The following is a 55,956-nucleotide window of genomic DNA, read 5'->3' as shown; positions in this document are numbered from 1 at the left end:
CCGCGCGGGAGCCGTCGTTCGTGCGCAGGGTCCAGCCGTCCGGCGCCGCGTGGTAGTCGTCGCTGCCGCCGGCGACGAGCATCGGCTCGATGGCGAGGACCAGGCCGTGCCGCAGCGGCATGCCCCGGCCCGGGCGCCCCTCGTTCGGCACCGACGGATCCTCGTGCATCTTGCGGCCGATACCGTGCCCGCCGAACCCGTCCGGGACGCCGTACCCGGCCGCCCGGCACACCGAGCCGATCGCATGGGCGATGTCGCCGAGGCGGTTGCCGACCACGGCCGCCTCGATCCCCGCCGCCAGCGCGCGCTCCGCCGTCGCGATGAGGCGTACGTCGGCCGGGCGCGGCGTGCCGACCGTGAAGCTGATCGCCGAGTCGCCGGCCCAGCCGCCCAGTTCGGCGCCGCAGTCGACGGAGACCAGGTCGCCGTCGCGCAGGCGGTACCCGGTCGGGATGCCGTGCACGATCGCGTCGTTCACCGAGGTGCAGATGACGGCAGGGAAGGGGACGGGGGCGAAGGAGGGGCGGTAGCCGAGGAACGGGGAGGTCGCCCCCGCCGCGCGCAGCACCTCGCGCGCCACCTCGTCCAGCTCCAGCAGGGAGACCCCCACGTCGGCGGCCTCGCGCACGGCCGTGAGGGCCTGCCCGACGACCTGCCCCGCCTTGTACATCGCTTCGATCGACGTGTCCGTCTTCAGTTCCACCACGCCAATTACTATACCGGTATTTGAATAGGGTCGAGTGGGCGGGTGCGGTATTAGAATGGGCGTCATGGTGCGCACCCCTCTCACCCCCGAAGAGCGTGAACGCGGCGAGCGGCTCGGCCGTCTCCTCCGTGAGGCCCGCGGCGGCCGCAGCATGACGGAGGTCGCGGCGAGCGCCGGTATCTCCGCCGAGACGCTGCGCAAGATCGAGACCGGCCGGGCGCCGACGCCGGCCTTCTTCACGGTGTCCGCGCTCGCGCAGGCCCTCGGTCTCTCGATGGACGAACTGGCCGGGCGCTGCGCGCCGGTCACCGAGGCCGCCGCCTGAGCGGCCCGGGGTCGCGGCCGGACCGCCGAGCACGTCACGTTCCGGCAGGTGCGGAGCACTCTGCGTCCATACGGAAAACTCCCCGTAGCGTGTTCGTAACATGGCTGGTGTTGCCTAACGGACCGGAGTGCTCCGGTCTGGCGGGAGTTGGGCGATGTCAGTGGATCAACTCCCGGCACAGGTGCGGGAGTTCGTGAACTACCTGGACGGACTGCTGGCGCGCCTGGATCAGGGCGGCGGCTGGTGCGGGGTGTTCTGGCAGCGCGACCCGGAGGGTATGCGGGCCTGCCTGGACGGACGTGAGGTACCACCCTGGGACGTGGTGGAGGCGCTCCTGCACGACCTCGCCGGCCAGTACGGCCCCGGCGGCGCACTCCCCGAGACGGAACGCGCCCGCGCCCTGCACGCCGCGGCCCTCGCCGCGTACGACGCCCGGCCCGGCAGCCGTGAGGCTCTCGGTGACCGCCTCGACGTCATGCTCCGCGAACAGCGCTACGCCGCCGAACGCCAGGCGGAACTGGGCCGCTCCCTCGCCTCCGCCGGCAGCCAGGAGCAGGCCGACGCCATCCGCCTCGACCTCGCCTGGGCCCGCGACGACCACGAACGCGCGAGCGCCCGCTGCGCCGAACTCCGGACCCGGATGACCGACCTGGACCGCAGGACGACGAGCGCTCAGGGACAGGCGATACCCCGGGAGCGGATGAGGGAGGGGCCCGTCTTCCGCATCGAGGATCGGTTCGGAGGCGACGGATTCGGAGGCGACGGACCGGGGGACGTCGGGGCCGGGGTGGACGGCGCGGACAGTGCAGAGCCCGCCGGGGCCGGTTCCCTCGGCGGTGGAACCCGCACCATGCCAGGGCATCGTGACGCGCGGCCGGCCGCCGCGGCGACCTCCTGGGCGGCCGAGAAGCAGGGGGACGCCGTCGCCACGGAGACGGGCCGGACCGACGGGCGGGGGACGCAGCGCAAACGCCGCCGAGGCAGTGCCCGCTTCGCCGGGATGGCGGAGGAGGAGGCCGCCCCCGTCGTCGTACCGCCCGCCGCCGCACCCGTCCTTCCCACCCTCCCGGCCCAGCCCGTCACCAGCCGTCGCACTCCGCGGGGCGCCCGGTTCGCCGGGGCCGAGGCCGAGACGCCCGCGATGCCGGCCGAGCGGCAGGCGGTGCCGCAGACCGAGCCGATGGAGACGGCGGACCGGCGCGAGGTCGTCGGCACCGTGCAGACGCTGGTGCGGCTGCGCGGCGAGGGGCGCAGCGGCGAGGCGCACGCGCTGCTCGTCGAGACCGCCTACTGGCCCGCCGTACGCCTTCCGCTGCTCGCCGCGGAGATGCAGCGCGCCGGACTCGGCGCCGACTGGGCGACCCTGCTGTGGGAGACCGCCTCGCTGCCCGCCGAGCGGCTCGTCGCCGCCGCCGACGCGCTGACCGCGGCGGGGCGCGCCGAGGACGGGGAGCAGATCCTGCGGCAGGGCGTGGGGCGGCCCGCGCACGAGATCGGGCAGGCCGTCGTGGCGCTGGCCGGAGCGGGGCGGCACCGCGAGGTCCGCGCCCTGCTCGACGCGTATGTCCGCGTCCGCACCCCGGAGGAGGCCGCCCGCAGCGCCGCGCCGGACCCGAGGACACTCGTACCGCTGCTGCTGGCGGCTGCCCAGGGGGTCTCCGACGAGTGCCGGTGGGATCTCGTGCATGCCCTGCGGGTGGCGGGCCACACGACCTGAGGGGCCGGCAGCGCGGGGCGTCACACCCCCTCCCACCGGCCCCATCCCTCACCCACCGGAGTGTGAAACGTGATCGACTCCGCGGGTTAACGACGATGGTCTTGGCAAGGCTCTTCCAGGGGCTTACTTTCGAGCCTCTACGGCCCCCTCTACGGGCGTAGAGGCTCTGACGTCCCGTCGAAGGAGCAGCTCATGGCCAACGTCGTTCGTGCCGCTCTGGTCCAGGCCACCTGGACCGGCGACACCGAGTCCATGGTGGCGAAGCACGAGGAGCACGCCCGCGAGGCGGCCCGCCAGGGTGCCGGGATCATCGGGTTCCAGGAAGTCTTCAACGCGCCCTACTTCTGCCAGGTCCAGGAACCCGAGCACTACAGCTGGGCCGAGCCGGTCCCCGACGGGCCGACCGTGCGGCGGATGCGGGAGCTGGCCCGCGAGACGGGCATGGTGGTCGTCGTCCCGGTCTTCGAGGTCGAGCAGTCCGGCTTCTACTACAACACCGCCGCCGTGATCGACGCCGACGGCACCTTCCTCGGCAAGTACCGCAAGCACCACATCCCGCAGGTCAAGGGCTTCTGGGAGAAGTACTACTTCAAGCCGGGCAACATCGGCTGGCCCGTCTTCGACACCGCGGTGGGCAAGGTGGGCGTCTACATCTGCTACGACCGTCACTTCCCGGAGGGCTGGCGCCAACTCGGGCTCAACGGGGCCCAGTTGGTCTACAACCCGTCGGCCACCTCGCGCGGTCTGTCCTCCTACCTCTGGCAGCTGGAGCAGCCCGCGGCGGCCGTCGCCAACGAGTACTTCGTGGCCGCGATCAACCGGGTCGGGCAGGAGCAGTACGGCGACAACGACTTCTACGGGACAAGCTATTTCGTCGACCCGCGTGGGCAGGTTGTCGGGGAGGTCGCCAGCGACAAGAGCGAGGAACTCGTCGTCCGCGACCTCGACTTCGACGTGATCGAAGAAGTGCGGCAGCAGTGGGCCTTCTACCGCGACCGCCGCCCCGACGCCTACGAAGGACTGGTGCAACCGTGACCAAGGACCTGCTGGGACGCCACCGCGCCGTCATGCCGGACTGGCTCGCCCTCTACTACGAGGAGCCGCTGGAGATCACCCACGGCGAGGGCCGCCATGTGTGGGACGCCGCCGGCAACCGGTACCTCGACTTCTTCGGCGGCATCCTGACGACGATGACCGCGCACGCGCTGCCCGAGGTGACGAAGGCGGTGAGCGAACAGGCCGGGCGGATCATCCACTCCTCGACCCTGTACCTCAACCGGCCGATGGTCGAACTCGCCGAGCGCATCGCCCAGTTGAGCGGCATCCCGGACGCCCGCGTCTTCTTCACCACCTCCGGCACCGAGGCCAACGACACCGCGCTGCTGCTCGCGACGGCCTACCGGCAGAGCAACACGATCCTCGCGATGCGCAACAGCTATCACGGCCGGTCCTTCAGCGCGGTCGGCATCACCGGCAACCGCGGCTGGTCCCCGACCTCGCTGTCGCCGCTGCAGACGTTGTACGTCCATGGCGGGGTCCGGACGCGTGGGCCGTACGCCTCACTCAGCGACGACGACTTCATCGCGGCCTGCGTCGACGACCTCAAGGACATCCTCGGCCACACCCGTCCGCCGGCCGCGCTGATCGCCGAGCCCATCCAGGGCGTCGGTGGCTTCACCTCCGGGCCGGACGGTCTGTACGCCGCCTTCCGGGAGGTCCTCGCCGAGCACGGCATCCTGTGGATCGCCGACGAGGTACAGACCGGCTGGGGCCGCACCGGCGACCACTTCTGGGGCTGGCAGGCACACGGGCAGAACGGTCCGCCGGACATCCTGACCTTCGCCAAGGGCATCGGCAACGGCAGCTCCATCGGCGGTGTCGTCGCCCGCGCGGACATCATGAACTGCCTGGACTCCAACAGCATCTCGACCTTCGGCGGCACCCAGATCACCATGGCGGCCGGCCTCGCCAACCTGTCGTACCTGCTGGAACACGACCTCCAGGGCAACGCCCGGCGCGTCGGCGGGCTGCTCGTCGAACGGCTGCGGGCCGTCGCGACGCACGTGCCGCACGTGCGGGAGGTGCGCGGCCGGGGCCTGATGCTGGGCATCGAGATCACCCGGCCCGGCACGGACGAGGCCGACCCGGCCGCCGCGTCGGCCGTGCTGGAAGCGGCCCGCGAGGGCGGTCTCCTCATCGGCAAGGGCGGCGGTCACAACACCACCTCCCTGCGCGTCGCCCCGCCCCTGTCCCTCACCGTCGCGGAGGCCGAAGAGGGCGCCGCGATCCTCGAGAACGCTCTGAGGAGCATCTAGCAGGACCCATCCGAGTACCCGAGTGAGGGAACGTCGCCATGGCCACCACCTCCGACCCCGTGGAGCCTTCGCAGCTCTCGGAACCCGCTCTGTCGGTCCGGCAGGTCCTCACCCTGGAGCGGGTGCTCGCCGGTGAGCCCGAGGTGGTGGCCGGCGCCGGGCAGCTCGACCGGCCGGTGCGCTGGGTGCATGTCGCCGAGGCGCCGGACGTCGGGGTGATGCTCAGCGGCGGTGAGATGGTGCTGACCACCGGGGTGCTGCTCGCCGGGGACGAGGACAAGCAGGCCGAGTACATCCGGTCGCTGCACCGGGCGGAGGCCGCGGCCGTCGTCCTGGGCCTCGGCCGGGCGTTTCCCGCGCCGCCGGACGTGATGCGCCGGGCGGCCGAGCGGTGCGGGCTGCCCATGGTCGTCCTGCACCGGCCCTTCCCCTTCGCCGAGCTGACCGAAGAGGTGCAGTGCCGGCTCGTGCGGAGGAAGTTCGCCGCCGTCAGCCTCTCGGAGGCCGTACGGACCGCCCTCACCGGACTCATCACCGCGGGCGCCCCGCTCCAGCGGCTCCTCGACGAGGTCGCCTCGCACAGCGCCTGCCCCGTCGTGGTCACCAACCTCGCCCACCGCGTCCTCGCCACGGCGGGGGAGCGCTCGGCCGTGGACGACGTGCTGCGCGACTGGGAGCGCATCGCCCGCCAGGCCGGCGGCAGCGAGGGCGACGGCTGGATCCGCGCCGAACTCGGCGGACGCGGGGAGCGGTGGGGCCAGATCATGCTGTGCGGACACCGGGGCGACACCGCCACCGGGCGGCTGCTCGCCGACCGCGCCGCCGAGGCGCTCGTGCTGCACCGCATGCTCGGCGGCACCTCCGCGCACACCTGGGAGGAGCAGTCCGCGCAGAGCCTGCTGACCGACCTCGTCAGCGGGGTCGTACCCGCGAGGCAACTGCTGCCACGCGCGCGTGCCGCCGGGCTGCCGGTCAACCGGCGCGCCTTCGTGCCGCTCGTCGTGCGGGACACGGAGACGGCCCGACTGGAGCGAGTACTGCGACTGCTGGGGCTGTCCGGGATCGTCGCCGAGCTCGCCGACGGAGCCACCGCCGTGCTGCTCAGCCTCGCCCGGGACCAGGACGCCGCCGTGCTCACCGCCAACCTCGCCGCCCGGGTGCGCTCGGAGTCGGGCGCCCCGCGGACCGTCGTGGCCGCCGCCGACGCGCGTACCGCCTGGGACGACGTCCCCGCCGGACTGCGCGAGGCCCAGCATGTCGCCGATGCCGTCGCCGACTCCTCGGCCGCCCTCGACCTCCCGGCCGTCGTCCGCCTCAGGGACGTCCATCTGCGCGGTCTGATCCGGCTGTTGCGGGACGACCCGCAGGTGCAGTCGTTCGCGGAGCGCGAGCTGGACGGGCTGCTCTCCGGGGCGGACGAGGACCTGCTCGCCGTGCTGCGGACCTATCTCGCCTCCGGCCGCAACAAGTCCCGCACCGCCCAGCTCCACCACGTCTCCCGGCCCGCGCTCTACCGCCGCCTGGAGGCGATACAGGGGCGGCTCGGCGTCGACCTCGACGACTTCGAGCAGGCCGCATCGGTGCACATCGCCCTCCTCGCGCACGACGCGCAACAGAGCTGAAACCTGCCACGACCTGGGAAAACGGCGGTGAAACATGGGATCACGACAGGGTGACACCGTGGCACGCCGCATGCCCGCAGACGTGACACCGTGCAACTCAAACCGATCGCCCGGACTTCCTAGCCTTCTCGCACACCGAGCGACCGGAGGTCCCGATGAGCCGAGTGATTCGTGCCGCCCTCTTCCAGACCGCCTGGACCGGCGACAAGGAATCGATGATCCAGGTACACGAGCAGGCGGCCCGCGACGCGGCCGCGCAGGGCGCTCAAGTGCTGTGCTTCCAGGAGCTGTTCTACGGGCCGTACTTCTGCCAGGTCCAGGACAAGGCGTTCTACGAGTACGCCGAGCAGATCCCCGAAGGCCCGACCGTCCGCCGCTTCCAGGCGCTGGCGAAAGAGCTCGGCATCGTCCTCGTACTGCCGATGTACGAGGAGGAGCAGCCGGGTGTCCTGTACAACACCGCCGCCGTGATCGACGCGGACGGCTCCTACCTCGGCAAGTACCGCAAGACCCACATTCCCCAGGTCCAGGGATTCTGGGAGAAGTTCTACTTCCGCCCGGGGAACAGCGGCTGGCCCGTCTTCGAGACGGCCGTCGGGAAGGTCGGCGTGTACATCTGCTACGACCGCCACTTCCCGGAGGGCTGGCGCGCCCTGGGCCTCGCCGGTGCCGAGATCGTGTTCAACCCCTCGGCCACCTCCCGTGGACTCTCCCGCTACCTGTGGCAGCTGGAGCAGCCGGCCGCGGCCGTCGCCAACGAGTACTTCGTGGGCGCGATCAACCGGGTCGGCGTGGAGGACCTCGGCGACAACGACTTCTACGGCACCACCTACTTCGTGGACCCGGAGGCCCAGTTCGTCGGGGAGGTGGCGAGCGACAAGGAGACCGAACTCGTCGTCCGCGACCTGGACCTGGCCAAACTCCGCGAGGTCCGCGACCGCTGGCAGTTCTACCGAGACCGGGCGCCGGGGGCGTACGGCCCGCTGACAGCACCCTGAGAACGCCGGTAGCGGCGACGCCGCCAAGGGGCGCGGGGCTGCATCGATATGCGGCTCCGCCGCGTGGGCGCGACCAGCCACACACAACCGCCACTTCGACACCGCGAGGAGCGACCACGACATGACCGGCCGAACAGTAATCCGCGGCGGCCTCGTCATCACCGCGTCCGACGAGATGCACGCCGACGTCCTGATCGAGGACGGCCGTATCGCCGCCCTCGCCGCGAGCGGAACCCCGGTCGCCGAGGCATGGACGGCCGAGCGGACCATCGACGCCACCGGGAAGTACGTCATCCCGGGCGGCGTCGACGCCCACACCCATATGGAGCTGCCGTTCGGCGGCACCTTCGCCTCCGACACCTTCGAGACCGGCACCCGGGCGGCCGCCTGGGGCGGTACGACCACGATCATCGATTTCGCGGTGCAGAGCGTGGGCCACTCGCTGCGCGAGGGCCTGGACGCCTGGCACGCCAAGGCCGAGGGCAACTGCGCGATCGACTACGGCTTCCACATGATCGTCTCCGATGTGAACCAGGAGACGCTCAAGGAGATGGACCTGCTCGTGGAGGAAGGGGTGACCTCCTTCAAGCAGTTCATGGCCTATCCGGGGGTCTTCTACTCCGACGACGGCCAGATCCTGCGCGCCATGCAGCGCTCCGCCGAGAACGGCGGTCTGATCATGATGCACGCCGAGAACGGCATCGCGATCGACGTGCTGGTGGAGCAGGCTCTGGCGAGGGGCGAGAGCGATCCGCGCTTCCACGGGGAGGTGCGCAAGGCGCTGCTGGAGGCGGAGGCCACCCATCGGGCCATCCGGCTCGCCCAGGTCGCGGGCGCCCCCCTCTACGTCGTGCACGTCTCGGCGGCGGAGGCGGTCGCCGAGCTGGCACGCGCGCGTGACGAGGGGCTGAACGTCTTCGGCGAGACCTGCCCGCAGTACCTGTTCCTGTCCACCGACAACCTCGCCGAGCCGGACTTCGAGGGCGCGAAGTACGTGTGCTCGACGCCCCTGCGGCCCAGGGAGCACCAGGCCCGGCTGTGGAAGGGACTGCGGACGAACGATCTCCAGGTCGTCTCCACCGACCACTGCCCCTTCTGCTTCGTGGGCCAGAAGGAGCTGGGGCGAGGGGACTTCTCGAAGATCCCCAACGGGCTTCCCGGCGTCGAGAACCGTATGGACCTGCTGCACCAGGCCGTCGTCGACGGCCGTATCTCGCGCCGCCGCTGGATCGAGATCGCCTGTGCGACCCCGGCCCGGATGTTCGGCGTCTACCCGAAGAAGGGCACCATCGCGCCGGGCGCGGACGCCGACGTCGTGATCTACGACCCGCAGGCCGAGCAGGTCATGTCCGCCGTGACGCACCACATGAACGTCGACTACTCGGCGTACGAGGGCAAGCAGACCACCGGCCGGGTCGAGACGGTCCTCTCGCGCGGCGAGCCCGTCATCACCGAGCGGGAGTACACCGGCCGCGCCGGGCACGGCGTCTACACCCCCCGCTCCACCTGTCAGTACCTCAACTAGGAGCGGAGCACATGGACTTCGGACTCGTCCTGCAGACCGACCCGCCTGCCTCACGGGTCGTCAGCCTGATGAAACGTGCCGAGCGGAGCGGGTTCGGCTACGGCTGGACCTTCGACTCGGCCGTGCTGTGGCAGGAGCCGTTCGTCATCTACAGCCAGATCCTCGCCAACACGCAGCAGCTGAAGGTCGGCCCGATGGTGACCAATCCGGGCACCCGCACCTGGGAGGTCACCGCCTCCACCTTCGCCACCCTCAACGACATGTTCGGCAACCGCACGGTCTGCGGTATCGGCCGCGGCGACTCGGCCATGCGCGTCGCCGGCCGCAAGCCCAACACCCTGGCCCGGATCAGCGAGGCCATGAAGGTCATCCGGGCCCTCGCCAGCGGCCGGGAGGCCGACCTCGGCGGCGGTACGGTCGTCAGATTCCCGTGGATCAAGCCCGGTGCCGAACTCCCCGTGTGGATGGCGGCGTACGGCCCGAAGGCCCTGAAGATGACCGGCGAGGAGGCCGACGGGTTCATCCTCCAGCTCGCCGACCTCTATCTCACCGAGTACATGGTCAAGGCAGTGAAGGACGCGGCCGTCGCCGCGGGACGCGACCCGGCGGACGTGAGGATCTGCGTCGCCGCTCCCGCGTACGTCACCGCGGACGACTCGCCCGAGGCCCTGGCGCACGCCCGGGAGCAGTGCCGCTGGTTCGGCGGGATGGTCGGCAACCATGTGGCCGACCTGGTGTCCAAGTACGGCGAGCACTCCGCCGCCGTACCGGACGAACTCACCGAGTACATCAAGGCGCGTGAGGGATACGACTACTCCCACCACGGACGCGCCGACAACCCGGACACCCAGTTCGTGCCCGACGAGATCGTCGATCGCTTCTGCGTCATCGGACCGGTCGAGAAGCACATCGAGAAGCTGAAGGCGCTGCGTGAGCTCGGCGTCGACCAGTTCGCCGTCTACGACATGCACGACGCGCAGGAAGCCGTGATCGACGCGTACGGCTCGTCGGTCATCCCCGCACTCAGCAACTCCTAGTCCCCGTCCGCGAGTTCAGGCACCGCGACACCGCGGCGCCGTTCCACCCGACCCCCCACACCTTGTCTCCCTCCCCGCGGCTCCCGGCCTCCCCGCCACCGCCCCGGGGAGGGAGGCGGGTCCGGGAACGCACCCGCCCTCCCCGGACCCGCCCAAGGCCCCCGCACGGCCTTTCCCTCCGTCCCGCACGTCGATTGGCCTGCTCATGACCGACACAGTCCCCACGGGGTCACCGATATCCCAGTCCGCCGACACCGGCGGACGCGTCGAACTCGCCCCCGGGGAATTCCCCGCCGACAGTCCCTTCGCCAACGAGGACCTGCGCCCCGTCCCGGTCGCCGAGCGCAAGTGGACGACGTACAACTTCGCGGCCCTGTGGATCTCCATGGCCCACTGCATCCCCAGCTGGACCCTGGCCTCCGGCCTGGTCGCGCTCGGCATGGACTGGAAGCAGGCCGTCTTCACCATCGCTCTGGCCAACGTCATCGTGCTGCTGCCGATGCTGGCCACCGGGCACGCCGGTCCCAAGTACGGCATCCCGTTCCCGGTGCTGGCCCGGGCCTCCTTCGGCCTGCGGGGCGCCAACATCCCGGCGCTGATCCGGGCGGCCGTGGCATGCGGCTGGTTCGGCATCCAGACCTGGATCGGCGGCAGCGGCATCTTCGCGCTGGGCTCCAAGCTCACCGGCGGCGGCTGGGAGAACGCCGGGAAGATCGCGGGCAACCCGTGGCCGCTGTGGCTGTGCTTCCTCCTCTTCTGGGCGCTGCAGATCGCGATCATCTACCGGGGCATGGATTTCCTGCGGCACTTCGAGAACTGGGCCGCGCCCTTCGTGATCGTCGGCGCGCTCGTGCTGCTGATCTGGATCGCGGTCGAGGCGGACGGCTTCGGCGCGCTGCTCGACCAGCCGTCGAAGCTCGGCTGGGGCGCTGACTTCTGGCCGGTCTTCTTCCCGTCCTTGATGGGAATGATCGGCTTTTGGGCCACTTTGTCGCTCAATATTCCAGACTTCACCCGCTTCGGCGCCAGCCAGAAGGCGCAGACCTGGGGACAGGCCCTCGGCCTGCCCACGACGATGACCCTCTTCGCGATCCTCGCCGTGCTGGTCACCTCCGGCTCCGAGGTCGTCTACGGCGAGGCGATCTGGGACCCGGTCGCCCTCGCCGCAAAGGCCGACAACGCCTTCGGTCTGCTGTTCGCGCTGATCATCGTGCTCGTCGCGACCATCTCCGTGAACATCGCGGCGAACGTGGTCTCCCCGGCCTACGACCTGGCGAACCTGGCGCCGAAGCTCATCAACTTCCGCACGGGCGCGCTGATCACCGGGGTCGTCGGCATCCTGATCTTCCCGTGGAAGCTGATCTCCACCCCGGAGTTCTACATCTTCACCTGGCTCGGCGTGGTCGGCGGTCTGCTCGGCACGGTCGCCGGCATTCTGATCGCCGACTACTGGATCGTCCGCCGTACGATCCTGCACCTCGCCGACCTGTACACGCCCGGCGGGCGCTACTGGTACTCGTCCGGCTGGAACTGGCGCGCGATCGTCGCCTTCCTCGTCGGCGGCGTCCTCGCGGTCGGCGGTTCGTACTCGGGCGTCGGCGCCGACGGGGCGAAGACCGGGCCGTTCCCGACGGACGGACTGATCCCGTTCCTCAAGCCCCTCGCCGACTACGGCTGGGCCGTGGGTCTGGGCACCTCGCTGGTGCTCTACGCGGTGCTGATGGCCGGCCACCGGGAACGCGTCGAGACCTGAACCGGAGCGACCGGCCGCGGGAGGACGGTCAGCCCTTCTGACCGTCCTCCAGGGCGGCCACGGCCTCCCTGGCCGCCTTGATCGCGCCCTTGTTGATCTCGTCGGTGCCGGGCGCCTTCTTCGACTCGAAGTCGCTGCCGCTGTACGTGATGGAGACCAGCGCGTTGGACGCGCGGACCAGCACCACGCCCTCGCGGGTCTGCTGCTTGTCCTCGGTGGTGAGGTTCACGACCGAGTACCCCGAGTCACCGATGCCCGGGACGTCACCGCCGCCGCTCCGGTCCGCGACGCGGTCCTTGAACGACTTCTGGGCCGCCTCGTCCGACTCGGTGATCTCGAAGGAGACGTCCAGCCACCGGTACTCGAACCCCTTGAGCGCGTTCCACGAGCAGGTGCGGCGCAGCTTCGAGTCGGTCGACGGGATCTCCTTGCCGGCCGTCTTGGCCTCCGGGACGAGCGCCTTTATCGACTTCGAGCCCAGGCTGTCGCACGGCGAGGGAGCGGCGGCGTACGTCTTCGACACGGCCGCCGTCGCGGGGGCCGAGGGTGACTCCTCCCCGCTGTTCTGGGTCGCCTGGTCTTGGGCCGCCGGTGTCGCGGCGAACGGTCCGGACGACATCGCCCAGCCCGCCGCGGCGAGTACGACGACGGGCGACAGACGCGCGGTGAGGGCGAGCGGCAAGGGCAGAGAACGCACGGCGCACTTCTCGTGGGGGACGGTGCGGAAGGAGTCCGCACTGCGGACGGGACGCCAGTGTCACATGACTCCCTGTGGGGCGGAAGTGCCAACTCGCTCCGTGCCGACGCCACTACGGAAAGGCCGCAGCAAGGCCGCAATTACGGGGTGCCCTGGGCGAGTTACAGCGCCTCCTGGATGATTTGGGCGCAGATAGCGCTTTCAATGCGGTCCACCGCCAGGAAGGCCCCGTATGCCACCAGGTGCACCAGACAGTGGTCGGTGTGCTCCGGCCGGCGCCATGCCGTCACGTCCTCGTCGGTGATGCGGTACGGCGCGAGGGCGGCCAGCAGGGCCAGCCGGGCGGCCGAGCGCTCCCGGCGGTCCGGGAACCCGTCCCAGGCGAGCGGCGGATGCGTTCCGTCCCAATCCTGAAGGGTCTGCGCGAAGAGGTGGTGGTCGTCGGCGTCCAGCAGGCCCGCGCCGCTCATGGCCGCCCTGAGCAGCGCCGCGTACGCGATACCGACGGGCGTGCCCTCGGCCCATGCGGGGGCTTCACCGCGCTCTTGCCAGGATGCCCCGGCGTTCACGCCGGGGAGGAATGGCATCCCGGTGTTGCGGCGCGGAGCGCCGTCGTCTCCGGGGCGTGGGCGGCTCCGCCCGCAGGGCTGCCGGCGGAGCCGGGGGATGCGAACGCTTGTACTTGCGATCGCTGATCGGAGTGGTGATCGGGTGATCTGGGTACAGGCGTGCGGCTGTCGCACGTATGGTCCCGTCACGAGGCGTCGGCAGGCTGCGGATGGTCGGTTCCGGGAGCGTTGTGGGGGGTGGGGGCATGGCGGAAGTGGGGGCGGTGACGGAGGAGGTTGGGCATGCCCGGTGGACGTTCCGGCTGCGGGTGTCGTCCACCGCGCTGGCCGCGCTCATGGACGAGTGGGGCCGCTGCCGGTGGGTGTGGAACGAGTGCGCGGCCAAGTCCCGGCAGGTCCACGCCCGCAACCGGTCCTGGCCCGACGGCGCCGACCGGCAGACGTGCGGTCCGGCGCAGCTGGACCGGATGCTGACCGGGGCCCGCGCCCGCACACCGTGGCTGCGGGCGGGCAGTTCGGTGCCGCAGCAGCAGATCATCCGCGACTTCGGCAAGTCGAGGGCGAAGGCGCTCAAAGACATCCGCGCGTGTCTGCCGCAGGGGCAGCGGGCCGGGATGCCGACCTGGAAGACCAAGCGCGAAGCCCTGCCGAGCCTGAACTACACCCGGCGCGGATTCCGCCTGAAGGACGGCCGCCTGCTCCTGGCCGGGGGCATCGTCCTGGCCGTGGTGTGGTCCCGCCAGCTGCCCGCCGAGCCCTCCAGCGTGCGCGTCTACCAGGACAGTCTGGGGCACTGGTACTGCTCGTTCGTGGTCCCCGCCGAGGTTCAGCCGCTGCCGGAGACCGGGCGGGTGCTCGGCGTCGACTGGGGCGTGCGCGAGATCGCGACCACCACCTCCGACGCCCACGACCTTCCCCACCCGCAGCACGGGAAGCAGGCCCGGGCCAAGCTGGGCCGGTATGACCGGATGACGGCCCGCCGCAAGCCGAAGAAGGGGCAGGCCGCTTCCCAGGGCTACCGGGAGGCGAAGAAGGGGCGGGCGAAGACCTACGCCAAGATCGCCCGGCAGCGCCAGGACACCGCCCGCAAATGGGCCAAGAAGGTCGTGACCGACCACGACGCGCTCGCGGTGGAGGACTTCAGCCCGAAGTTCCTCGCGAAGTCGACGATGGCCCGCAAGGCCGCCGACGCGGCGATCGGCGCCACCAAGCAGGCCCTGCTGGAGATGGCCCGCAAACACGGCCGGATCGTGCACCTGGTCCACCCGGCCCACACCACCATGGACTGCGCCAACTGCGGAGCGAGAACCAAGCACGCCCTGCCGCTGTCCGAACGCACCTACACCTGCACCGCCTGCGGGTTCGTGTCCCCCCGGGACAAGAACTCCGCCCGCGTGATGCTCCTCCGGGCTGGTCTCACCCCGGCTGGTGTCGAGGGCATAAGACCTCCGGGAGCGCCGCTCCCGGAGGCAGCCTGAGCCAGGAATCCCCCTCACTTATGAGGGGGAGGATTCAAGGCGAAGACCCACATCAGCCGGGCGATGACGAAGCTGGGGGCGCGGGACCGGGCCCAACTCGTCGTGTTCGCCTATGAGTCGGGGCTGGTGGCGCCGCGCAGTCCCGACGCGTCGGCGTGCTGACCCTGGGTGCCCTGCCCGTCGCCGAACGCCGCGAGAATCCGCTCGGCGGCGAGCGTCGCGGTCAGCTCCCCGTCCCTGACGAGCTGTTCCAGGGCCGGGGCGAGGGACCGTACCGCAGGGTCGGCGTGCAGACGGCCGAGGAGCTCGTCACGGACCATGGTCCACGTCCAGTCGACCTGCTGGTCGCGGCGCTTGGCGGCGAGGCGGCCGGTGGAGTCCAGTAGCGTCCGGTGCTGTTCGAGGCGGTCCCAGACGGTGTCCAGGCCGATCGACTCGCGCCCGCTGCAATGCAGGACGGGCGGGGTCCAGGCGGCGTCCTTGCCGTGCATCAGCCGCAGCGCGCCCGACAGTTCACGGGCGGCGGCCTGCGCGTCCCGCTCGTGCGGACCGTCCGCCTTGTTGACGGCGAGCACGTCGGCCAGTTCGAGGACGCCCTTCTTGATGCCCTGGAGCTGGTCGCCCGTGCGGGCGAGGGTGAGCAGCAGGAAGGAGTCGACCATGTTCGCGACGGCGGTCTCCGACTGGCCGACCCCGACGGTCTCCACCAGCACCACGTCGTAGCCCGCGGCCTCCATCACCACGATCGACTCACGGGTGGCCTTCGCGACGCCGCCCAGCGTGCCCGCCGTGGGGGAGGGGCGGATGAAGGCCGCCGGGTCGACGGCCAGGCGCTCCATCCGCGTCTTGTCGCCCAGGATCGACCCGCCCGTACGGCTGGACGAGGGGTCGACGGCCAGGACCGCGACCCGGTGACCGAGGCCGGTGAGCATCGTGCCGAACGCGTCGATGAACGTCGACTTGCCGACCCCCGGCACCCCGCTGACGCCGATCCTGCGCGCCTTGCCGCTGTACGGCAGCAACTCGGTCAGCAACCGCTGGGCCAGTACCCGGTGCCCGGGCCGGGTGGACTCGACGAGGGTGATGGCGCGGGCGACGATCGCCCGCTTCCCGTCGAGCACACCCTTCACATACGCATCGAGTTCGATCGCCATGGATTCAGTCGCCGTGCCCGAGGTCGGCCGCCAGCCGCTCCACCAGGTCGTAGGCCGCGTCCGGGATCACCGTCCCCGGCGGGAAGACGGCCGCCGCGCCCATCTCCAGCAGCGTCGCGACGTCCTGCGGCGGGATCACACCACCGACCACGATCATGATGTCCTCGCGGCCCTCCTCGGCCAGCGCCTCCTTCAGCGCCGGGACGAGGGTGAGGTGCCCGGCGGCCAGCGACGACACCCCGACGATGTGCACGTCCGCCTCGACGGCCTGGCGCGCCACCTCGGCCGGGGTCTGGAAGAGCGGGCCGACGTCGACGTCGAAGCCGAGGTCGGCGAAGGCGGTGGCGATCACCTTCTGGCCGCGGTCGTGGCCGTCCTGGCCCATCTTGGCGACCAGGATGCGCGGGCGGCGGCCCTCGTTCTCCTCGAAGGCGTCCACGAGGGCGCGGGTGCGGTCCACGGACGGGGACTGGCCGGCTTCGTTGCGGTACACGCCGGAGATCGTACGGATCTGGCTCGCGTGCCTGCCGTACACCTTCTCCAGGGCGTCGGAGATCTCCCCGACGGTGGCCTTCGCACGGGCCGCGTTCACCGCCAGCTCCAGCAGGTTGCCCTCGGCGCCGGCCGCCCGGGTCAGGGCGTCCAGCGCGTCCTGGCAGACCCGCTCGTCGCGCTCCTCACGCAACCGCCGCAGCTTGGCGATCTGCTGGGCGCGCACGGAGGAGTTGTCGACCTTGAGGACGTCGATCTGCTCGTCGCTGTCCACGCGGTACTTGTTGACGCCGATGACCGGCTGGCGGCCGGAGTCGATCCGGGCCTGGGTGCGGGCCGCGGCCTCCTCGATGCGCAGCTTGGGGATGCCGGCGTCGATCGCCTTGGCCATGCCGCCCGCCGCCTCCACCTCCTGGATGTGCTGCCAGGCGCGGCGGGCGAGGTCGTAGGTCAGCTTCTCGACGTAGGCGCTGCCGCCCCACGGGTCGATGACCCGGGTGGTGCCGGACTCCTGCTGGAGCAGCAGCTGGGTGTTGCGGGCGATGCGGGCGGAGAAGTCGGTGGGCAGCGCCAGCGCCTCGTCGAGGGCGTTGGTGTGCAGCGACTGGGTGTGGCCCTGGGTGGCCGCCATCGCCTCGACACACGTACGCGTGACGTTGTTGAACACGTCCTGCGCGGTCAGCGACCAGCCCGAGGTCTGCGAATGGGTGCGCAGGGACAGCGACTTGGAGTTCTGCGGGTCGAACTGCTTCACCAGCTTCGCCCACAGCAGGCGCGCCGCGCGCAGCTTGGCGACCTCCATGAAGAAGTTCATGCCGATCGCCCAGAAGAACGACAGCCGGGGCGCGAACGCGTCCACGTCCAGGCCGGCCTCACGGCCCGCGCGGATGTACTCCACACCGTCCGCGAGGGTGTACGCCAGCTCCAGGTCGGCCGTCGCGCCCGCCTCCTGGATGTGGTAGCCGGAGATGGAGATGGAGTTGTAGCGCGGCATCCGCTGCGAGGTGAAGGCGAAGATGTCGGAGATGATCCGCATCGACGGCTTCGGCGGGTAGATGTAGGTGTTGCGGACCATGAACTCCTTGAGGATGTCGTTCTGAATGGTCCCGGCCAGCTTCTCCGCCGGCACGCCCTGCTCCTCCGCCGCCACGATGTACAGCGCCAGCACCGGCAGCACGGCGCCGTTCATCGTCATCGAGACGGTCATCCTGTCCAGCGGGATGCCGTCGAAGAGCTGGCGCATGTCGTAGATCGAGTCGATCGCCACGCCCGCCATGCCGACGTCACCCGTCACGCGCGGGTGGTCGCTGTCGTAGCCGCGGTGGGTGGGCAGGTCGAAGGCGACCGACAGGCCCTTCTGGCCGGCCGCCAGGTTGCGCCGGTAGAAGGCGTTGGACTCCTCGGCGGTCGAGAAGCCCGCGTACTGGCGGATCGTCCAGGGCTGGTTGACGTACATCGTCGGGTACGGGCCGCGCAGATACGGCGCCATGCCCGGGTGCGTCGACAGGAAGTCCAGGCCCTCCAGGTCACGGCCCGTGTACAGCGGCTTGACCGCGATGCCCTCCGGGGTCTCCCACAGCGGCTCGTCGCCGCCCGTGGCCTGCTTGACCGCCGTACGCCACTCGTCGGCGCCGCCGGCGGCGGCCGGGGTCCCCAGCTCGATCCCGGAGAAGTCGGGGATTCCCATCAGGACACTCCCATGCGGTCGAGGGTGGCGGACAGCACGGCGACGGCGTCACAGCCCGCGAAGACATACGAGTCGACCTCGGTGTACTGCCCGGGCCGGCCCGCGAGGAACACCTGCGTGGCGCCCGCCGACCTGAACCCGGCGGCCACGGTCTCGGCCTGCTCCTCGTAGAGGGCGTCACTGGAGCACAGGCACACCTCGGTGGCGCCGCTCTCCTCGAAGCCGCCCTCGGTGACGGGCTCGATGCCGCCTGCCTGGAAGAGGTTCGAGGCGAAGGTGAGGCGCGCGGTGTGCGCGGCGGCGGGGCCGAGCGCGGCCAGGAAGACACGGGGCCGGGAGCCGGTGGCGGCCAGGTGGGCGTCGGAGCGGGCGCGCAGCGCCTCGTACGCCTCGTCGCGGCGGACCCGGGGGAGGCCGCCGGACCGGGGTTCGGGGGCGGGCTCGCGCTGCACGGGCGGCTCGGACAGGTACGGGAACTCGCTGACGCCGGTGACGGGTTCGCGGCGCTTGGCGAGCTTGCCGGCCCGCGCCTCCCAGGTGGCGGCGAGGTCCTGGCCCAGCTGCCCGGAGCGCAGGGCGGCCGCCTGGCCTCCCGCGCCTTCGATCTTGCGGAAGAACTCCCAGCCCGCGTGGGCGAGTTCGTCCGTGAGTCGCTCCACGTACCAGGAGCCGCCCGCCGGGTCGATCACCCGGGCGAGGTGCGACTCCTCCAGGAGGATGGTCGAGGTGTTGCGGGCGATGCGCCGCGCGAACGCGTCCGGCAGGCCCAGCGCGTGGTCGAAGGGCAGCACGGTCACCGAGTCGGCGCCGCCGACCCCGGCGGCCAGCGTGGCCACCGTCGTGCGCAGCATGTTCACCCACGGGTCGCGGCGCGTCATCATCACCGGCGAGGTCACGACGTGCTGCACCTGCGCGCTCGGCGCCGCGCACACCTCGCTCACCCGCGCCCACAGCCGGCGCGCGGCCCGCAGCTTGGCGATGGTCAGGAACTGGTCGGCGGTGGCCGCGTAGCGGAACTCCAGCTGCGCACACACCTGTTCGACCGTCAGGCCCGCCTCGGTGAGCTCCCGCAGATACGCGACGCCGGTCGCGAGCGAGCAGCCCAGCTCCTGGGCGGCCGAGCCGCCGGCCTCGTGGTACGGCAACGCGTCCACGGTCAGCGCCCGCAGCCCCGGGTACTCCTCGGCACACCGCCGGGCCAGCGAGGCGACCGGCGCGAACGCCGAGGACTCTCCGGTACGTGCCTCGTGGCCGAGCGGGTCCCCGCCGAGGTTGCCGCGCGCCGCCTCCTTGGCGACGCCCCGCTCCTCGTACAGCCGCAGCAGCTCGCGCGCGGCGGGTTCCACGTCGGCTCCCGCGTCGAGGGCGACGGGGGCCAGGTCGAGATAGACACCGTCCAGGACCCGGCCGAGCGACGACACCGGGATGCCGCCCTCGCCGAGGACCAGCCAGAGCGAGGTGACGCCGTTCTCCAGGTCCGCGAGCGCCACACCGTCCGCGACCGCGGTGTGCCGCTGGCGCAGGTCCCAGCCGCCGACCGTGTTGCCCTCGGCGCGACCGCCGCGGACGAACGGGGCGAACCCGGGCAGACCGGGGTCGGGTGCGGCGTCGCGCGCGGTGTACAGGGGACGGGTGCGCAGCCCGTCCTCCAGAGCAGTGGACAGGGCATCTACCGCTGCCGGACCCGAGACGTCCTTGCCCGACTTGCGCAGCACACCTTCCACCAGGTGTTGCCACTGCTCATGGGTTGCGTCAGGGAACTCGGCGGCCAGCGAGAGCCCGTCGTCAGGCAGGACCGTCATGCTCGGATGCTAGGTCAGATCGACAAAGGAGCAGCAGAGGGCACGGCTGTGACCTTTCCCTCTCGCAGGTTGTGACCTGGGTCTCCGCACTCTCCCGGGCCCCCGCGGTGACCGTTCTGCCGGCCTGGCGGCGAGGCGGGCTTGATAGCCTCTGCGGGCCAGTCGAGCCACATCCGAGGCCAGGGAATCCGGTGCGAATCCGGAGCTGACGCGCAGCGGTGAGGGGGACCGGCGGGGCACACCATGCCACTGGGAGGGGAACGGGCCGGCCGAAGGGCGGGCACGGGAACCGTACCGGGAAGGCGCCCCGGCGGGACGAACCCGAGTCCGAAGACCTGCTGGCACCTTCGCGCCCCGCGCGAAGGACGTCCGTAGGCCAGGCTCCGCGCACGAGCCCCGACAACCGAGGCACGCCTGTGTTCCGTTCCGCGTTCCGTCCCGCCGCCCTGCTGCTCGCACCCGCCCTTCTGCTCACCGCCTGCGGTGGCCCTGGAGACGGCGGCACCGAGGACAGCGGCAAGCCCGCCACCGCGGGCCATCCCCTCACCCTCGACAACTGCGGCCACGAGGTCACCCTCAAGTCCGCCCCGCAGCACGCCGTCTCCCTCAACCAGGGCACCACCGAGATCCTGCTCTCCCTCGGCCTCGCCGACCGCATCGCCGGTACGGCGACCTGGACCGACCCGGTGATGAAGGGGCTGGAGAAGGCAAACGCCTCCGTACCCCGCCTCGCGGACAACGCGCCCTCCTTCGAGAAGGTCCTGGACGCCGAACCCGACTTCGTCACCGCCTCCTTCGAATCCACCCTCGGCAAGGGCGGCGTCGCCACCCGCGAGCAGTTCGAGAAGCTGGGCGTGCCCACGTACGTCTCGCCCTCCGACTGCGCCGCGGGCAAGGACAACGACAGCGGCGGCGACGGCTCCCGCTCCACCCCGCTCACCCTCGATGCCGTGTACGGCGAGATCCGCGACCTGGCCCGCGCGTTCGGCGTCGAGGAGCGCGGCGAGAAGCTCGTCGCCGCGCTGAAGGAGCGGGTGCGCGAGGCCACCGCCGGACTGGACGCCTCCGACGTGTCCCTCATGTACTGGTTCGCCAACTCCCAGTCGCCCTACCTCGCCGGTTGCTGCGGTGCGCCGGGCGCCATCACCCGTGCCGTCGGCGCGCGGAACGCGTTCGCCGACACCCACGACGAGTGGCCCCAGATCAACTGGGAGACGGTCGCCGACCGCGACCCCGACGTGATCGTGATCGGCGACCTGACCCGCGAGCAGCAGACCGCGGAGACCGCCGCGGCCAAGATCAGCTTCCTGGAGACCAACCCCGCCACCCGCAACCTGACCGCGGTGAAGAAGAAGCGGTACGTCCTGCTCAGCGGGCAGGCGATGAACCCGTCCATCCGCACGGTCGAAGGCATCGAGAAGGTCGCCGCCGGGCTGCGCGACTTCGGGCTCGCCGGACGCACCAGGTGAGCCCGCGCATGCCGCTGCTGGCCCTCGGCGGGCCGGCCGCGCTGCTCGCGTCGGTCGCCGTCGCGGTGACGATCGGGCCGGCCGACATCTCCACCGCCGATGTCTGGGCGTCCGTCGCCGCTCATCTCGGCCTCGGCGACAGCACGTTGGCGCCCCTGCGGGACGGCATCGTGTGGAACCTGCGGATGCCGCGCACGCTGCTCGCCGCGGTGTGCGGGGCCGGGCTCGCCGTCTGCGGGGCCGTCATGCAGTCGCTGCTGCGCAATCCGCTCGCCGATCCGTTCGTCCTCGGGGTGTCCTCCGGGGCGTCGACCGGAGCGGTCGCCGTGGTGGTGCTGGGTGTGGGCGGCGGCGTCGTGTCCCTCTCGGCCGGCGCCTTCCTCGGCTCGTTGCTCTCCTTCGCCATGGTGCTGCTGCTCAGTCACGTCCTCGGCGGCAGCATGGACCGGGTCGTGCTGTCCGGGGTGGCGGCCATGCAGCTCTTCTCCGCGCTGACCTCGTTCGTCATCCTGACCTCCGCCGACGCCGAGACCACCCGGGGCGTGCTGTTCTGGCTGCTGGGCTCGCTCTCCGGCGCCGACTGGGGACAGGTTCTGCTCTGCGCCGTCGTCCTCGCCGCGGTCCTCGCCCTCAGCCTCGGATACGCCCGCACCCTGGACGCCTTCGCCTTCGGGGACGACGCCGCCGCCGGACTCGGCGTCCGGGTCGCCCGTACCCGGCTGGTCCTGCTCTGCGCCACCGCACTGCTCACCGCCGCCCTGGTCAGCTGCGCCGGCGCCATCGGCTTCGTCGGCCTGGTCCTCCCGCACGCCACCCGCGCGCTCACCGGCCCCGGGCACGCCCGCCTCCTGCCGGTCACGGCGCTGACCGGAGCCGTCTTCCTGGTGTGGGTCGACACCGTCGCCCGCACCGTCCTCGACCCCCAGGAGGTCCCGGTGGGCGTGGTGACGTCCCTCATCGGCGTCCCGGCGTTCGTGGCCGTGCTCTACCGCGGACGGAGCAAGGCATGACCGGCCCGCACACCAGCCTGCACGCGGACCGTGTCGTACGGCGCGTCGCCGACAAGGTCATCGTCGACGGCATCACCCTCACCCTGCGCCCGGGGGAGACCGTCGGACTGCTCGGCCCCAACGGCTCCGGCAAGTCGACGCTGTTGAGGCTCCTCGCCGGAGTCCTCGCACCCAGCGCCGGGCTCGTCACCCTGGACGGGCGCCCGCTGTCCGAGGTCGGCCGCCGGGCCACCGCCCGGCGTGTCGCCACCGTCGAACAGCACGCCCACACCCAGACCGAGCTGACCGTCCGCGACGTCGTGGCGCTGGGCCGCGTCCCGCACCGCCGCGCCTGGACGCCCCCCGCGGCCGCCGACGCCGAGGCCGTCACCGCGGCCCTCGCCCGCACCGGGCTGACCGACCGGGCCGGCCAGTCCTGGCACACCCTCTCCGGTGGCGAACGCCAGCGCACCCAGATCGCCCGCGCCCTCGCCCAGGAACCCCGCGAGCTCCTCCTCGACGAACCCACCAACCACCTGGACATCCAGCACCAACTCGACCTGCTGGACCTCGTCGCCGACCTCCCGGTCACCACCGTGATCGCCCTGCACGACCTCAACCTCGCCGCGATGTACTGCGACCGCCTGGTCGTCCTGCGCGCGGGCCGGGCCGTGGCGGAGGGGACTCCGGCCGAGGTTCTGACCCCGGCCCTCATCGAACAGGTCTACGGCGTCCGAGCCGAGGTCACCACCGACACCGGCCACCCGGTGGTCCGCTTCCTGCGCCGCGGGGCCGCACCGTCGGTCCGGCCCGCCTGACCTGGACGAGCCCCGCCGGGCGACGGCCGCGACGCCTGCCGGAACATCCCACGCCCCGCACCGAGGGCATCCCGGTGCGGGGCGTGGGACCGACGACGCGGCGTGACCGTCAGAGACTCATGGCCCCGTCGAAAGCAGGCCCGCTCTGTCCGAAGCCGGAGGCGTCCTGACCGAAGTCGGACGCACCCTGGTCGAAGCCGGACGCGCCCTGTCCGTCATCCGACGAACCCTGGCCGAAGTCGGAATCGGACGGAGCGCTGGTCCCGAGTTCGAATCCGGTGTTGCTCCCGTTGTCGTTCTCGTCGGCGAGGGCCTGGCCCGCCCCTCCGAGCAGAACACTCCCGGCGAGAGCGATGGCGGCCAGCACGGCAGGTGCACGCATGAATGTCTCCTTCGATCGGTGTGTGCTCGCCAGAGGTATGCCGCCGGCCCCCATGCGAGAAGCGTCCATTTCACACAAGCACCCGAATAGGCGGTGCACATGGCGCTATCCGCGCCGGGCCCCCGATGCCGACCCGCCTTGACTCCGGGGCCGGCTCCCGGTTCAACTCCCGGCTGGAAGCCAGGACTTCCTGCACGTGCCGACCGCCACCCCCGACCACCATGCCCACTTCAGGTCGGAGGCGGGGGAGGAGGGACCGGGGGCGATCGATAGCCTGCCGGAGGAGCGGCAGGAGGAGGTTCCGGAAGCACACCCGCCGGATTCTCCCCAGGGCCGCTCCTGACTGCCCGTCAGTCTGCCAATGCGCGCAACCAGCGAGGTGAGAGCCCACATGTTCACAACCCGCCCCACCCTCCAGGGCACCTTCGGCATGGTGTCCTCCACCCACTGGCTGGCCTCGCAGTCCGCGATGGCCGTGCTGGAGGGCGGGGGCAACGCGTATGACGCAGCCGTGGCGGGCGCGTTCGTGCTGCATGTGGTCGAGCCGCACCTCAACGGGCCGGCCGGCGAGGTGCCGATCCTGCTGGCCCCGGCGGGCGGAGAGGTGCGGGTGCTGTGCGGGCAGGGCACGGCACCGGCCGGGGCGACCGTCGCGCACTACCGGGGCCTCGGGCTGGAACTCGTGCCCGGGACGGGACCGCTCGCCGCCGCAGTGCCCGGCGCGTTCGACGCCTGGATGCTTCTGCTGCGCGACCACGGCACCAAGTCGCTCGGCGAGGTGCTCCGGTACGCCATCGGCTACGCCGAAGACGGGCACGCGCCCGTGGAGCGGGTCGGGGAGACCGTCGAGACCGTGCGGGAGCTGTTCGAGACGGAGTGGACGTCGTCGGCCGAGGTGTATCTGCCGGGCGGGAAGGCTCCCCGGCCCGGGGAGCTGCTGCGCAATCCCGCCCTCGCCGCCACCTGGAAGCGGCTGCTCGGCGAGGTCGCCGGTGCCGGGGACCGGGTCGCGCAGATCGAGGCCGCGCGGGAGGTGTGGCGGACCGGCTTCATCGCCGAGGCCCTCGTACGGCAGGCCCGGCGGCCCACCATGGACACCAGCGGCGAACGTCACTCCGGCACGCTCACGGCCGCCGACCTCGCCGGCTGGTCCGCCACCTACGAAGCACCGGCGACGTACGACTGGAACGGCTGGACCCTGTGCAAGGCCGGCCCCTGGAGTCAGGGCCCGGTCCTCCTCCAGCAGCTCGCGCTGCTCCCGCCCGAGCTGCCCCGGTACGGGTCCGCCGAGTACGTCCACCTGCTGATCGAGGGCTGCAAGCTGGCCATGGCCGACCGGGAGGCCTGGTACGGCGACGCGGCCGAGGTACCCCTCGACGAGCTGCTGTCCAACCGGTACAACGCGGCCCGGCGGGAGCTGGTCGGCCACAAGGCATCCCACGAGCTGCGGCCCGGCAGCCCGGGCGGACGCGCCCCGCGCCTGTGCGCCCACGCGCGCGTGGCGGCCGCCGACGGGCCCGGCTTCGACGCGCTGGGGGTCGGTGAACCGACGGTCGCCAAGAGCCCGACGTCTCCGGTACCGGGTGAGCCCGACGTCCGCGCCGACGGCGGCACCCGTGGCGACACCTGCCACCTGGACATCGTCGACCGCTGGGGCAACATGGTCGCGGCCACCCCCAGCGGCGGCTGGCTCCAGTCCAACCCCGTCGTGCCCGAACTGGGCTTCCCGCTCGGCACCCGGCTCCAGATGACCTGGCTGGAGGAGGGCCTGCCGAACTCGCTGACGCCGGGCCGGCGGCCCCGTACGACACTCACGCCCTCGATCGCCCTGCGCGACGGCGTGCCCGTCATGGCCTTCGGTACGCCCGGCGGGGACCAGCAGGACCAGTGGCAGCTGCACTTCTTCCTCGCGGTCGCCCTGCGCGGCCAGGTCCGCGGCGGCCTCGACCTCCAGGGCGCGATCGACGCCCCGAACTGGCACAACGACAGCTTCCCCGGCTCCTTCTACCCGCGCGGGATGCGACCGGGAAGCGTCACGGTGGAGTCCCGCACGGCCCCCGAGGTGGTGGAGGAGCTACGGCGGCGGGGCCACGCCGTGACCGTCGGTGACGCCTGGTCGGAGGGCCGGCTGTGCGCGGTCGCGAGGGACCCGGAGACCGGGGTCCTGTCGGCGGCGGCGAATCCGCGGGGGATGCAGGGCTACGCGGTCGGCCGTTGAGGGCAGCCGCCGGGCGTCATCGGCAGGCCCCTGACCTGCCGATACGCGCACCCCATGTTCATGCCGACGCCATCCGGCGTCCATCGGACGGGCGGGGATTGTCAGTGGGGCGTGCTCTCATGGAGGGGTGATCGGATACAACGAAACCATCGACGAGTTTCTCGCACAGCACGAGACGGACGTGGAAGAAGCGGTCCGCAAGGCGGCCGAGGGCGAGATCATGCCCCGCTTCCGGCAGCTCGCCGCCCATGAGATCGACCAGAAAGCCGGACCGCACGACCTGGTGACCGACGCCGACCGGCTCGCCGAGCAGTACCTCACCGGGGTGCTCGGCGCCCTGCTGCCCGGCTCGGTCGTGGTCGGCGAGGAGGCGGTGCACGCCAACCCGGCGTCGTACGAGGCGCTCCAGGGCGACGCCCCGGTCTGGATCGTCGACCCCGTCGACGGCACCCGCCAGTTCGTGCGCGGAGAAACCGGCTTCTGCACGCTGGTCGCGCTCGCTCAGCACGGCGTCCTGCTCGCCTCCTGGACCTACGCCCCCGCCCGCGACCAACTGGCCACGGCGATACGGGGCAAGGGCGCCCACCTCGACGGCGAGCGGCTGCACTCCGGCGCGCCGGAGCCCGGCCGGGACCTGGACATCGCCACGTCCCACCCCGACTACACGACCGACGAACAAAAGCGCGCGCTGCTGGGCCTGTGGACCGACGGGGTCAGGCCGCGCGCCTGCGGCTCGGCGGGGCTGGAGTATCTCGCCATCGCCCGGGGCGAGTTGGACGCCATCGCGTTCAGCTGGGAGGCCGCCTGGGATCACGCCGCGGGCATTCTCCTGGTCGAGGAGGCGGGCGGCGCCCACCTGACCCACGCGGGCGAACCGTTCCGGATCACGGGCGGCAACGCCCTGCCGTTCACGACGGCCCGGGACGCGGCCACGGCTCGCCGGGTCGCGGGACTGCTGTCGGCAGGAAACTGATCGTCCAAGAGAGCTCGGTCCAGCCGCAGATCGATACGGCCCCACGGCTCTGGCCGGGGCACCGCGCCCCCGGCTGGGGCACCGCGCCCCCGGTCTGTCAGTGCCCCGGCATATCCTGAACCTTCAATGGCCATCGGCTGACGAAGGAGTCCGAAGGTGCCGTCGATGCTCGATGCGGTCGTGGTGGGTGCGGGGCCGAACGGACTGACCGCTGCCGTGGAGCTGGCCCGCCGCGGCTTCTCCGTGGCCGTGTTCGAGGCGCGTGACACCGTCGGCGGAGGAGCCCGCACCGAGGAGCTGACCCTCCCCGGCTTCCGGCACGACCCGTGCTCCGCCGCGCACCCGCTCGGTATCAACTCGCCGGTGTTCCGGACCATGCCGCTCGACCGTTACGGCCTCGAGTGGCTGCACGCCGAGCTGCCCATGGCGCATCCCTTCACCGACGGCAGCGCCGCCGTGCTGTCCCGGTCCGTCGCCGAGACCGCGGCCTCGTTCGGCCCGCGCGACGCGGGCACGTACCGCAGGCTGGTCGAACCGTTCCTGGCCAAGTGGGACACGCTGGCCCTCGACTTCATGTCCCTGCCCCTCACCGCGCTGCCCAGGGACCCGGTCACCCTCGCCCGGTTCGGCCTGGTCGGACTGCCCCCGTCGACCTGGCTGACGCGGCGCTTTCGCGACGAGCGGGCCAGGACGCTGTTCGCCGGTCTCGTGGCGCACGTCATCGCCCCGCTGGGCGGCTTCGCCACCGGCGCCGTCGGACTGGTCTTCGCCCTCGCCGCCCACGCCCGCGGGTGGCCTGTGGCCCGCGGTGGCTCCCAGTCCATCTCCGACGCCCTCACCGCCTATCTGAAGGACCTCGGCGGCACCGTCCACACCGACTACGAGGTCAAGCGGCTGGACGACCTGCCGCCCGCGCGCGCGTACATCTTCGACACCTCACCCACCGCGCTGGCCCGCATCGCCGGCTTCGGCCGCTACTACGAGGGCTATCGCTACGGCGCCGCCGCGTTCAAGATCGACTACGCGCTGGACGGCCCGGTGCCGTGGACCTCGCCGGAGGCGCGGCGGGCCGGCACCGTGCAGGTCGGCGGGGACAGCGCGGAGATCGGCGCCGCCCTGCGCGCCGCGTCCAGGGAGGGCCGGGCGCCCGACAAGCCGTTCATGATCACGGTGCAGCCCAGTGTCGTCGACCCCACCCGGGCCCCCGAGGGCAAGCACACCTTCTGGGCGTACGGCCATGTGCCGAACGGCTGGACCGGAGACCTCACGGACGCCCTCGAACGTCAACTGGAGCGCTTCGCACCGGGGTTCCGCGACCGTGTCCTCGCCCGCGCGACGGCCGGCCCGGCCGAACTCGCCGCCCGCAACGCCAACTACGTCGGCGGCGACATCGCCTCCGGAGCGGCCTCCGGGCTCCAACTCCTGCTCCGGCCCAAGCTGTCGCTCTACCCCTACCGCACCCCGCACCCGGCTGTCTTCATCTGCTCGTCGGCGACCCCGCCCGGACCGGGCGTGCACGGGATGTCGGGGCACAACGCGGCCAAGGCGGTGTGGCGGCGGCTGCGGCAGGAGCCGTGAGACCTGAGAAGGCCTCAAACGGCCCACGTTTACCGGTAGTTCGGGTTCCAAGGTAAGAAAATTCTCTGTCTACTTTGTCACTCCGCTTACCGGGGGGTAGGTACCTGAATGGTTAATAGCCGCGAGTAGGGTGCGGCGCATGAAAGATCGGAAAGCGGTTGCCCGCTTCGGATCCCGGTCTGCCGTGCGCCTCACCGACCTCGCCCTGCTCGTCAGAGCGCCGGCCGCGCTGAGTGTCCCCGGTGACGTGATCGCGGGAGCGGCCGCTGCCGGCCGCCCGCTGGGCGCCCGTACCTTCGGAGTGATCGGTTCCTCCGTCTGCCTCTACTGGGCCGGCATGGCCCTCAACGACTACGCCGACGCCACGGTCGACTCCGTCGAGAGGCCGGACCGACCTGTGCCCTCGGGGCGTGTTCCGCGCCGCACCGCGCTCGCCGTGGCCGGCACGCTGACGGCGGTGGGCCTCGGTCTCGCCGCCGCGGCGGGGGGCCGGCGCAGTGTGGGTGCGGCACTGCCCTTGGCCGGGCTGGTCTGGGCGTATGACCTGAAGCTCAAGTCCACCCCGGCGGGCGGCTTCGCCATGGCGGGGGCCCGGGTTCTGGACGTGCTGGCCGGAGCGGTCGTGCCCGGGGCCGGTGCCGAGCCGGTCGGCACCGCCCTGCGTCGTGCCGCCGTGCCCGCCGGGCTGGTCGGGGTGCATACCGGTACGTTGATGGCGCTCAGCCGGCATGAGATCGGTGGGGCGCCGGTGCGGGTGCCGCTGGCGACGCTCGTGGTGTCCGCGGCCACGGCGGTTGCGACGGCCGTTCCTGTCGCCCGAGCCGCCGTGAGCAGTGCCTCGAAAGGCGCTTCGGCGTGTGCTGCGCCGTCGCGGCTGGTCGCGCCCCGCGGCGGAGCCGCGATTCGGCACAGCCCCGCGCCCCTCAAGGGCGTTGCTGTGGCCGCCCGCTCCCACAGGGTCCGCGCCGCCCTCACCGCTGCCGGTGCACTCGCCTACCTCGGCACCTACGGCGTCGCCCAGGTCCGCGCCGTACGCAAACCGTCGGGGGAGAACGTACGCGGGGCCGTGGGGGCCGGGATCCTCGGGCTGATGCCCTTGCAGGCCGCGCTCACCGCGCGCGGTGGGGCACCGGGTGTCGCCGCGGCGCTGGGCGTCGTCCATCCCCTCGCGCGACGGCTCGCCCGGCGCATATCCCCCACCTGAGACCCACCGCACCTCCGTGTGAGGAACCCGCACCATGAGACCTCCCCCCACTTCTCCCCCCGCCCCTCTCAAGTTCGGCTACGGCACCAACGGCTTCACGCACCACCGGCTGAGCGATGTCCTCGTCGTCCTCGCCGACCTCGGCTACGACGGCGTCGCCCTCACCCTCGACCACGGCCACCTCGACCCGTACGCCGACGACCTGCCCCGGCGCGTCGCCGCCCTCGCGCGGCAACTCGCGCGGCAGGGACTGGACGTGACGGTGGAGACCGGCGCGCCGTTCTTCCTCCACCCCTGGGGCAAGCACCTGCCCACGCTGATGTCGGACGGCTCCGAGCCCAGGATCGACCTGCTGCGGCGCGCCGTACGCATCGCGGCGGACCTCGGCTCGCCCACCGTCCACCTGTGCAGCGGCCCGGCGCCGGACGGACTGCCGGAGCAGGACGCGTGGAAGCGGCTCGCGGCCGGTGTGGAGACCGTGCTGGAGACGGCGGAGAAGCACGGCGTGGCGCTGGCCTTCGAGCCGGAGCCGTACATGTTCGTCGACAGCGTGGAGCGCTGCCTGCACCTCGCCCGACTGGTCGACGGACACGAGCTGTTCGGGATCACCCTGGACATCGGCCACGCGCACTGCGTGGAGAACCGTTCCGTGCTCGACTGCGTGCGCGACGCGGCGCCGCTGCTGCGCAACGTGCAGATCGAGGACATGCGGCGGGGCGTCCACCAGCACCTCGAATTCGGCGCCGGCGAGATCGACTTCCCGCCGGTGCTGGACGCCCTGCGCGACCTGGACCACCGCGGCCTGATCTCCGTGGAGATCCAGGGCGGCTCGCTCGACGCGCCCGACGTCGCCCGCCGCTCGATCGAGTTCCTGCGCGCGGTCGCCTAGCCACCGCCCCGCCCACCCTCCTTCTGGCCCCACCCCCTCCCACCTCGCAGAAGGCAGTTCCTCCATGGCTGTCACGACCGCCTCCCCCGCGGCCCCGCCGGACCCCCGCCCCGCCCTGTTCGCCGTACTGGACCCCACGGCCCGCGCCTGGCTGGACGAGAGCGTTGACGGCATCGCCGCCGAACCCGCCATCGTGCGGCGCCTGTTCCCCGCCGCCCGAAGGCGCTGCGGACACAGCCGTATCGACCACTACTGGACCGTCGACGAGGCCACCCGCGCCGTTCTGCTCACCGCACTGCCTCTGCGCGGCCAGGCCCTCGCCGAGGAGGTGACCCGCCTCCACCGGCACGGCGACCCGGCCGAACAGCGCGCCGTCCTGCGCACCCTGCCCCTGCTCGACCTGGGCGACCTCGCCCTGCCGCTGGTGCGGGAAGCACTGCGCGGCAACGACACCACCCTGATCGAGGCCGCCCTCGGGCCGTACGCCGCGACGCACCTCCCGGACGCCGAGTTCCGCCAGGCCGTACTGAAGTGCGTCTTCTGCGAGATCCCGCTGGACCGCGTCACCGGCCTGGACACCCGCGCCGACCGCGAACTGGCCCGGATGCTCGCCGACTTCGCCCATGAGCGGATCGTCGCGGGACGGGACGTACCCCAGGACATCCGGCCCGTCGTCCGTGCCTTCCCGGACGTCGTCGGCCCGGAACTCGATCACGCGCTCCAGCACGCACCCACGGATCCACTCACGGACGTACTCAAGGAAGAGGGCTGACCGTGCGCATCTTCGACCCCCATATCCACATGACCTCCCGCACGACCGACGACTACGAGGCGATGTACGCCGCCGGGGTGCGCGCCGTCGTCGAGCCCGCCTTCTGGCTCGGTCAGCCCCGCACCTCGCCGGAGAGCTTCTACGACTACTTCGACGGGCTGGTGGGCTGGGAGCCGCACCGTGCCGCCCAGTTCGGCATCCAGCACTTCTGCACGATCGCGCTCAACCCGAAGGAGGCCAACGACCCCCGCTGCCTTCCGGTCCTCGACGAACTCGACCGCTATCTCGCCAAGGACCGGGTCGTCGCCGTCGGTGAGATCGGCTACGACTCGATGACTCCGCAGGAGGACGAGGCACTCGCCCGGCAGCTCCAGCTCGCCATCGAGCACGAACTGCCCGCCCTCGTGCACACCCCGCACCGCGACAAGGCGGCCGGCACCCGGCGCACCCTGGACGTCGTACGGGAGTCGGGCATCGCCCCCGAACTCGTCGTCCTCGACCACCTCAACGAGCTCACCGTCGGCATGGTCCTCGACAGCGGCTGCTGGGCCGGGTTCTCGATCTACCCGAAGACCAAGATGAGCGAGGACCGGATGGTGGAGATCCTCAAGGAGCACGGAACGCAGCGGATGCTCGTCAACTCCGCCGCCGACTGGGGGCGTTCGGACCCGCTGAAGACCCGCAGGACCGCCGACGCCATGCTCGCCGCCGGGTTCGAGGGCGACGCCGTGGACGAGGTGCTGTGGCGCAACCCCGTCGCCTTCTACGGCCAGAGCGGACGGCTGGAGCTGAACGAGCCCAAGCCGGACGACACGGCCACCTTCCAGGGGAACTCCATACGTCGCGGGGGAGCGTGAGCGGCCCATGCGCTTTCAGCATCCGGACGGTACGACCGTCCACCTCGGCTACTGCAGCAACGTCCACCAGGCGGAGGACCTGGAGGGCGTCATCGCCCAGCTCGCCGACCACGCCGAGCCCGTGCGGGAACGCCTCGGCACCGACCGGCTCGGCATCGGGCTGTGGCTGGCCAGGGGCGTGGTCACCGAACTCGCCGACGACGAGGGTGCGTTGGCGCGCCTGAAGCGCGAGCTGCGGGCGCGCGGGCTGGAGACCGTCACCCTCAACGCCTTCCCCTACGCCGGGTTCCACCGCGAGGTCGTCAAGAAGGACGTGTACCTGCCCGACTGGGCCGACGAGGCCCGGCTGAAGTACACCCTGGACTGCGCCCGCGTCCTCGCCGCCCTCCTCCCGGACGACGTCGACCACGGCAGCGTCTCCACCCTGCCGCTCGCGTGGCGCACCCCGTGGACGCCCGTCTGCGCCGAGGAGGCCCGGCACGCCCTGGACCGGCTGGCCACGGGGCTCGCGGCGCTTCAGGCGTGGACGGGCCGCCGTATCCGGGTGGGCTTCGAACCGGAACCCGGGTGCGTCGTCGAGACCACCACGCAGGCGGTACGGGAACTGGGCGGACTGGATCCCGACCGGCTCGGCATCTGCCTCGACGCCTGCCATCTCGCCGTGCAGTTCGAGCAGCCCGCCGAGGCCCTGCGCCGGCTGGCGGAGGCCGGGATGCCCGTCGTCAAACTCCAGGCGTCCTGCGCCGTGGAGGCCACGGACCCGGCCGACCCCGCCGCCCGCGCGGCCCTGCACCGGCTCGCCGAACCCCGGTTCCTGCACCAGACCCGGACCACGAGCGACGGTGACGTGCTCGGCGTGGACGACCTCCCGGACGCCCTCGGCGGCGACCTCCCCGCGGACGCCGGCCCCTGGCGCGTCCACTTCCACGCCCCGCTGCACACCGAACCCGAACCCCCGCTGCGTAGCACGGCCGACCAGCTCGACCAGGTCCTGGCCGGGCTGCTGGGCGGGGCCTCGGCCCACTGCGACCACATCGAGGTCGAGACCTACACCTGGTCCGTCCTCCCCGAACCGCCCGCCGACCTGCCCGGCGGCATCGCCGCCGAACTCGCCTGGGCCCGCGACCGGTTGACCGGCCTCGGCCTCAAGGAGGACCCGTCATGACGACCGACCCAGTGACCGACCCGGTGACCGACCCGGTGACCGGCCCCGTGAACCGAGTTGTCGTCCTCGACATCGTCGGCCTCACCCCGAACCTCCTCCAGCACATGCCGTCCGTCGCCGCCCTCGGCGACCGCGGCTTCCGAGCCCGCCTCGACACCGTGCTGCCCGCTGTGACCTGCACGGTCCAGTCCACCCTCCTCACCGGCGAACCCCCGTCCACGCACGGCGCGGTCGCGAACGGCTGGTACTTCCGCGACCTCGGCGAAGTCATGCTGTGGCGCCAGCACAACGCCCTCGTCGGCGGCGAGAAGATCTGGCAGACGGCCCGGCGGACCCACCCCGACTACAAGGTCGCCAACATCTGCTGGTGGTACGCGATGGGCGCCGACGTCGACTGGACGGTCACCCCGCGCCCCATCTACTACTCGGACGGCGCCAAGGAACCCGACTGCTACACCCGGCCGCCGTCCCTGCACGACGAACTCGTCGACCGGCTCGGCCCGTTCCCCCTCTTCACCTACTGGGGCCCGAACGCGGGCATGCCCTCCACCCAGTGGATCCTGGCCGCCGCGCGCCAGGTCTTCGACGAGAAGCGCCCCGACCTCACCCTCGTCTACATCCCGCAGATGGACTACGAGCCCCAGCGCTCCGGCCCCGACTCACCGGCCACCATCCAGGCCGCCCGCCAACTCGACGCCGCCCTGAGCCCGTTGATCGACCACTTCCTCGGCGAGGGCGCCACCGTCGTGGCGCTCAGCGAGTACGGCATCACGCCCGTCTCCCGCCCGGTCGACATCAACCGCGCCCTGCGCCGGGCGGGCCTGCTGGAGGTGTACACGCAGGACGGCATGGAGTACCTGGACCCGTGGACCTCGCGCGCCTTCGCGGTCGCCGACCACCAGGTCGCCCATGTGTACGTCCGCGATCCGGCCGACACCGAGGCGGTCGCGAAGCTCGTCACCGAACTCGACGGCGTGGAAAAGGTGTTGGACGCCGAGGGCAAGGCGGCCCACGGCCTGGACCACGAGCGCTCCGGCGAACTCGTCGCACTCGCCGACCCCGACGCCTGGTTCACGTACTACTACTGGCTGGACGACGACCGCGCCCCCGACTTCGCCCGCCAGGTCGAGATCCACCGCAAACCCGGCTACGACCCCGCCGAGCTCCTCTACGACGAGACGGTCCCCGCGGTGAAACTGCGTGCCGTCGGCCAGGTGGCCCGCAAGAAGCTCGGCTTCCGCTACCGCCTCAAGACCGTCCCCCTGGACCCGTCCGGCGTCCGCGGCAGCCACGGCCGCCTGCCCACCGACCCCGGCCACGGCCCCGTACTGCTGTGCTCGGGACCGCAGCCGGACACCGAGCGGGCGAAGGACGTCTACGCGGCCACGGAGGTCAAGTCCCTGCTGCTGGGCCTGGCGGGCCTCCCCGGGACGGCCGACGCGGAACGAGACGCACGACGAAACGCACAACGAGACACACAGCAGGGCACAGAACAAGGAACGCAGAAATGACAACGCACCCGCCCCTCCCCACCGACCGCCCCCTGCTCGACCCGGCCCCCGAGTACGCCAAGTGGCAGTCCGACGAGCCGGTCCTCAGGGTGACGATCTGGGGCGACAACAGCCCCTGGCTGGTCACCGGCCACGAGGACGCCCGCACGGTCCTCGCCGACCCGCGCTTCAGCGCCGACGCCAACCACCCAGACTTCCCCCACACCCGCCCCGGTGCCCCGCCGCAGGCCCCCGGCCTCTTCCACCAGATGGACCCGCCGGACCACACCCGGCTGCGCCGCATGCTGATCCCCGACTTCACCTTCCGGCGCATCGAGCAGATGGAGGGCGCCGTCCAGCGGATCTGCGACGACCTGCTGGACGCCATGACGGACGGCGACGCGACGGAGGCGGACCTGGTCGCGTCGTACGCGCTGCCGCTGCCCACCCTCGCCATCTGCGAACTGCTCGGCGTCCCCTACGAGGACCACGGCTTCTTCCGCGCGAAGTCCAACGCCCTCACCAGCGTCGCCGGCGACCCGGCCGAGGCGATGGCCGCCCGCATGGCGCTCTACGGCTATCTGCGCGCCCTCATCGAGCGACGCACGCACGACCCCGCCGACGACCTGATCTCCCGCCTGGCCACCGAGCGCGTGGCGACCGGCGAGGCCACCCTCGACGAGGCCACCGGCATGGTCTCCCTCCTCCTCCTGGCCGGCCACGAGACGACGGCGAACATGTTCCCGCTGGCCGTCATCGCCCTGCTGCGGCACCCCGCCCAACTCGACGCACTGCGCGCCGACGACTCCCTGTGGCCGGGGGCGGTGGAGGAGCTCCTGCGCCATCTGACCGTCATCCACTCCGGGATACGGCGGGTCGCCACACAGGACGTCGACCTGTCCGGCGTCCGCATCCGGGCGGGCGAGGGCGTGGTCGTGGCGTTGCAGGCGGCCAACCGCGACCCGTCCGTGTACGCCGACCCCGACGCCCTCGACGTCCGCCGTGACGCGAGCGGCCACCTCGCCTTCGGTCACGGACTGCACCAGTGCCTCGGCCAGTCACTCGCCCGCACCGAACTCCGCCTGGGCCTGTCCACCCTGTTCCGCAGGTTCCCGTCCCTGCGCATGACGGCCCCGCCCGAGTCGCTCGCCCTCTCGACGAGCACGGTCCACGGGGTGCGCACGCTGCCGGTCGCCTGGCGCTGAACCCTCGGTGGCCGACGGCGCTGGTCCGGTCGCCGCGGCCGACCGGCTGGTATAGAGGCGGGCATGACCACCATCAGGCTCGTTCAGGGCGACATCACGCGCGAGACCGTGGACGCGATCGTCAACGCCGCGAACTCCTCCCTCCTCGGCGGGGGAGGAGTCGACGGCGCGATCCACCGCCGCGGCGGCCCCGCCATCCTCGACGACTGCCGCAAGCTGCGCGCCTCCCGGTACGGCAAGGGCCTGCCCACGGGCCAGGCGGTCGCCACGACGGCGGGGGAGCTGGACGCGCGGTGGGTGATCCACACGGTGGGCCCGGTCTTCCTCCCCGGCGAGGACCGCTCGGATCTCCTCGCCTCCTGCTTCCGCGAGTCCCTGCGGGTCGCCGACGAGCTCGGCGCCCGCACCGTCGCCTTCCCGGCGATCTCCACGGGTGTCTACCGCTATCCGCTGGAGGACGCGGCACGCATCGCGGTGGACACGGTGCGCGAGGCGGAGACCGACGTCGAGGAGGTCCGCTTCGTCCTCTTCGACGAGCGGGCGTACGAGGCGTTCGCCACGCGGGTCGGCTGACCGAGCGCACCGCACGCCGAGGGCGCGTCGGACCTGGCTACGGTGGACGCATGACGGCATCGCTGGATGTGCTGGTGGTGGGCGCGGGGCCGACCGGGCTCGCGCTCGCCGCGCAACTGTGCGACTACGGCACCGGATTCCGTATCGTCGACCGTTCCCTGGACCGGGTGCGCGAGTCCCGGGCACTCGGCATCCAGCCCCGCACGCTGGAGGCGCTGGCGGGGTTCGGTGTGTCCGAGCGGCTGGTGGACCGGGGCAATCCCGCGATGCGGCTGCGGCTGCACCTGACCCGGCGCACGGTGTCGGTACGGCTCTTCGACATCGGGGCGAGAGACACCCCGTACCCCTTCCTGCTGTTCCTCTCGCAGGCCGAGACGGAGCACGTCCTCGGCGAGCACCTGGCCGGGCGCGACGTGACCGTCGAGCGCGGCACCGAACTGATCGGCCTGGAGCGGCGCGGCCCGCACGTCGCGTGTCGGCTGCGCGGTCGCGACGGCACGGAGGAGACCGTGACGGCGCGCTACGTCGTCGGCTGCGACGGCGCCCACAGCACCGTGCGCGCGCGGGCGGGCATCGGCTTCGAGGGCTACGCGTACCCGCGGACCTACCTGCTCGCCGACCTGGAGGTGGACGGGCTGGAGCCCGGGGCCGTGCACTCGTACCTGACCGGGGGCGGAATGCTGTTCTTCTTCCCGCTCGGCTCGCCGGCCTCCTGGCGGATGCTGGCCATGCGGCCGTCCGACGTCCCGGGCGGTGAGGTGACGGTGCCGCTCCTGCAAGGGATCGCCGACCGGTACGGCGCGCAGGGGCTTCTCCTGCGGGATCCCGTGTGGATGACCGAGTTCCGGCTGCACAACCGCGGCGCCGCCCGCTATCGTTCCGGGCCCTTCTTCCTGGCGGGCGACGCGGCCCACATCCACAGTCCGGCCGGCGCCCAGGGCATGAACACCGGCATTCAGGACGCCCTCAACCTGGGCTGGAAGATCGCCCTCGTGTGCCGGGGCGCCGCGCCGGAGGAACTGCTGGAGACGTACGGGACCGAACGCGTCCCGGTCGGCCACGACGTACGCCGCTTCACCGACCGCGCGTTCGTCATCGGCACCAGCTCCCACCCCGTCCTGCGGTTCGCCCGCGAACGACTCCTCCCGTGGCTCGCCCCGTTGGCGCTGCGCCCGACGGCACCCCGCCGACGGATCTTCCGTACCGTCTCCGAACTCGGCATCCACTACCGCCGCAGCCCCGCCTCGACGAAGGGCACCCGACCGCCCCGCCACGGCCCACGCGCCGGGGACCGCCTGCCCGACCTGCCGCGCGGGCTCCAGGCGCGGCTCGCCGCCCCGGGCTGGCATCTGACGCTGACCGGACCGCCGCACCTCTGGCCGGACCGGCGGATCGCCCCGCTGCTGGAAGGCCGGACCGAACTGATCACCGTGCACCGCCTGGGCGACCTGAGTCCCTGGCCGGACGTCGCCCAGGGTCTGGTGCGCCCCGACGGCCACCTCGGATACGTCGCACGCGGTGCCGAGCTGGCGGGGCTACGGGCCTACCTCGCGCGCTGGCTGCCGACCGGAACGACCTGACCGGTGAGGTGAACGGCTCCGGGCGCTGATCCGTACCACCTCTCGTGCAGTCACCGTCACACCGAGGAAGCTTCGTGCAGCCACAGCGAGGACGCGCAGGGCGCGGCGGCCGCGTCGCGTCGGCGACCGGAGGTCTGGTACTTCTGCTCCTGGCCACCGCGTGCGGCGGGGGTGAGGACAAGGGCACCGCCGCCGAGAGCGGCCCGACGAACGTCTCCGCCACCGTGGCAGGCGTCGTCGCCCCCGCCAAGGTCGAGGTGATCGCCGACCTGACGGGCTGCGAGGTCAGGATCCGGACCGAGGCGGACGAACTGCGCGAGGGGGTCTGCCGGACCGAGCGGGGCGACTACCTCATCACGACGTTCCCACAGGAGAAGCTCAAGCTCACCTGGCTGGACGCGGCCTCCGTCTACGGCGGCAAGTACCTCGTCGGCACCCGCTGGGTGGTCAGCGCGAAACCGGAGCTGCTGGAGCGGCTGCGACCCCGACTCGGCGGGAAGATCCAGCAGTTGCGGGGCGTGGGCCCGACTCCGGGCCCGACGGCGCGGTGACGACCGGGCTCACTCGGCCGCGTCGCTGATGCCCAGTCGCAGATGCTCCACGTGGTACACGGCCTGGTCGAGCAGCTCGGCGACATGGTGGTCGTGCAGCGCGTACACGACCGAACGGCCCTGCCGCTCACCCACGACCAGACCCAGGTTGCGCAGCAGTCGCAGCTGGTGCGAGCAGGCGGACTGTTCCATCCCCACCTCGGCCGCCAACTCCGTGGCCGGCAGCGGCCCCTCGCGCAGCCGCGCCAGGATCAGCAGGCGGGAGGGGGTGGACAGGGCCTGGAGCGTGGTGGCGACCTTGGCCACGTTGGCCGCGTCCAGACGTACGCGCTCCGAAGCGTCCTGCGCGGTGGTGACGGCTCCATGACCCATGTGGGTATCTTACTCATCGTACGCGAACATATGAATGATTGTTCATGCGGGGTCCGCAAGGTCCCGAGAGGCGATCCGGCAGCTACCAGGACAGACGAGGTCGATGTCGGATTCTCGCCAGCCCTCGCCGCCCCATGTGGCCGATGCTGGATGCATGCAGAAGGGGATGCACACCGACACCGAGCGCTGCGTGCGCGCCGTCCGGTCCAAGGACGCCCGCTTCGACGGCTGGTTCTACACGGCGGTCGTGACCACCGGGATCTACTGCCGGCCCAGCTGCCCGGTGGTCCCGCCCAAGCCCGAGAACATGCGGTTCCATCCGAGCGCCGCCGCCTGCCAGCAGGCGGGGTTCCGGGCGTGCAAGCGCTGCCGCCCGGACACCAGCCCCGGTTCCCCGCAATGGAACCAGCGCGCCGACCTGGTGGCCCGCGCGATGCGGCTGATCGCCGACGGCGTCGTGGACCGCGAGGGCGTGCCCGGCCTCGCCGCCCGGCTCGGCTACAGCACCCGGCAGATCGAACGCCAGCTCCTCGCCGAACTGGGTGCCGGCCCGCTCGCCCTGGCCCGCGCCCAGCGCGCCCAGGCGGCCCGACTCCTCATCGAGACGACGCCCCTGCCCATGGCGGACATCGCCTTCGCGGCGGGCTTCGCCTCCATCCGCACCTTCAACGACACCGTGCGCGAGGTCTTCGCCCTCGCCCCCAGCGACCTGCGCGCCCGCGCACCCCGCGGCACCCCGGGGACCACGGCGAACACCGCAGGCGTCCTGACCCTGCGCCTGCCGTTCCGCCTCCCGCTCAACCCCGACAACCTCTTCGGCCACCTCGCGGCGACCGCCGTCCCCGGGGTCGAGGAGTGGCGGGACGGCGCCTACCGGCGCACCCTCAGACTGCCGTACGGCCACGGCATCGTGTCCCTGTCACCCCAGCCGGACCACATCGCCTGCCGCCTCACCCTCGGTGACCTGCGCGATCTGACCGTGGCGATCAGCCGGTGCCGGCGGATGCTCGACCTGGACGCGGATCCGGTCGCGATCGACGACCAGTTGCGCACGGACCCCCTGCTCGCACCCCTGGTCGACAAGGCGCCCGGACGCCGGGTCCCGCGCACGGTCGACGAGGCGGAGTTCGCCGTACGGGCCGTGCTCGGCCAGCAGGTCTCCACGGCAGCCGCCCGCACCCACGCGGCCCGCCTGGTCACCGCCCACGGCGAGCGCGTCGACGATCCGGAGGGCGGCCTCACCCACCTCTTCCCGTCCCCGCAGGCGCTGGCCGGCGTGGACCCGGAGTCACTGGCGATGCCCCGCACGCGCCGAGCGACCTTCACCACGCTGGTCCGTCAACTCGCCGACGAAGAGGTCCACTTGGGGCCCGACAGCGACTGGCCGGAGACCCGGGCCCGCCTCCTGTCCCTGCCCGGCTTCGGCCCCTGGACGGTCGACGTCATCGCGATGCGCGCCCTCGGCGACCCCGACGCCTTCCTCCCCACCGACCTCGGCATCCGCCGCGCCGCACAGGAGCTGGGCCTCCCGTCGACACCCGCTGCCCTCACGGCCCGGGCGGCCGCGTGGCGCCCCTGGCGGGCGTACGCCGTCCAGTACCTGTGGGCGACGGACAGCCACCCGATCAACTTCCTCCCCGTGTAAGGACGTCAGGAATTCGCCATGAAGCAGCACACCGTCATCGACAGCCCGTACGGCCCCCTGACGCTCGTCGCCGAGGACGGCGTCCTGTGCGGCCTCTACATGACCGACCAGCGCCACCGCCCGCACGAGGAGACCTTCGGCACCCGCGAGGAGTCCCTCTTCGGAGAGGCCGAAGAGCAGCTGGCAGCCTATTTCGGCGGCGAGTTGAAGAAGTTCACCCTCGAACTCGACCTGCGCGGCACACCGTTCCAGCGCAGCGTCTGGGAGCAACTGCGGAAGATCCCGTACGGCGAGACCCGCTCCTACGGCGAACTCGCCGACGCCCTCGGCAGCTCCGGCGCCTCCCGCGCGGTCGGCCTCGCCAACGGCAGGAACCCGGTCGGCATCATCGTCCCCTGCCATCGCGTCGTCGGCGCGAACGGCAGCCTGACCGGCTATGGCGGCGGCCTGGACCGCAAGCGGCGGCTGCTGGACCTCGAGAACGGAACAGCCCTGTTCTAGCCCTGTCCCGGCTCAGCCGGTGCGCTCCGCGGCACTGCGCTCCACGCAGAACTCGTTGCCCTCGGGATCGGCCATGACCGCCCAGCCCGTGCCGTCCGGCGCGCGGCGGTCGTCGACCAGAGTGGCACCGAGGGCGAGCAGCCGTTCGACCTCCTCGTCCCGCGTGCGGTCCTGCGGCTGAAGGTCCACATGCACCCGGTTCTTGCCGGTCCTGGGCTCGCCGACGGTGACGAACAGCAGGCCCGCGCCCTCGAGCAGCACCTCCTCGTCGCCCGGCTTGTCGTCCTCGTGGACGGGCAGGTCCAGCACCCGGGACCAGAAGCCGGCGAGGTGGTAGGCGTCGGCGGAATCGATCGTCACATGGCGAATCGCAGAGGTCATGGACGGATTCTGAGCCACCGACCGCGCCCGCGCAGCTGCTTTTCCGCGCGGCGGCTCCGGGCGGCGGGTTCAGGCGGCGAGTTCGCGCAGCAGGGTCGGCAGCGCCGTACCGATGGGTTCCCGGACGACGTCGTCGGCGCGGTCGTCGTACGGCGTCGGCTCGGCGTTGACGATGACCAGCCGGGCGCCGTGGTCGGCGGCGACGCCCGCGAGTCCGGCGGCGGGCTGCACCTGGAGACTGCTGCCGACGGCGATGAACACCTGGCAGGCCTTGGTGATCGCGACCGCCTCGCCGAGGACCACGGGATCGAGCCGCTCGCCGAACATCACCGTGGCCGACTTGAGGATGCCGCCGCACTCCAGGCACGGCGGGTCGTCCTCGCCGGCCTCGACGCGCGCCAGGGCGTCCTCCATCGGACCGCGCGCATGGCACTTCGTGCAGAGCACACTCCGTGCGCTGCCGTGCAGTTCGAGCACCTTGCGGGCGGGCATCCCCGCGAGCTGGTGCAGCCCGTCCACGTTCTGTGTGATCACCCGCACCGGCACCCCGGACCGCTCCAGCTCGGCCACCGCCCGGTGCGCCGCGTTGGGCTCGGCCCGCAGCGTCCGGTTCTTGCGCCGCATCTGCCACGAGCGCCGCCGGATCTCCGGATCGCCCATGTAGTACTCGTACGTCACGAGCTTCTCGGCCTCGGGATCACGCCGCCACAGCCCGTTCGGTCCGCGGTAGTCGGGGATCCCGGAGTCGGTCGAGATACCGGCGCCACTGAGGAGGGCGACGAGGGGCTTGGTCATGCTGCCGAGGGTAGGACGGGCGCCGTGACGGCCGCGAATGGATATTCGAGACGTCGAGGGTCGCCCCGCCCCGCCTCGGCCCCCGGTCCTCCGTCAGTGCACCCGGTGACCGTTCTCCAGCTCCGCCGTCCCCCCGCCGTCCGCGAGGACGTCCAGCGCGGCCAGGACGCGGCGGCCCAGGGCGCCGGGCAGACGAGCGGTGATCTCGCCGCGCGGAACCAGCCGCCAGGACAGCAGCTCCTCCTCCTGCAACCGGATCGCCTTGAAGTCGTCCTCGCCGAGGACCCCGCCGTCGTACAGATACGCCACCAGCGGGGGCCGCCCCACTCCGTGCACCCAGTCCACCGCGAGCAGCCGGCCCAGCTGCCGGTCCAGGCCGATCTCCTCGGCCGTCTCGCGGCGCGCGCCCTCGCGGGGCGTCTCCCCGTCGTCGGACTCGATCGTGCCTAACCGCCCGGAAGGGCCCAGCCCTCACGGTAGTTGGGCTCCACGAGCAGCACCCGGCCCTCGGCGTCACGGAAGAGGGCGGCGGCACCGGCGAGGACACGGGGGAGACCCGCGATGTACGCGGCGAAGTCAGGCGTGGTGGTCATCCAGGAAGCCTAACGAGCCCGCGCGACACCACCTCGTGCCCGCTGCCCGGCCCTACTCCTGCGCGGCCTCCGCCAGCCGCACCGTCCGCTCCGCCAGCTCGCTGATCCGCACCCCGTCGAACCCGAACACCGCACTGCGCACCGTGTCCTGAAGCGGCTCGGTCCACTGCTCCGGGAGCGCCTGCGCCCCGGTCAGCACCCCCGCGACCGAACCGGCCGTCGCCCCGTTGGAGTCGGTGTCCAGGCCGCCGCGCACGGTGAGGGTGATGGTGCGTGTGAAGTCGCCGTCGCCGTACAGGAGCCCGGCGGTGAGGACGGCGGCGTTCGGGACGGTGTGGATCCAGCCGAGCCCGGCGGTCTCCTCGGCGACCGTGGTGAGCGTGTCCTCCCAGGTCATCCGGGTGTCATGGAGCGAGACGACGCGCCGCACGGTGCGGGCGAGGCGGCTGCTCGCCGGGATGACGACGAGCGCCTGGTCGACCGCCTCGCGGACCGTGCGCGCCGTGAACGCCGCGGAGACCAGCGCCGCCGCCCACATCGCGCCGTACACGCCGTTGCCGGTGTGCGAGAGCACCGCGTCCCGGCGGGCGAGGGCGGCGGCGCGGCGCGGGACGCCCGGACAGGTCCAGCCGTAGATGTCGGCGCGGATGAGGGCGCCGATCCACTCCTGGTACGGGTTGTCGTACGTGGCGGTGAGCGGCGGTTTCAGTCCGTTCGCGAGGTTGCGGTACGCGGCCCGCTCCGCCGTGAAGGTCTGGAGGTACGGCAGCCGCAGCAGCCACAGGTCGCCGACCTGCTCGGTGCTGAAGCCGAAACCGTGGGTCTCCAGCAGGTCGAGGCCGAGGATCGCGTAGTCGACGTCGTCGTCGCGGCAGCTGCCGTGGATCCGGCCGCGCACGCAACTCCGCCATTCGGGCCGCAGCTCGAAGCCGTCGCCCTCACCCGGCGGCTCGGGGAGATAGTCGGTGAGCGGCAGGGCGGCGGCCTGCCGCAGATACTGGTCGATCCGGTCCCGCGTCCACAGGTCGCCCTGCTCGACCGGTTTGCCGAGCATGTTGCCCGCGATCCGGCCCAGCCAGCCCCCGAGGACGCGGTCGGCGAGCTCTGGCTCGGTGCCCACAGGGGTCATAGGACCGGTTTACCCAATTCCGGCGGCGGCCGCTCGGGGTTCGGCAGCTCGCACAGCGGCTTCCCAGCCCGCTCGTACGTTGTTCCCACCCCCTTCTCAGGGTCCGGGCATCGCATGACGCCATGGGCCTCCTCCGGTTAAGGTCGCAGCGGCGCGACTGGCCTTGACGTGCGCGAGGCCCGGAGAGCAAGGGGAAAATCAGGTGACACAGCGCGTGCTCATCGCCGCGGACAAGTTCAAAGGGTCGCTCACGGCCGTGCAGGTCGCCGAGCGCGTGACCGCAGGTCTGCGCCGGGTCGTGCCGGACGTCGAGGTCGAGGCCATGCCCGTGGCCGACGGCGGCGACGGGACCGTGGACGCGGCGGTCGCGGCCGGCTTCGAGCGGCGGGAGGTCCGGGTCGCCGGGCCCCTCGGGCACGAGGTGACGGCGGCGTTCGCGCTGCGCGACGACACGGCGGTCGTGGAGATGGCGGAGGCGAGCGGCCTGCAGCGACTGCCCGCGGGCGTCTTCGCGCCGCTCACGGCGTCCACCTACGGCTCCGGAGAGCTGCTGCGGGCCGCGCTGGACGCGGGCGCCCGCACGATCGTGTTCGGGGTCGGCGGCAGCGCCACCACGGACGGCGGCGCCGGAATGCTGAGCGCGCTGGGCGCGCGCTTCCTGGACGCGGACGGGGAACCCGTGCCGCCGGGCGGGGGCGGCCTGGGTGACCTGGCCACCGCCGACCTCTCCGGCCTGGACCCGAGGCTGTCCTCCGTCGAGCTGGTGCTCGCCAGCGACGTCGACAATCCGCTGACCGGTCCGAAGGGCGCGCCCGCCGTGTACGGCCCGCAGAAGGGCGCCTCCCCGGACGACGTGGCGACGCTGGATGCCGCGCTCGCGCACTTCGCGAAGGTGCTGGAGGGGCCGGTCGGCCCCAGGGCGGCCGAGCACGCCGCGTCGCCGGGCGCGGGAGCGGCGGGCGGCATCGGCTACGGCGCCCTGCTGATCGGCGCGGGCTTCCGGCCCGGCATCGAGGTCATGCTCGACGTCCTGGGCTTCGCGCCCGCGCTGGAGCGGGCCGACCTGGTCATCACCGGCGAGGGCTCCCTCGACGAGCAGACGCTGCACGGCAAGGCCCCGGCGGGCGTCGCCGCCGCCGCCCGCGCGGCCGGCAAGGAGGTCGTCGCCGTGTGCGGTCGCCTCGCGCTGGCCCCCGAGGCGCTCGGCCGGGCCGGTATCCGGCGGGCGTACCCCCTGACGGAGATCGAACCGGACGTGGCCAAGTGCATCGCGGACGCGGGCCCGATCCTGGAACGCTCGGCAGAACGCCTCGCCCGAGACTTCCTGTCCTGACCCGCATTCCTCCTTCGCCCCTGCGGGGCTGCGCCCCCCCGCAGACCCCCGCTTTCGGCCCTTGAGGGGCCTAGTCCTCGGGCTGAACCACTCAGCCTCTCCGGCGTTTGAGGAGCGGGGTCTGGGGCGGAGCCCCAGAAGGATGGGACGGGTAGGGGCGGCGGGGGCGAAGGAATCCCGAGGTCCCCACCGGTGCCGGGCGCCGGACATGCGAAGGGCCCCGAACCAACCCGGTCCGGGGCCCCACCCAGCGGAGCGCTACGGCAGCTGCGCCGCCCGCGCCTCACGTCGGTTGTCGCGGAAGTTGTTCACCCGGCGGGCCGTGGCGAACAGCGGGATGACCGCGCCCGTCACCAGCTGCAGCGCGCAGCCGGTCTGGAGGAGGAGCTGGCCGCTCGGGGCGTCGAAGGCCCAGGCCGCCAGCAGACCCATCGACACGACGATCCAGGACAGCATCGCCACCGCGAGGCGCCCCCGCGGCTTCGGGTACTCGACGCGGCTCACCATCAGCCAGGCCGTACCCAGAATCGCCAGCAGCGTCGCCACGAAGGGCAGCTCGAGGAGCACGATCGAGACCACCGTCAGCGCTCCGAACGGCGAGGGCATGCCCTGGAACATCCCGTTGGGGACCGTCACGCACGAGAACCGGGCGAGTCTCAGCACCACCGCGAGCAGCACGACGATCGCGCCGACCGCCGCCACCCGCTCGTGCGCGTCGTTGGCGACCATGCCGTAGACCAGGACGAAGTACGCCGGGGCCAGGCCGAAGCTGATCAGGTCCGAGAGGTTGTCCAGCTCCGCGCCCATGGGGGAGGAGCGCAGCTTCCTCGCCACCAGGCCGTCGAACAGGTCGAAGACCGCCGCGCACAGCATCAGGATGACCGCCGTGGCCGCGCTGTTGCGGGCCATGCCCAGGTCGTCACCCGAGAGGTGCGGGATCAGAATACCGGTGGTGGTGAAGTACACCGCCATGAAGCCGCACGTGGCGTTGCCGAGGGTGAGGGTGTCCGCTATCGACAGGCGGAGAGAAAGAGGCATCTCCTCCTCGTCGACCTCGTCGGCCTCGGGCACCCAGCCCGACTGTGTCTCAGGATCAATCACGGTCAATGCGAGTCACCCCAGCCACGGTCTTCTGCCCGACCTCGACCGCGACCTCCACGCCCTCGGGCAGGTAGATGTCGACACGCGAGCCGAAGCGGATCAGACCGATACGGTCGCCCTGCTCGACCTTCGTGCCCTGCGGGATGTAGGGAACGATGCGGCGGGCCACCGCGCCGGCGATCTGGATCATCTCGATATCACCGAGTTCGGTGTCGAAATGCCAGACTACGCGCTCGTTGTTCTCGCTCTCCTTGTTGAACGCCGGAACGAACCCGCCGGGGATGTGCTCCACGGACGTCACGGTGCCGGAGAGCGGCGCACGGTTGACGTGGACGTTGAGCGGGCTCATGAAGATCGCGACGCGGGTGCGGCCGTCCTTCCACGGCATGATGCTCTGCACCACACCGTCGGCGGGCGAGATGACCCGGCCCTGGGCGATCTCGCGCTCGGGGTCGCGGAAGAACCACAGCATGCCCGCCGCGAGCGCGGTGGCGGGTACGGCCACGGCCTTGGCGACGCCGGAGCGGCGTGCGCGGGCCAGGCTGAGGGCTGCGGTGGCGACGGTCGGGAGAAGCCACGGCGATGCTCCGCGCGCGAGGCGTACGCCGGCCCGGCTGTCGCGAGGTGCAGAGGTTTGGCTGTGGGGCATGGATGACCTTCGTAGCGGATGATGCCGCGCTTCGACGGGGGACGGCGGCTTTCCCGGGATCGTACCGGTCGTGGGCCACAACTGGGCAAGCCAGGAAGTCGAGTCGGCGGCCGAAGAGTGCTGACGGGGTGTGATCTTCTTCTCGAAGAAAACACCCCCAACACGGACATCTAGCCCTGGAACCGATACTCTTCGAGCAGCCTGCGACCGATGATCATTTTCTGGATCTCGGCGGTACCTTCACCGATGAGCAGCATCGGAGCCTCACGGTAGAGGCGCTCGATCTCGTACTCCTTGGAGAAGCCGTAGCCGCCGTGGATCCGGAAGGCGTCTTCGACGACCTCCTTGCAGTATTCGGAGGCGAGGTACTTCGCCATCCCTGCTTCGAGGTCGTTTCGCTCCCCGGAGTCCTTTTTGCGTGCCGCGTTCACCATCATGGCATGCGCCGCCTCGACCTTGGTAGCCATCTCGGCCAGCTTGAACTGGATGGCCTGGTGCTGGGCGATCGGCTTGCCGAAAGTGTGCCGCTGCTGGGCGTACTGAACGCCCAGCTCGAACGCACGCTGAGCGACACCGCAGCCACGGGCCGCCACATTGACGCGCCCGACCTCGACGCCGTCCATCATTTGGTAAAAACCTCGGCCGGTGACGCCGCCGAGCACCCGATTGGCCGGAATGCGCAGGCCGTCCATGATGAGTTCGGTCGTGTCGACGCCCTTGTAACCCATCTTGTCGATCTTGCCCGGGATGGTGAGGCCGGGGCGGACCTCTCCGAAGCCGGGCTCCTTCTCGACGAGGAAGGTCGTCATCGACTTGTGGGGCGCGGTGCCCTCGGGGTGTCCTTCGTCACTTCGGACGAGAACGGCGACCAGACTTGACGTGCCGCCGTTCGTCAGCCACATCTTCTGGCCGTTCAGGACGTACTCCTCGCCGTCCTTCACCGCCTTCGACGTGATGGCCGACACATCGGAGCCCAGGCCCGGCTCCGACATCGAGAAGGCGCCGCGGATGTCGCCGGCCGCCATGCGCGGCAGGAAGTGGTCCTTCTGCTCCTGCGTGCCGTGCTGCTTGAGCATGTACGCCACGATGAAGTGCGTGTTGATGATGCCGGAGACCGACATCCAGCCGCGGGCGATCTCCTCGACGCACAGGGCGTACGTCAGGAGCGACTCGCCCAGACCGCCGTACTCCTCGGGGATCATCAGACCGAAGAGGCCCAATTCCTTGAGGCCGTCGACGATCTGCTGCGGGTACTCGTCGCGGTGTTCCAGCTCGGTCGCGACCGGGATGATCTCCTTGTCCACGAAGTCACGGACGGTGGAGAGGATCTCCTGCTGAATGTCGGTCAGACCGGCGGTCTGGGCGAGTCGCGCCATGGCTACTTCTCCTGCTCCTTGAGCTCGGGGCGGCCCGGCTGCTCGCCGCCGCGCTCCTTGATGTAGGTCTCGGTCGGCACCATCACCTTGCGGCGGAAGACACACACCAGGGTGCCGTCCTGCTTGTAGCCCTTGGTCTCGACGTAGACGATGCCGCGGTCGTTCTTCGACTTCGACGGCCACTTGTCCAGCACCGTCGTCTGGCCGTAGATCGTGTCGCCGTGGAAGGTCGGCGCCACGTGCTTCAGCGACTCGATCTCCAGGTTGGCGATGGCCTTGCCGGAGATGTCCGGCACGGACATGCCGAGCAGGAGGGAGTAGATGTAGTTGCCCACGACGACGTTCTTGCCGAAGTCCGTCGTCTTCTCCGCATAGTTCGTGTCCATGTGGAGCGGGTGGTGGTTCATGGTGAGGAGACAGAACAGGTGGTCGTCGTACTCCGTGACCGTCTTGCCCGGCCAGTGCTTGTACGTCGCCCCGACCTCGAACTCCTCGTAGGTGCGTCCGAACTGCATCGCGCTCAGGCCTCCGGGATCTCGAACTTCGACGTGCGCTGCATGCCGGCCGCACGCCCCTTGCCGGAGATGACCAGCGCCATCTTGCGGCTGGCCTCGTCGATCATCTCGTCGCCGATCATCGCCGAGCCCTTCTTGCCGCCCGCCTCGGACGTGAAGTACTCGTACGCGTCCAGGATCAGCTCGGCGTGGTCGTAGTCCTCCTGCGACGGCGAGAAGATCTCGTTGGACGCCTCGACCTGGCCCGGGTGCAGCACCCACTTGCCGTCGAAGCCGAGGGCCGCGGCACGCTGGGCGACCTCGCGGTAGCCGTCGACGTTGCGGATCTGGAGGTAGGGGCCGTCGATCGCCTGGAGGTTGTTGGCGCGGGCGGCCATGAGGATCTTCATCAGGATGTAGTGGTAGGCGTCCGCCGGGTAGCCGGGCGGCTGCTCGCCCACGACCAGCGACTTCATGTTGATCGACGCCATGAAGTCGGCCGGGCCGAAGATGATCGTCTCGACCCGCTGGGAGGCCGTCGCGATCTCGTTGACGTTGTTCAGGCCCTGGGCGTTCTCGATCTGCGCCTCGATGCCGATCTTGCCGACCTCGAAGCCCATCGTCTTCTCGATCTGGGTGAGGAGGAGGTCCAGGGCGACGACCTGCTGGGCCGTCTGCACCTTCGGCAGCATGATGCAGTCGAGGTTCTGGCCGGCCCCCTCGACGACCGTGACGACGTCGCGGTACGTCCACTCGGTCGTCCAGTCGTTGACGCGCACGACCCGTGTCTTGCCCGTCCAGTCGCCCTCGTTGAGGAACTTGACGATGGTGTGCCGCGCCTCGGGCTTGGCGAGGGGGGCGCACGCGTCCTCCAGGTCGAGGAAGACCTGGTCCGCCGGGAGGCCCTGCGCCTTCTCCAGGAAGCGGGGGTTGCTTCCCGGCACCGCGAGACACGAGCGGCGGGGACGCAGACGGTTGACGGTCATGCGGGGACCTCCAGAGGGTCGAGCTTGTTCGCTTTCCGGATCTCGTCGACGATGCGGCCGATGATTCCGGTGATGTCGAAGTCCTTCGGGGTGAAGACGGCGGCCACACCGGCGGCCCGGAGCTGCTCGGCGTCACCATTCGGGATGATGCCACCGGCGATCACGGGTATATCTGTGGCACCGGCCACACGGAGCCGCTCCAGGACGTCCGGCACCAGCTGGGCGTGCGAGCCGGAGAGGATCGACAGGCCCACCGCGTGCACGTCCTCCGCCAGGGCCGCGTCCACGATCTGCTCGGGCGTCAGCCGGATCCCCTGGTAGACCACCTCGAACCCGGCGTCACGCGCCCGCACGGCGATCTGCTCGGCACCGTTGGAGTGCCCGTCCAGGCCCGGCTTGCCGACCAGGAAGCGGAGCTTGCCGACGCCGAGGTCCTTGGCGGTCACGTCGACACGGCGGCGGACGTCGGCCATGGCCGAGCCCTCCTCCGCGGGGACCGCCACCGGCGCCGACGAGACCCCCGTGGGCGCCCGGAACTCGCCGAACACCTCCCGCAGGGCCCCGGACCACTCGCCGGTCGTGACGCCGGCGCGGGCGCACTCCAGGGTGGCCTCCATGAGGTTGCCGGTGCCCTTGGCGGCCTCCTTCAGCTTCTCCAGCGCCTTGCACGGGCGCGGGTGGTTGAAAGGCGGCTGGTAGCGCGTGTCGCGCCAGTTCTGCAGTCCCGCGATGACCCGCGCCTCCACCGCCGGGTCCACCGTCTGGATCGCGGTGTCCAGGTCGGACGTCAGCGGGTTCGGCTCGGTCGTCTCGAAGATGTTGACGCCGATGATCTTCTCTCGCCCGGACTCGATCCGGGCGCGGCGCTCGGCGTGCGAGGAGACGAGCTGCGACTTGAGGTAGCCCGACTCGACGGCGGCCATCGCGCCGCCCATCTCCTGGATCCGGTCGATCTCGGCGAGCGACTCCTCGACGAGCTTGGTGACCTTCGCCTCGATGACGTGCGAGCCCTCGAAGATGTCCTCGTACTCCAGCAGGTCGCTCTCGTGCGCCAGGACCTGCTGGATCCGCAGCGACCACTGCTGGTCCCAGGGCCGGGGCAGGCCCAGCGCCTCGTTCCAGGCGGGCAGCTGCACGGCACGCGCGCGTGCGTCCTTCGAGAGGGTCACGGCCAGCATCTCGAGGACGATCCGCTGGACGTTGTTCTCCGGCTGCGCCTCGGTCAGACCGAGGGAGTTGACCTGGACGCCGTACCGGAAGCGGCGCTGCTTGGGGTTCTCGATGCCGTACCGCTCGCGCGTGACCTTGTCCCATATCCGCCCGAACGCCCGCATCTTGCACATCTCCTCGATGAAGCGGACGCCCGCGTTCACGAAGAAGGAGATACGGGCCACGACGTCCCCGAACTTCTCGGCGGGGACCTGCCCTGAGTCGCGTACGGCATCGAGAACCGCGATCGCGGTGGACATCGCGTACGCGATCTCCTGGACCGGCGTGGCGCCCGCTTCCTGTAGGTGGTAGCTACAGATGTTGATCGGGTTCCACTTCGGGATGTGGGAGACCGTGTACGCGATCATGTCCGTCGTCAGCCGGAGTGAGGGCCCCGGCGGGAAGACGTGGGTCCCCCGCGACAGGTACTCCTTGACGATGTCGTTCTGGGTCGTGCCCTGGAGCCTGGTGATGTCCGCGCCCTGCTCCTCGGCGACGACCTGATAGAGCGCCAGCAGCCACATGGCGGTGGCGTTGATCGTCATCGAGGTGTTCATCTGCTCCAGGGGGATGTCCTGGAACAGCCGGCGCATGTCACCGAGGTGCGCGACGGGCACGCCGACCCGGCCGACCTCGCCGCGGGCGAGGATGTGGTCGGAGTCGTAGCCGGTCTGCGTCGGCAGGTCGAACGCGACCGACAGGCCGGTCTGTCCCTTGGCGAGGTTGCGCCGGTACAGCTCGTTGGACGCCTCGGCCGTGGAGTGACCGGCGTACGTGCGCATGAGCCACGGCCGGTCCTTCTCCCGCGCGCCTTCGGCGGGCTGACGCTCAGTCATCTATGACCTCGGGTGTCTCAGATGTCGCGGATCAGATGTTGCGGAAGCGGTTGATGCCGTCGATGTGCTTGGCGCGCATCTCCTCGTCGCGCACGCCGAGGCCCTCCTCGGGGGCGAGGCACAGCACGCCGACCTTGCCCTGGTGGAGGTTGCGGTGCACGTCGTAGGCCGCCTGGCCGGTCTCCTCCAGGGAGTAGACCTTCGACAGGGTGGGGTGGATCTTGCCCTTCGCGATGAGCCGGTTGGCCTCCCAGGCCTCGCGGTAGTTGGCGAAGTGCGAGCCGATGATCCGCTTCAGCGACATCCACAGGTAGCGGTTGTCGTACTCGTGGTTGTAGCCCGAGGTCGAGGCGCAGGTGACGATGGTGCCGCCCTTGCGCGTGACGTAGACCGAGGCGCCGAAGGTCTCGCGGCCGGGGTGCTCGAAGACGATGTCGACGTCCTCGCCGCCGGTGAGCTCGCGGATGCGCTTGCCGAAGCGCTTCCACTCCTTCGGGTCCTGGTTGTGCTCGTCCTTCCAGAACTTGTAGCCCTCGGCGTTGCGGTCGATGATCGCCTCGGCGCCCATCGCCCGGCAGATGTCCGCCTTCTGCTCGCTGGAGACGACGCAGATCGGGTTGGCGCCACCGGCCAGCGCGAACTGGGTGGCGTAGGAGCCGAGCCCGCCGCTCGCGCCCCAGATCAGGACGTTGTCGCCCTGCTTCATGCCGGCGCCGTTGCGGGAGACCAGCTGGCGGTAGGCGGTGGAGTTGACCAGACCGGGAGCGGCGGCCTCCTCCCAGCTCAGGTGGCCGGGCTTCGGCATCAGCTGGTTGGACTTGACCAGGGCGATCTCGGCGAGGCCGCCGAAGTTGGTCTCGAAGCCCCAGATGCGCTGCTCGGGGTCGAGCATGGTGTCGTTGTGGCCGTCGCTGGACTCCAGCTCGACGGACAGACAGTGCGCGACGACCTCGTCACCGGGCTTCCAGGAGTTGACGCCCGGGCCGGTGCGCAGGACGACGCCCGCGAGGTCGGAGCCGATGATGTGGTACGGCAGGTCATGGCGCTTGGTGAGCTCGCTGAGCTTGCCGTAGCGCTCCAGGAAACCGAAGGTCGACAGGGGCTCGAAGATCGAGGTCCAGACCGAGTTGTAGTTGACCGAGGAGGCCATGACGGCCACCAGGGCCTCGCCCGGTCCGAGTTCCGGCACCGGCACGTCGTCCAGGTGGATCGACTTGCGCGGGTCCTTGTCGCGGGTCTCCAGGCCCGCGAACATCTCCGTCTCGTCCTTGTGCACGGTGATCGCGCGGTACGACTCGGGGAGCGGCAGAGCGGCGAAGTCGGCCGGCGTCGATTCCGGCGACTGGATCGCGTCCAGGATGTCCTTCGTGGTCACGTGTTGCCTCCGGCGGTACGCACCCTGAGGGAGGGGTGCTGAGGGTTACGTCGGTGCTGCTGAGGGTTTTTGGTGGGTGCCGTCGGTTCGGCGGATGGTGCTGTTCGGCAGCGCTTTGTGGCGCGGGAGGTTGCCTGTGACGCAGGCGCCGGGCGCGCAGACCCCGGGAGGGGTTTGCGGGGACAGCCGACGTACGAAAGGTCTCTGCACGCCGGCCGCCCGGACTCCTTCAACGTATGGCACGGCGTGTCATACGGCAAGGCACCGAGTGCCACGACTTGCTCTCAGATGAAATCTTTACGTAACAAATGAGCGATGATCGATCAAAGCTACCGACGAGTAGGTGCTAATCGGGTCTATCGGTCGCCCCGCGACCACTCAGAGGGCCTCAAGCGCCGCACCTCGTCCGGATCGCCGGTGGGCGGACCGTGCCCACCGCCTCGGCGTCGATGGTGATCGGCAGGCTCATCCCTGACAGCACCCCGCGCATCCGCCGCGCCTGCTCGGCGGTGTGCGTGGCGGGGCGCCGGGTGCGCAGCACCTCGTGATCAGCATGTTGAAGGCGGTGACGCGCCCGATGTCACAGGCGATCTCCTGGGCGAGTTCGGGTGTGAGGACGTCACCGGGGCCCGGGCCCGCCGCCCGGGCCGGGTTCCTGGTGGAGCGCCAATGGGCCGTGGATCCCGGGCAGTTCGCGGACACGCAGGCCGAGCGGCTGCGGCGCGACGGGGCCGAGCTGGTGGAGGGTGTGCGGGTGACGGCGGTGCGGGAGGGCGCGGAGCGGGTCGAGGTCCGGACGACCGCGGGAACCTGGCAGGCGGACGCGGTGGTGATCGCGCGGGTATCCGGTCCCGCGAGGTGTGCGCCTCGCTCGGCCTGCGGATCGAGGTGGCCGCCGGGAAGGGCTACAACTGCTCCGTGCCGACCGGGCCACCGCCGAGGCGGCTGGTCCACCTGGGCTCGGCGAAGGAGGTGCCGGCCCCGATGGGCAAGGGGGGGCGGGTCGCGGGGACGATGGAGTTCGACCGGGACCCGGACCGCTTCCGGCAGGGCCGCGTGGAGGCGCTGGTGGCGGCCGCGCGGCCCTATCTGCCGGGGGCCGCAACATGCTGGGCCTGATGTTGGCCCCGGCCACGGGACGGCTGGTGGCCGGGCTCCTGAGGGGGGAGGCGGACCCGGGGCCGGCGGCGAGGTTCGCCCCGGGTCGGTCGGTCCCGCGCTAGGCGCCCAGACCGAGCAGCGCCACCTGAAGAGGCAGTGCCGGCTCCTCGGGGAGGGCGGGTGGCTCCTCACCGCGGCCCGTGTGCGTGGGCGGGACGGCGCGCAGGCCCTTTATGCCCTCGGCGGCCCACTTCGCGTCCGTGGCGGGGAGGGACAGGGTCATGCGCCGCCCGTCGGCCAGCGTGGCCTCGAGCCTGGTCGGGTCGTTCGTCTGCATGGCAACCCACTTCCGTCGCACACCATGAAGATCATGCTTCGACCTGGAAGACGGATGAGCCGCCGCGATGGTTCCCGCCGAGGACCCATCGCGAACCCCCGGGGAAGCGCCGGGGCCTGGCGCGCCCTGGACCTGCGTCCGTGTCCTGCCTGCCTGCCTGCAAGCCTGCCTGCCCGGCCCTCGCCCCGCGCCCGCCGTCGGCCCTAGGCCCGCTCCTTCAGCGCCTGCTCGATGGTCCGCATCACCTCGTCGAGCGGCGCGTCGGTCCGCGCGACGGTCACCAGCACCTCACCCTGCGCGGCCACGGAGGCCGGCGCCGTACGCGGCGCGGCGGTGTCCCGGCCCGCGCCGATGCCCGTCCCGAACGTCCTCCGTACGATCGCGAAGGCATGGTCGAGCTGCGCCTCCACGTCGCCCTGGCCGCCGGCCCGCAGCCAGCGCCGCAGGACGTGGTTGTGGGCGGTGACCACGGCGGACGCGGCGACCTCCGCCAGCAGCGGGTCGTCGTTGGCGTCGTCGTCGTGGGCGTGCTCGTCGAAGTGGCCGAGGAGATAGCGGGTGAAGAGGCGCTCGTAGCGGGCCACCGACGCGATCTCCGCCTCGCGCAGGGTGGGCACCTCGCGCGTCAGCTTGTAGCGGGCGACCGAGATCTCCGGCCGGGCCGCGTACATCCGCATGACCTCCTTGATGCCACGGCACACGGTGTCGAGCGGGTGCTCATGGGCCGGGGCGGCGTTGAGCACCGCCTCGGCGCGGATCAGGGTGTCGTCGTGGTCCGGGAAGATCGCCTCTTCCTTGGAGCGGAAGTGGCGGAAGAACGTGCGGCGGGCGACCCCGGCCGCGGCCGCGATCTCGTCGACGGTGGTCGCCTCGTACCCCTTGGTCGCGAACAGCTCCATCGCCGCGGCCGCCAGTTCGCGGCGCATCTTGAGCCGTTGGGCGGCCGCGCGACTGCCGGCGGCACTTTCCGGCGCGTCGGACGTGGCTGGTGTACGTGAGGACTTGGCGGGCTGGGACATGACCCGAACGTACTGCATGTGCGCAGCTTGTTGCGCATGCACGGGGTTTCCCCCGCCCTCGGCGGGCGGGGGAGGGCCGGGTTCGGCGGGCGGGGCCGAGCCGCGCAGGGAGACCGGCGGCGGGCTGCCGGGGT

50 protein-coding genes, 4 pseudogenes and 1 riboswitch (1 of these 55 only partly in view) are annotated in these 55,956 nt (G+C 71.5%); of the genes and pseudogenes, 32 read left to right on the top strand and 22 right to left on the bottom strand.

The annotated features are described in order from the left end of the window. Positions 1–706, bottom strand: partial view of a type I methionyl aminopeptidase gene (gene map, locus ACFU95_RS08380; RefSeq protein WP_383823561.1) — the 5' portion only. Its footprint begins 62 nt before the window's first position; 706 of the gene's 768 nt are visible here — the first part of the coding sequence; it begins with the start codon at positions 704–706; its stop codon lies off the left edge, out of view. 64 nt (positions 707–770) lie between these two features. On the opposite strand from map, the gene ACFU95_RS08375 reads away from it, so the two are divergent. The 9 genes from ACFU95_RS08375 (at position 771) to ACFU95_RS08335 (ending at position 11,998) form a co-directional block, all read left to right on the top strand. After that, entirely contained in the window at positions 771–1,031 is a 261-nt protein-coding gene (locus tag ACFU95_RS08375; RefSeq protein WP_383823558.1) for a helix-turn-helix domain-containing protein, read from the top strand. A gap of 154 nt (positions 1,032–1,185) precedes the next feature. Continuing rightward, complete coding sequence (locus ACFU95_RS08370; RefSeq protein ID WP_383823555.1) at positions 1,186–2,748, top strand: hypothetical protein; 1,563 nt, start codon at positions 1,186–1,188, stop codon at positions 2,746–2,748. 192 nt (positions 2,749–2,940) lie between these two features. Then, a complete protein-coding gene (locus ACFU95_RS08365; protein WP_383823552.1) occupies positions 2,941–3,783 on the top strand; it encodes a nitrilase-related carbon-nitrogen hydrolase in 843 nt (280 codons plus the stop codon). Beyond that, positions 3,780–5,063 carry an aspartate aminotransferase family protein gene (locus ACFU95_RS08360; protein ID WP_383823549.1) on the top strand — a complete coding sequence of 428 codons (1,284 nt, stop codon included), beginning with the start codon at positions 3,780–3,782 and terminating at the stop codon, positions 5,061–5,063. Before ACFU95_RS08365 ends, ACFU95_RS08360 begins: the two co-directional genes overlap by 4 nt. A gap of 38 nt (positions 5,064–5,101) precedes the next feature. Continuing rightward, the gene (locus ACFU95_RS08355; RefSeq protein WP_383823546.1) at positions 5,102–6,685 is read left to right on the top strand and encodes a PucR family transcriptional regulator; all 1,584 of its coding nucleotides are present in this window, start codon (positions 5,102–5,104) and stop codon (positions 6,683–6,685) included. Between the two features lie 155 nt (positions 6,686–6,840). Beyond that, a complete protein-coding gene (locus ACFU95_RS08350) occupies positions 6,841–7,683 on the top strand; it encodes a nitrilase-related carbon-nitrogen hydrolase (protein WP_030956320.1) in 843 nt (280 codons plus the stop codon). A 121-nt stretch (positions 7,684–7,804) separates the two neighbouring features. Further along, entirely contained in the window at positions 7,805–9,208 is a 1,404-nt protein-coding gene (hydA, locus tag ACFU95_RS08345; RefSeq protein WP_383823544.1) for a dihydropyrimidinase, read from the top strand. Between the two features lie 11 nt (positions 9,209–9,219). Beyond that, a complete protein-coding gene (locus ACFU95_RS08340; RefSeq protein ID WP_383823541.1) occupies positions 9,220–10,245 on the top strand; it encodes a TIGR03842 family LLM class F420-dependent oxidoreductase in 1,026 nt (341 codons plus the stop codon). A gap of 205 nt (positions 10,246–10,450) precedes the next feature. Beyond that, positions 10,451–11,998 carry an NCS1 family nucleobase:cation symporter-1 gene (locus ACFU95_RS08335; protein ID WP_383823539.1) on the top strand — a complete coding sequence of 516 codons (1,548 nt, stop codon included), beginning with the start codon at positions 10,451–10,453 and terminating at the stop codon, positions 11,996–11,998. A 28-nt stretch (positions 11,999–12,026) separates the two neighbouring features. Here ACFU95_RS08335 and ACFU95_RS08330 read toward each other — a convergent pair whose 3' ends face one another. Then, the gene (locus tag ACFU95_RS08330; protein WP_383823536.1) at positions 12,027–12,695 is read right to left on the bottom strand and encodes a hypothetical protein; all 669 of its coding nucleotides are present in this window, start codon (positions 12,693–12,695) and stop codon (positions 12,027–12,029) included. A 161-nt stretch (positions 12,696–12,856) separates the two neighbouring features. Then, a pseudogene (locus ACFU95_RS08325) lies at positions 12,857–13,342 on the bottom strand (DNA-binding protein); the annotation flags it as partial. 167 nt (positions 13,343–13,509) lie between these two features. Here ACFU95_RS08325 and ACFU95_RS08320 point away from each other — a divergent pair. Together ACFU95_RS08320 and ACFU95_RS08315 are read left to right on the top strand one after the other, a co-directional pair. Next, positions 13,510–14,742: an RNA-guided endonuclease InsQ/TnpB family protein gene (locus ACFU95_RS08320; protein ID WP_383823533.1), complete on the top strand. Its 1,233-nt coding sequence runs from the start codon at positions 13,510–13,512 to the stop codon at positions 14,740–14,742. A 33-nt stretch (positions 14,743–14,775) separates the two neighbouring features. Then, positions 14,776–14,904: pseudogene (locus ACFU95_RS08315) on the top strand (DNA-binding response regulator); the annotation flags it as partial. Here ACFU95_RS08315 and meaB read toward each other — a convergent pair. From meaB to ACFU95_RS08300, 3 genes are read right to left on the bottom strand one after another with little or no spacing between them, the layout of a single operon-like run. Beyond that, on the bottom strand, positions 14,853–15,896 hold the full coding sequence (gene meaB, locus ACFU95_RS08310) for a methylmalonyl Co-A mutase-associated GTPase MeaB (RefSeq protein ID WP_383823530.1): 1,044 nt from the start codon (positions 15,894–15,896) through the stop codon (positions 14,853–14,855). The pseudogene ACFU95_RS08315 and the gene meaB overlap by 52 nt on opposite strands. A gap of 4 nt (positions 15,897–15,900) precedes the next feature. Beyond that, positions 15,901–18,075: a methylmalonyl-CoA mutase gene (gene scpA, locus ACFU95_RS08305; RefSeq protein WP_383823527.1), complete on the bottom strand. Its 2,175-nt coding sequence runs from the start codon at positions 18,073–18,075 to the stop codon at positions 15,901–15,903. Further along, positions 18,075–19,877 (bottom strand): methylmalonyl-CoA mutase family protein, encoded by a 1,803-nt coding sequence (locus ACFU95_RS08300; RefSeq protein ID WP_383823524.1) that lies wholly within the window; start codon positions 19,875–19,877, stop codon positions 18,075–18,077. Before ACFU95_RS08300 ends, scpA begins: the two co-directional genes overlap by 1 nt. 142 nt (positions 19,878–20,019) lie before the next feature. Further along, positions 20,020–20,235: riboswitch (cobalamin riboswitch) on the top strand. 58 nt (positions 20,236–20,293) lie between these two features. On the opposite strand from ACFU95_RS08300, the gene ACFU95_RS08295 reads away from it, so the two are divergent. The 3 genes from ACFU95_RS08295 to ACFU95_RS08285 are packed head-to-tail and all read left to right on the top strand — an operon-like array spanning position 20,294 to position 23,153. Next, positions 20,294–21,346, top strand: coding sequence for an ABC transporter substrate-binding protein (locus tag ACFU95_RS08295; protein WP_383823522.1), 1,053 nt, complete (start codon positions 20,294–20,296; stop codon positions 21,344–21,346). An 8-nt stretch (positions 21,347–21,354) separates the two neighbouring features. After that, positions 21,355–22,356, top strand: a complete 1,002-nt coding sequence (locus tag ACFU95_RS08290; RefSeq protein WP_383823519.1) for a FecCD family ABC transporter permease — start codon at positions 21,355–21,357, stop codon at positions 22,354–22,356. Further along, complete coding sequence (locus ACFU95_RS08285; protein WP_383823516.1) at positions 22,353–23,153, top strand: ABC transporter ATP-binding protein; 801 nt, start codon at positions 22,353–22,355, stop codon at positions 23,151–23,153. The genes ACFU95_RS08290 and ACFU95_RS08285 overlap by 4 nt, the downstream gene beginning before the upstream one ends. 109 nt (positions 23,154–23,262) lie before the next feature. On the opposite strand, the gene ACFU95_RS08280 is transcribed toward ACFU95_RS08285, so the two are convergent. Continuing rightward, positions 23,263–23,535 (bottom strand): hypothetical protein, encoded by a 273-nt coding sequence (locus ACFU95_RS08280; protein WP_383823513.1) that lies wholly within the window; start codon positions 23,533–23,535, stop codon positions 23,263–23,265. A gap of 391 nt (positions 23,536–23,926) precedes the next feature. Here ACFU95_RS08280 and ACFU95_RS08275 point away from each other — a divergent pair, with 391 nt between their 5' ends. The 13 genes from ACFU95_RS08275 to ACFU95_RS08215 all read left to right on the top strand — a co-directional run bounded on the left by ACFU95_RS08275 (position 23,927) and on the right by ACFU95_RS08215 (position 38,590). After that, on the top strand, positions 23,927–25,753 hold the full coding sequence (locus ACFU95_RS08275; RefSeq protein WP_383823511.1) for a gamma-glutamyltransferase family protein: 1,827 nt from the start codon (positions 23,927–23,929) through the stop codon (positions 25,751–25,753). Positions 25,754–25,880: 127 nt separating this feature from the next. Then, entirely contained in the window at positions 25,881–26,726 is an 846-nt protein-coding gene (locus tag ACFU95_RS08270; RefSeq protein ID WP_383823508.1) for an inositol monophosphatase family protein, read from the top strand. 165 nt (positions 26,727–26,891) lie between these two features. Further along, positions 26,892–28,304 (top strand): phytoene desaturase family protein, encoded by a 1,413-nt coding sequence (locus ACFU95_RS08265; RefSeq protein ID WP_383823505.1) that lies wholly within the window; start codon positions 26,892–26,894, stop codon positions 28,302–28,304. Between the two features lie 139 nt (positions 28,305–28,443). Then, positions 28,444–29,508, top strand: a complete 1,065-nt coding sequence (locus ACFU95_RS08260; RefSeq protein ID WP_383823502.1) for an SCO3242 family prenyltransferase — start codon at positions 28,444–28,446, stop codon at positions 29,506–29,508. A gap of 34 nt (positions 29,509–29,542) precedes the next feature. Beyond that, positions 29,543–30,397, top strand: a complete 855-nt coding sequence (locus ACFU95_RS08255) for a sugar phosphate isomerase/epimerase family protein (RefSeq protein WP_383823499.1) — start codon at positions 29,543–29,545, stop codon at positions 30,395–30,397. 64 nt (positions 30,398–30,461) lie between these two features. Next, a complete protein-coding gene (locus ACFU95_RS08250; protein WP_383823496.1) occupies positions 30,462–31,169 on the top strand; it encodes an EboA domain-containing protein in 708 nt (235 codons plus the stop codon). A gap of 2 nt (positions 31,170–31,171) precedes the next feature. After that, positions 31,172–32,026, top strand: coding sequence for a TatD family hydrolase (locus ACFU95_RS08245; RefSeq protein ID WP_383823494.1), 855 nt, complete (start codon positions 31,172–31,174; stop codon positions 32,024–32,026). Positions 32,027–32,033: 7 nt separating this feature from the next. After that, complete coding sequence (gene eboE, locus ACFU95_RS08240) at positions 32,034–33,191, top strand: metabolite traffic protein EboE (protein WP_383823491.1); 1,158 nt, start codon at positions 32,034–32,036, stop codon at positions 33,189–33,191. Then, complete coding sequence (locus ACFU95_RS08235) at positions 33,188–34,702, top strand: alkaline phosphatase family protein (protein ID WP_383823488.1); 1,515 nt, start codon at positions 33,188–33,190, stop codon at positions 34,700–34,702. Before eboE ends, ACFU95_RS08235 begins: the two co-directional genes overlap by 4 nt. Continuing rightward, positions 34,699–35,886 (top strand): cytochrome P450, encoded by a 1,188-nt coding sequence (locus ACFU95_RS08230; protein ID WP_383823485.1) that lies wholly within the window; start codon positions 34,699–34,701, stop codon positions 35,884–35,886. Before ACFU95_RS08235 ends, ACFU95_RS08230 begins: the two co-directional genes overlap by 4 nt. Positions 35,887–35,949: 63 nt before the next feature. Then, a complete protein-coding gene (locus ACFU95_RS08225; RefSeq protein WP_383823482.1) occupies positions 35,950–36,459 on the top strand; it encodes an O-acetyl-ADP-ribose deacetylase in 510 nt (169 codons plus the stop codon). A gap of 50 nt (positions 36,460–36,509) precedes the next feature. Continuing rightward, on the top strand, positions 36,510–38,039 hold the full coding sequence (locus ACFU95_RS08220) for an FAD-dependent monooxygenase (protein WP_383823479.1): 1,530 nt from the start codon (positions 36,510–36,512) through the stop codon (positions 38,037–38,039). 74 nt (positions 38,040–38,113) lie between these two features. Then, positions 38,114–38,590, top strand: a complete 477-nt coding sequence (locus tag ACFU95_RS08215) for a hypothetical protein (protein ID WP_383823476.1) — start codon at positions 38,114–38,116, stop codon at positions 38,588–38,590. Between the two features lie 9 nt (positions 38,591–38,599). Here ACFU95_RS08215 and ACFU95_RS08210 read toward each other — a convergent pair whose 3' ends face one another. Further along, a complete protein-coding gene (locus tag ACFU95_RS08210; protein WP_383823473.1) occupies positions 38,600–38,962 on the bottom strand; it encodes an ArsR/SmtB family transcription factor in 363 nt (120 codons plus the stop codon). A 154-nt stretch (positions 38,963–39,116) separates the two neighbouring features. On the opposite strand from ACFU95_RS08210, the gene ACFU95_RS08205 reads away from it, so the two are divergent. Both ACFU95_RS08205 and ACFU95_RS08200 read left to right on the top strand, forming a co-directional pair. Further along, positions 39,117–40,607, top strand: a complete 1,491-nt coding sequence (locus ACFU95_RS08205) for an AlkA N-terminal domain-containing protein (RefSeq protein ID WP_383823470.1) — start codon at positions 39,117–39,119, stop codon at positions 40,605–40,607. An 18-nt stretch (positions 40,608–40,625) separates the two neighbouring features. Next, positions 40,626–41,108 (top strand): methylated-DNA--[protein]-cysteine S-methyltransferase, encoded by a 483-nt coding sequence (locus tag ACFU95_RS08200; RefSeq protein ID WP_383823468.1) that lies wholly within the window; start codon positions 40,626–40,628, stop codon positions 41,106–41,108. A 12-nt stretch (positions 41,109–41,120) separates the two neighbouring features. Here ACFU95_RS08200 and ACFU95_RS08195 read toward each other — a convergent pair whose 3' ends face one another. From ACFU95_RS08195 to ACFU95_RS08180, 4 genes and pseudogenes are all read right to left on the bottom strand, one after another. Then, positions 41,121–41,489, bottom strand: a complete 369-nt coding sequence (locus tag ACFU95_RS08195; RefSeq protein WP_383823465.1) for a VOC family protein — start codon at positions 41,487–41,489, stop codon at positions 41,121–41,123. 69 nt (positions 41,490–41,558) lie between these two features. Then, positions 41,559–42,284 (bottom strand): NAD-dependent deacetylase, encoded by a 726-nt coding sequence (locus ACFU95_RS08190; RefSeq protein WP_383823461.1) that lies wholly within the window; start codon positions 42,282–42,284, stop codon positions 41,559–41,561. Between the two features lie 93 nt (positions 42,285–42,377). Then, positions 42,378–42,877, bottom strand: a pseudogene (locus ACFU95_RS08185) (NUDIX domain-containing protein). 52 nt (positions 42,878–42,929) lie between these two features. Then, a complete protein-coding gene (locus ACFU95_RS08180) occupies positions 42,930–44,006 on the bottom strand; it encodes an ADP-ribosylglycohydrolase family protein (protein WP_383823458.1) in 1,077 nt (358 codons plus the stop codon). Between the two features lie 214 nt (positions 44,007–44,220). On the opposite strand from ACFU95_RS08180, the gene ACFU95_RS08175 reads away from it, so the two are divergent. Further along, positions 44,221–45,339 (top strand): glycerate kinase, encoded by a 1,119-nt coding sequence (locus ACFU95_RS08175; protein WP_383823665.1) that lies wholly within the window; start codon positions 44,221–44,223, stop codon positions 45,337–45,339. 258 nt (positions 45,340–45,597) lie between these two features. Here ACFU95_RS08175 and pssA read toward each other — a convergent pair whose 3' ends face one another. The 8 genes from pssA to ACFU95_RS08135 all read right to left on the bottom strand — a co-directional run bounded on the left by pssA (position 45,598) and on the right by ACFU95_RS08135 (position 53,906). Then, complete coding sequence (gene pssA / locus ACFU95_RS08170; protein ID WP_383823455.1) at positions 45,598–46,446, bottom strand: CDP-diacylglycerol--serine O-phosphatidyltransferase; 849 nt, start codon at positions 46,444–46,446, stop codon at positions 45,598–45,600. After that, positions 46,433–47,089 (bottom strand): phosphatidylserine decarboxylase, encoded by a 657-nt coding sequence (locus tag ACFU95_RS08165; RefSeq protein ID WP_048579466.1) that lies wholly within the window; start codon positions 47,087–47,089, stop codon positions 46,433–46,435. Before ACFU95_RS08165 ends, pssA begins: the two co-directional genes overlap by 14 nt. A 170-nt stretch (positions 47,090–47,259) precedes the next feature. Next, positions 47,260–48,465, bottom strand: coding sequence for an acyl-CoA dehydrogenase family protein (locus ACFU95_RS08160; RefSeq protein WP_031475707.1), 1,206 nt, complete (start codon positions 48,463–48,465; stop codon positions 47,260–47,262). A 2-nt stretch (positions 48,466–48,467) separates the two neighbouring features. After that, on the bottom strand, positions 48,468–48,980 hold the full coding sequence (locus tag ACFU95_RS08155) for a MaoC family dehydratase (protein ID WP_030948303.1): 513 nt from the start codon (positions 48,978–48,980) through the stop codon (positions 48,468–48,470). A gap of 5 nt (positions 48,981–48,985) precedes the next feature. After that, complete coding sequence (locus ACFU95_RS08150) at positions 48,986–49,945, bottom strand: CoA ester lyase (RefSeq protein ID WP_328751602.1); 960 nt, start codon at positions 49,943–49,945, stop codon at positions 48,986–48,988. Further along, entirely contained in the window at positions 49,942–51,990 is a 2,049-nt protein-coding gene (locus ACFU95_RS08145; RefSeq protein WP_383823450.1) for a protein meaA, read from the bottom strand. Before ACFU95_RS08145 ends, ACFU95_RS08150 begins: the two co-directional genes overlap by 4 nt. A 31-nt stretch (positions 51,991–52,021) precedes the next feature. Next, complete coding sequence (gene ccrA, locus ACFU95_RS08140; RefSeq protein WP_383823447.1) at positions 52,022–53,365, bottom strand: crotonyl-CoA carboxylase/reductase; 1,344 nt, start codon at positions 53,363–53,365, stop codon at positions 52,022–52,024. A gap of 388 nt (positions 53,366–53,753) precedes the next feature. Next, positions 53,754–53,906 (bottom strand): hypothetical protein, encoded by a 153-nt coding sequence (locus tag ACFU95_RS08135; RefSeq protein WP_383823445.1) that lies wholly within the window; start codon positions 53,904–53,906, stop codon positions 53,754–53,756. 12 nt (positions 53,907–53,918) lie between these two features. On the opposite strand from ACFU95_RS08135, the pseudogene ACFU95_RS08130 reads away from it, so the two are divergent. Both ACFU95_RS08130 and ACFU95_RS08125 read left to right on the top strand, forming a co-directional pair. Beyond that, positions 53,919–54,191, top strand: a pseudogene (locus ACFU95_RS08130) (FAD-dependent oxidoreductase); the annotation flags it as partial. Between the two features lie 32 nt (positions 54,192–54,223). Continuing rightward, on the top strand, positions 54,224–54,484 hold the full coding sequence (locus ACFU95_RS08125; RefSeq protein WP_383823442.1) for a hypothetical protein: 261 nt from the start codon (positions 54,224–54,226) through the stop codon (positions 54,482–54,484). A 100-nt stretch (positions 54,485–54,584) separates the two neighbouring features. Here ACFU95_RS08125 and ACFU95_RS08120 read toward each other — a convergent pair whose 3' ends face one another. Together ACFU95_RS08120 and ACFU95_RS08115 are read right to left on the bottom strand one after the other, a co-directional pair. Beyond that, a complete protein-coding gene (locus ACFU95_RS08120) occupies positions 54,585–54,803 on the bottom strand; it encodes a hypothetical protein (RefSeq protein ID WP_383823440.1) in 219 nt (72 codons plus the stop codon). Between the two features lie 203 nt (positions 54,804–55,006). Next, positions 55,007–55,840: a TetR family transcriptional regulator gene (locus tag ACFU95_RS08115; protein WP_383823663.1), complete on the bottom strand. Its 834-nt coding sequence runs from the start codon at positions 55,838–55,840 to the stop codon at positions 55,007–55,009. Positions 55,841–55,956 lie beyond the last annotated feature (116 nt).

Source organism: Streptomyces sp. NPDC057623, assembly GCF_042800355.1.
Lineage (GTDB): Bacteria > Actinomycetota > Actinomycetes > Streptomycetales > Streptomycetaceae > Streptomyces.
This window is presented reverse-complemented; position numbering and strand designations above follow the sequence as displayed.

Excerpts from the sequence above, each read along its gene's own strand:
- ACFU95_RS08375 (WP_383823558.1), top strand. The coding sequence starts at position 771 with ATGGTGCGCACCCCTCTCACCCCCGAAGAGCGTGAACGCGGCGAGCGG.
- ACFU95_RS08370 (WP_383823555.1), top strand. The coding sequence starts at position 1,186 with ATGTCAGTGGATCAACTCCCGGCACAGGTGCGGGAGTTCGTGAACTAC.
- ACFU95_RS08365 (WP_383823552.1), top strand. The coding sequence starts at position 2,941 with ATGGCCAACGTCGTTCGTGCCGCTCTGGTCCAGGCCACCTGGACCGGC.
- ACFU95_RS08355 (WP_383823546.1), top strand. The coding sequence starts at position 5,102 with ATGGCCACCACCTCCGACCCCGTGGAGCCTTCGCAGCTCTCGGAACCC.
- ACFU95_RS08350 (WP_030956320.1), top strand. The coding sequence starts at position 6,841 with ATGAGCCGAGTGATTCGTGCCGCCCTCTTCCAGACCGCCTGGACCGGC.
- hydA (WP_383823544.1), top strand. The coding sequence starts at position 7,805 with ATGACCGGCCGAACAGTAATCCGCGGCGGCCTCGTCATCACCGCGTCC.
- ACFU95_RS08340 (WP_383823541.1), top strand. The coding sequence starts at position 9,220 with ATGGACTTCGGACTCGTCCTGCAGACCGACCCGCCTGCCTCACGGGTC.
- ACFU95_RS08335 (WP_383823539.1), top strand. The coding sequence starts at position 10,451 with ATGACCGACACAGTCCCCACGGGGTCACCGATATCCCAGTCCGCCGAC.
- ACFU95_RS08320 (WP_383823533.1), top strand. The coding sequence starts at position 13,510 with ATGGCGGAAGTGGGGGCGGTGACGGAGGAGGTTGGGCATGCCCGGTGG.
- meaB (WP_383823530.1), bottom strand. The coding sequence starts at position 15,896 with ATGGCGATCGAACTCGATGCGTATGTGAAGGGTGTGCTCGACGGGAAG.
- scpA (WP_383823527.1), bottom strand. The coding sequence starts at position 18,075 with ATGGGAATCCCCGACTTCTCCGGGATCGAGCTGGGGACCCCGGCCGCC.
- ACFU95_RS08300 (WP_383823524.1), bottom strand. The coding sequence starts at position 19,877 with ATGACGGTCCTGCCTGACGACGGGCTCTCGCTGGCCGCCGAGTTCCCT.
- ACFU95_RS08290 (WP_383823519.1), top strand. The coding sequence starts at position 21,355 with ATGCCGCTGCTGGCCCTCGGCGGGCCGGCCGCGCTGCTCGCGTCGGTC.
- ACFU95_RS08285 (WP_383823516.1), top strand. The coding sequence starts at position 22,353 with ATGACCGGCCCGCACACCAGCCTGCACGCGGACCGTGTCGTACGGCGC.
- ACFU95_RS08280 (WP_383823513.1), bottom strand. The coding sequence starts at position 23,535 with ATGCGTGCACCTGCCGTGCTGGCCGCCATCGCTCTCGCCGGGAGTGTT.
- ACFU95_RS08275 (WP_383823511.1), top strand. The coding sequence starts at position 23,927 with ATGTTCACAACCCGCCCCACCCTCCAGGGCACCTTCGGCATGGTGTCC.
- ACFU95_RS08265 (WP_383823505.1), top strand. The coding sequence starts at position 26,892 with ATGCTCGATGCGGTCGTGGTGGGTGCGGGGCCGAACGGACTGACCGCT.
- ACFU95_RS08260 (WP_383823502.1), top strand. The coding sequence starts at position 28,444 with ATGAAAGATCGGAAAGCGGTTGCCCGCTTCGGATCCCGGTCTGCCGTG.
- ACFU95_RS08255 (WP_383823499.1), top strand. The coding sequence starts at position 29,543 with ATGAGACCTCCCCCCACTTCTCCCCCCGCCCCTCTCAAGTTCGGCTAC.
- ACFU95_RS08250 (WP_383823496.1), top strand. The coding sequence starts at position 30,462 with ATGGCTGTCACGACCGCCTCCCCCGCGGCCCCGCCGGACCCCCGCCCC.
- eboE (WP_383823491.1), top strand. The coding sequence starts at position 32,034 with ATGCGCTTTCAGCATCCGGACGGTACGACCGTCCACCTCGGCTACTGC.
- ACFU95_RS08235 (WP_383823488.1), top strand. The coding sequence starts at position 33,188 with ATGACGACCGACCCAGTGACCGACCCGGTGACCGACCCGGTGACCGGC.
- ACFU95_RS08230 (WP_383823485.1), top strand. The coding sequence starts at position 34,699 with ATGACAACGCACCCGCCCCTCCCCACCGACCGCCCCCTGCTCGACCCG.
- ACFU95_RS08225 (WP_383823482.1), top strand. The coding sequence starts at position 35,950 with ATGACCACCATCAGGCTCGTTCAGGGCGACATCACGCGCGAGACCGTG.
- ACFU95_RS08220 (WP_383823479.1), top strand. The coding sequence starts at position 36,510 with ATGACGGCATCGCTGGATGTGCTGGTGGTGGGCGCGGGGCCGACCGGG.
- ACFU95_RS08210 (WP_383823473.1), bottom strand. The coding sequence starts at position 38,962 with ATGGGTCATGGAGCCGTCACCACCGCGCAGGACGCTTCGGAGCGCGTA.
- ACFU95_RS08205 (WP_383823470.1), top strand. The coding sequence starts at position 39,117 with ATGCAGAAGGGGATGCACACCGACACCGAGCGCTGCGTGCGCGCCGTC.
- ACFU95_RS08200 (WP_383823468.1), top strand. The coding sequence starts at position 40,626 with ATGAAGCAGCACACCGTCATCGACAGCCCGTACGGCCCCCTGACGCTC.
- ACFU95_RS08195 (WP_383823465.1), bottom strand. The coding sequence starts at position 41,489 with ATGACCTCTGCGATTCGCCATGTGACGATCGATTCCGCCGACGCCTAC.
- ACFU95_RS08190 (WP_383823461.1), bottom strand. The coding sequence starts at position 42,284 with ATGACCAAGCCCCTCGTCGCCCTCCTCAGTGGCGCCGGTATCTCGACC.
- ACFU95_RS08180 (WP_383823458.1), bottom strand. The coding sequence starts at position 44,006 with ATGACCCCTGTGGGCACCGAGCCAGAGCTCGCCGACCGCGTCCTCGGG.
- ACFU95_RS08165 (WP_048579466.1), bottom strand. The coding sequence starts at position 47,089 with ATGCCCCACAGCCAAACCTCTGCACCTCGCGACAGCCGGGCCGGCGTA.
- ACFU95_RS08160 (WP_031475707.1), bottom strand. The coding sequence starts at position 48,465 with ATGGCGCGACTCGCCCAGACCGCCGGTCTGACCGACATTCAGCAGGAG.
- ACFU95_RS08155 (WP_030948303.1), bottom strand. The coding sequence starts at position 48,980 with ATGCAGTTCGGACGCACCTACGAGGAGTTCGAGGTCGGGGCGACGTAC.
- ACFU95_RS08150 (WP_328751602.1), bottom strand. The coding sequence starts at position 49,945 with ATGACCGTCAACCGTCTGCGTCCCCGCCGCTCGTGTCTCGCGGTGCCG.
- ACFU95_RS08145 (WP_383823450.1), bottom strand. The coding sequence starts at position 51,990 with ATGACTGAGCGTCAGCCCGCCGAAGGCGCGCGGGAGAAGGACCGGCCG.
- ACFU95_RS08120 (WP_383823440.1), bottom strand. The coding sequence starts at position 54,803 with ATGCAGACGAACGACCCGACCAGGCTCGAGGCCACGCTGGCCGACGGG.
- ACFU95_RS08115 (WP_383823663.1), bottom strand. The coding sequence starts at position 55,840 with ATGCAGTACGTTCGGGTCATGTCCCAGCCCGCCAAGTCCTCACGTACA.